Annotated in this window: 56 protein-coding genes and 1 tRNA gene (2 of these 57 only partly in view); 33 read left to right on the top strand and 24 right to left on the bottom strand. The window is 65.3% G+C overall.

Annotation, left to right across the window (positions count from 1 at the left end):
- The 4 genes from sph to U6115_RS08030 form a co-directional block, all read right to left on the bottom strand.
- On the bottom strand, positions 1–296 hold the 5' end (the start) of the coding sequence (gene sph / locus U6115_RS08045) for a sphingomyelin phosphodiesterase (protein ID WP_157889250.1). The gene continues 1,297 nt to the left of window position 1, outside the view; only the first 296 of its 1,593 coding nucleotides appear in the window; the start codon lies at positions 294–296; its stop codon lies beyond the left edge, outside the window.
- A gap of 531 nt (positions 297–827) precedes the next feature.
- Positions 828–1,406 carry a YceI family protein gene (locus tag U6115_RS08040; protein WP_043574592.1) on the bottom strand — a complete coding sequence of 193 codons (579 nt, stop codon included), beginning with the start codon at positions 1,404–1,406 and terminating at the stop codon, positions 828–830.
- A 30-nt stretch (positions 1,407–1,436) separates the two neighbouring features.
- Positions 1,437–2,000: a YceI family protein gene (locus U6115_RS08035; RefSeq protein WP_043574589.1), complete on the bottom strand. Its 564-nt coding sequence runs from the start codon at positions 1,998–2,000 to the stop codon at positions 1,437–1,439.
- Between the two features lie 23 nt (positions 2,001–2,023).
- Positions 2,024–2,566 carry a cytochrome b gene (locus tag U6115_RS08030; protein ID WP_043574798.1) on the bottom strand — a complete coding sequence of 181 codons (543 nt, stop codon included), beginning with the start codon at positions 2,564–2,566 and terminating at the stop codon, positions 2,024–2,026.
- Positions 2,567–2,851: 285 nt separating this feature from the next.
- Between U6115_RS08030 and U6115_RS08025 the strand changes: the two genes are divergently transcribed.
- The gene (locus tag U6115_RS08025; protein ID WP_043574587.1) at positions 2,852–3,052 is read left to right on the top strand and encodes a hypothetical protein; all 201 of its coding nucleotides are present in this window, start codon (positions 2,852–2,854) and stop codon (positions 3,050–3,052) included.
- On the opposite strand, the gene U6115_RS08020 is transcribed toward U6115_RS08025, so the two are convergent.
- Positions 3,025–3,780, bottom strand: coding sequence for a class I SAM-dependent methyltransferase (locus U6115_RS08020; RefSeq protein WP_043574584.1), 756 nt, complete (start codon positions 3,778–3,780; stop codon positions 3,025–3,027). The two genes, U6115_RS08025 and U6115_RS08020, sit on opposite strands and share 28 nt — an antisense overlap.
- A gap of 273 nt (positions 3,781–4,053) precedes the next feature.
- Between U6115_RS08020 and U6115_RS08015 the strand changes: the two genes are divergently transcribed.
- The 4 genes from U6115_RS08015 to U6115_RS08000 all read left to right on the top strand — a co-directional run bounded on the left by U6115_RS08015 (position 4,054) and on the right by U6115_RS08000 (position 9,223).
- Positions 4,054–4,362 (top strand): DUF485 domain-containing protein, encoded by a 309-nt coding sequence (locus U6115_RS08015; protein ID WP_043574582.1) that lies wholly within the window; start codon positions 4,054–4,056, stop codon positions 4,360–4,362.
- Positions 4,362–6,041 (top strand): cation acetate symporter, encoded by a 1,680-nt coding sequence (locus U6115_RS08010; protein WP_043574580.1) that lies wholly within the window; start codon positions 4,362–4,364, stop codon positions 6,039–6,041. The genes U6115_RS08015 and U6115_RS08010 overlap by 1 nt, the downstream gene beginning before the upstream one ends.
- 73 nt (positions 6,042–6,114) lie before the next feature.
- A complete protein-coding gene (gene acs / locus U6115_RS08005) occupies positions 6,115–8,079 on the top strand; it encodes an acetate--CoA ligase (RefSeq protein ID WP_043574578.1) in 1,965 nt (654 codons plus the stop codon).
- A gap of 166 nt (positions 8,080–8,245) precedes the next feature.
- A complete protein-coding gene (locus U6115_RS08000) occupies positions 8,246–9,223 on the top strand; it encodes a SphA family protein (RefSeq protein WP_080509339.1) in 978 nt (325 codons plus the stop codon).
- A 28-nt stretch (positions 9,224–9,251) separates the two neighbouring features.
- Here the strand turns inward: U6115_RS08000 and U6115_RS07995 are convergent, their stop codons facing one another.
- The 3 genes from U6115_RS07995 to U6115_RS07985 are packed head-to-tail and all read right to left on the bottom strand — an operon-like array spanning position 9,252 to position 10,538.
- Entirely contained in the window at positions 9,252–9,812 is a 561-nt protein-coding gene (locus U6115_RS07995; RefSeq protein ID WP_043574572.1) for a DUF4865 family protein, read from the bottom strand.
- On the bottom strand, positions 9,809–10,213 hold the full coding sequence (locus U6115_RS07990) for a tautomerase family protein (protein WP_043574570.1): 405 nt from the start codon (positions 10,211–10,213) through the stop codon (positions 9,809–9,811). Before U6115_RS07990 ends, U6115_RS07995 begins: the two co-directional genes overlap by 4 nt.
- 10 nt (positions 10,214–10,223) lie before the next feature.
- The gene (locus U6115_RS07985; RefSeq protein ID WP_043574568.1) at positions 10,224–10,538 is read right to left on the bottom strand and encodes a carboxymuconolactone decarboxylase family protein; all 315 of its coding nucleotides are present in this window, start codon (positions 10,536–10,538) and stop codon (positions 10,224–10,226) included.
- Between the two features lie 105 nt (positions 10,539–10,643).
- On the opposite strand from U6115_RS07985, the gene U6115_RS07980 reads away from it, so the two are divergent.
- The 6 genes from U6115_RS07980 (at position 10,644) to U6115_RS07955 (ending at position 15,895) form a co-directional block, all read left to right on the top strand.
- Entirely contained in the window at positions 10,644–11,540 is an 897-nt protein-coding gene (locus U6115_RS07980) for a LysR substrate-binding domain-containing protein (RefSeq protein WP_043574563.1), read from the top strand.
- 25 nt (positions 11,541–11,565) lie between these two features.
- The gene (gene rsxB, locus U6115_RS07975; protein ID WP_043574561.1) at positions 11,566–12,339 is read left to right on the top strand and encodes an electron transport complex subunit RsxB; all 774 of its coding nucleotides are present in this window, start codon (positions 11,566–11,568) and stop codon (positions 12,337–12,339) included.
- Positions 12,336–12,968, top strand: coding sequence for an endonuclease III (nth, locus tag U6115_RS07970; protein WP_043574559.1), 633 nt, complete (start codon positions 12,336–12,338; stop codon positions 12,966–12,968). The genes rsxB and nth overlap by 4 nt, the downstream gene beginning before the upstream one ends.
- A 128-nt stretch (positions 12,969–13,096) precedes the next feature.
- Complete coding sequence (locus U6115_RS07965; protein WP_080770209.1) at positions 13,097–14,557, top strand: DegQ family serine endoprotease; 1,461 nt, start codon at positions 13,097–13,099, stop codon at positions 14,555–14,557.
- Positions 14,558–14,709: 152 nt separating this feature from the next.
- Positions 14,710–15,237 carry a hypothetical protein gene (locus U6115_RS07960; protein ID WP_043574556.1) on the top strand — a complete coding sequence of 176 codons (528 nt, stop codon included), beginning with the start codon at positions 14,710–14,712 and terminating at the stop codon, positions 15,235–15,237.
- A 145-nt stretch (positions 15,238–15,382) separates the two neighbouring features.
- On the top strand, positions 15,383–15,895 hold the full coding sequence (locus tag U6115_RS07955; protein ID WP_052258016.1) for a hypothetical protein: 513 nt from the start codon (positions 15,383–15,385) through the stop codon (positions 15,893–15,895).
- Between the two features lie 85 nt (positions 15,896–15,980).
- Here U6115_RS07955 and U6115_RS07950 read toward each other — a convergent pair whose 3' ends face one another.
- From U6115_RS07950 to U6115_RS07915, 8 genes are all read right to left on the bottom strand, one after another.
- Positions 15,981–17,378 carry an amino acid permease gene (locus U6115_RS07950; protein ID WP_043574553.1) on the bottom strand — a complete coding sequence of 466 codons (1,398 nt, stop codon included), beginning with the start codon at positions 17,376–17,378 and terminating at the stop codon, positions 15,981–15,983.
- A 270-nt stretch (positions 17,379–17,648) separates the two neighbouring features.
- Entirely contained in the window at positions 17,649–18,098 is a 450-nt protein-coding gene (locus U6115_RS07945) for a hypothetical protein (protein ID WP_043574550.1), read from the bottom strand.
- Positions 18,099–18,209: 111 nt separating this feature from the next.
- Positions 18,210–19,478 carry a carbohydrate porin gene (locus U6115_RS07940; RefSeq protein WP_052258015.1) on the bottom strand — a complete coding sequence of 423 codons (1,269 nt, stop codon included), beginning with the start codon at positions 19,476–19,478 and terminating at the stop codon, positions 18,210–18,212.
- A 105-nt stretch (positions 19,479–19,583) separates the two neighbouring features.
- The gene (treC, locus tag U6115_RS07935; protein ID WP_043574547.1) at positions 19,584–21,233 is read right to left on the bottom strand and encodes an alpha,alpha-phosphotrehalase; all 1,650 of its coding nucleotides are present in this window, start codon (positions 21,231–21,233) and stop codon (positions 19,584–19,586) included.
- Positions 21,226–22,680, bottom strand: coding sequence for a PTS system trehalose-specific EIIBC component (treP, locus tag U6115_RS07930; protein WP_043574544.1), 1,455 nt, complete (start codon positions 22,678–22,680; stop codon positions 21,226–21,228). Before treP ends, treC begins: the two co-directional genes overlap by 8 nt.
- Positions 22,681–23,189: 509 nt before the next feature.
- Positions 23,190–23,609, bottom strand: coding sequence for a hypothetical protein (locus U6115_RS07925; protein ID WP_146008354.1), 420 nt, complete (start codon positions 23,607–23,609; stop codon positions 23,190–23,192).
- 348 nt (positions 23,610–23,957) lie between these two features.
- On the bottom strand, positions 23,958–24,662 hold the full coding sequence (gene treR / locus U6115_RS07920) for a trehalose operon repressor (protein ID WP_043574538.1): 705 nt from the start codon (positions 24,660–24,662) through the stop codon (positions 23,958–23,960).
- Between the two features lie 56 nt (positions 24,663–24,718).
- The gene (locus U6115_RS07915; RefSeq protein ID WP_043574535.1) at positions 24,719–25,615 is read right to left on the bottom strand and encodes a LysR family transcriptional regulator; all 897 of its coding nucleotides are present in this window, start codon (positions 25,613–25,615) and stop codon (positions 24,719–24,721) included.
- Between the two features lie 125 nt (positions 25,616–25,740).
- Between U6115_RS07915 and aceB the strand changes: the two genes are divergently transcribed.
- The 3 genes from aceB to U6115_RS07900 all read left to right on the top strand — a co-directional run bounded on the left by aceB (position 25,741) and on the right by U6115_RS07900 (position 28,873).
- Entirely contained in the window at positions 25,741–27,336 is a 1,596-nt protein-coding gene (aceB, locus tag U6115_RS07910; RefSeq protein ID WP_043574533.1) for a malate synthase A, read from the top strand.
- Positions 27,337–27,484: 148 nt separating this feature from the next.
- Complete coding sequence (locus U6115_RS07905; RefSeq protein WP_043574530.1) at positions 27,485–28,174, top strand: SIMPL domain-containing protein; 690 nt, start codon at positions 27,485–27,487, stop codon at positions 28,172–28,174.
- 87 nt (positions 28,175–28,261) lie between these two features.
- The gene (locus U6115_RS07900; RefSeq protein ID WP_043574528.1) at positions 28,262–28,873 is read left to right on the top strand and encodes a glutathione S-transferase; all 612 of its coding nucleotides are present in this window, start codon (positions 28,262–28,264) and stop codon (positions 28,871–28,873) included.
- A 60-nt stretch (positions 28,874–28,933) separates the two neighbouring features.
- On the opposite strand, the gene U6115_RS07895 is transcribed toward U6115_RS07900, so the two are convergent.
- Positions 28,934–29,620: a DUF1345 domain-containing protein gene (locus tag U6115_RS07895; RefSeq protein ID WP_043574525.1), complete on the bottom strand. Its 687-nt coding sequence runs from the start codon at positions 29,618–29,620 to the stop codon at positions 28,934–28,936.
- A gap of 230 nt (positions 29,621–29,850) precedes the next feature.
- On the opposite strand from U6115_RS07895, the gene U6115_RS07890 reads away from it, so the two are divergent.
- Positions 29,851–30,624 (top strand): 2OG-Fe dioxygenase family protein, encoded by a 774-nt coding sequence (locus U6115_RS07890; protein ID WP_047243459.1) that lies wholly within the window; start codon positions 29,851–29,853, stop codon positions 30,622–30,624.
- A gap of 95 nt (positions 30,625–30,719) precedes the next feature.
- Positions 30,720–31,466 (top strand): substrate-binding periplasmic protein, encoded by a 747-nt coding sequence (locus U6115_RS07885; protein ID WP_230623351.1) that lies wholly within the window; start codon positions 30,720–30,722, stop codon positions 31,464–31,466.
- A 10-nt stretch (positions 31,467–31,476) separates the two neighbouring features.
- Here U6115_RS07885 and U6115_RS07880 read toward each other — a convergent pair whose 3' ends face one another.
- The 4 genes from U6115_RS07880 to U6115_RS07865 form a co-directional block, all read right to left on the bottom strand.
- On the bottom strand, positions 31,477–33,105 hold the full coding sequence (locus U6115_RS07880) for a glycosyltransferase family 4 protein (RefSeq protein ID WP_043574523.1): 1,629 nt from the start codon (positions 33,103–33,105) through the stop codon (positions 31,477–31,479).
- Positions 33,106–33,214: 109 nt separating this feature from the next.
- Positions 33,215–33,496, bottom strand: coding sequence for a hypothetical protein (locus U6115_RS07875; RefSeq protein WP_043574520.1), 282 nt, complete (start codon positions 33,494–33,496; stop codon positions 33,215–33,217).
- A 130-nt stretch (positions 33,497–33,626) separates the two neighbouring features.
- On the bottom strand, positions 33,627–33,842 hold the full coding sequence (locus U6115_RS07870; RefSeq protein ID WP_043574518.1) for a YdcH family protein: 216 nt from the start codon (positions 33,840–33,842) through the stop codon (positions 33,627–33,629).
- Between the two features lie 92 nt (positions 33,843–33,934).
- Entirely contained in the window at positions 33,935–34,834 is a 900-nt protein-coding gene (locus U6115_RS07865; RefSeq protein WP_043574517.1) for an SPFH domain-containing protein, read from the bottom strand.
- A 271-nt stretch (positions 34,835–35,105) separates the two neighbouring features.
- On the opposite strand from U6115_RS07865, the gene hflK reads away from it, so the two are divergent.
- The 5 genes from hflK to U6115_RS07840 all read left to right on the top strand — a co-directional run bounded on the left by hflK (position 35,106) and on the right by U6115_RS07840 (position 42,119).
- Positions 35,106–36,101 (top strand): FtsH protease activity modulator HflK, encoded by a 996-nt coding sequence (hflK, locus tag U6115_RS07860; RefSeq protein WP_043574515.1) that lies wholly within the window; start codon positions 35,106–35,108, stop codon positions 36,099–36,101.
- Entirely contained in the window at positions 36,101–36,979 is an 879-nt protein-coding gene (gene hflC / locus U6115_RS07855; protein WP_043574514.1) for a protease modulator HflC, read from the top strand. The genes hflK and hflC overlap by 1 nt, the downstream gene beginning before the upstream one ends.
- Positions 36,980–36,990: 11 nt before the next feature.
- Positions 36,991–38,229, top strand: coding sequence for an NRAMP family divalent metal transporter (locus tag U6115_RS07850; RefSeq protein ID WP_043574782.1), 1,239 nt, complete (start codon positions 36,991–36,993; stop codon positions 38,227–38,229).
- 21 nt (positions 38,230–38,250) lie between these two features.
- Positions 38,251–39,336, top strand: a complete 1,086-nt coding sequence (locus tag U6115_RS07845) for a YjbE family putative metal transport protein (protein WP_052258014.1) — start codon at positions 38,251–38,253, stop codon at positions 39,334–39,336.
- A gap of 398 nt (positions 39,337–39,734) precedes the next feature.
- Positions 39,735–42,119 carry a chitinase C-terminal domain-containing protein gene (locus U6115_RS07840; RefSeq protein WP_043574511.1) on the top strand — a complete coding sequence of 795 codons (2,385 nt, stop codon included), beginning with the start codon at positions 39,735–39,737 and terminating at the stop codon, positions 42,117–42,119.
- A gap of 3 nt (positions 42,120–42,122) precedes the next feature.
- On the opposite strand, the gene U6115_RS07835 is transcribed toward U6115_RS07840, so the two are convergent.
- The gene (locus U6115_RS07835; protein WP_043574508.1) at positions 42,123–42,338 is read right to left on the bottom strand and encodes a hypothetical protein; all 216 of its coding nucleotides are present in this window, start codon (positions 42,336–42,338) and stop codon (positions 42,123–42,125) included.
- 88 nt (positions 42,339–42,426) lie between these two features.
- Between U6115_RS07835 and sgrR the strand changes: the two genes are divergently transcribed.
- Positions 42,427–44,127 (top strand): HTH-type transcriptional regulator SgrR, encoded by a 1,701-nt coding sequence (gene sgrR / locus U6115_RS07830; protein ID WP_043574507.1) that lies wholly within the window; start codon positions 42,427–42,429, stop codon positions 44,125–44,127.
- Positions 44,128–44,137: 10 nt separating this feature from the next.
- On the opposite strand, the gene U6115_RS07825 is transcribed toward sgrR, so the two are convergent.
- Positions 44,138–44,725, bottom strand: coding sequence for a hypothetical protein (locus U6115_RS07825; protein ID WP_043574504.1), 588 nt, complete (start codon positions 44,723–44,725; stop codon positions 44,138–44,140).
- A 614-nt stretch (positions 44,726–45,339) separates the two neighbouring features.
- On the opposite strand from U6115_RS07825, the gene U6115_RS07820 reads away from it, so the two are divergent.
- Positions 45,340–45,413, top strand: a tRNA-Gly gene (locus U6115_RS07820).
- 59 nt (positions 45,414–45,472) lie between these two features.
- Positions 45,473–47,623, top strand: coding sequence for an AsmA family protein (locus tag U6115_RS07815; RefSeq protein WP_043574500.1), 2,151 nt, complete (start codon positions 45,473–45,475; stop codon positions 47,621–47,623).
- A gap of 58 nt (positions 47,624–47,681) precedes the next feature.
- Here the strand turns inward: U6115_RS07815 and U6115_RS07810 are convergent, their stop codons facing one another.
- Positions 47,682–49,652: a cation:proton antiporter domain-containing protein gene (locus U6115_RS07810; RefSeq protein WP_043574497.1), complete on the bottom strand. Its 1,971-nt coding sequence runs from the start codon at positions 49,650–49,652 to the stop codon at positions 47,682–47,684.
- 124 nt (positions 49,653–49,776) lie between these two features.
- Here U6115_RS07810 and U6115_RS07805 point away from each other — a divergent pair, with 124 nt between their 5' ends.
- From U6115_RS07805 to hprK, 9 genes are all read left to right on the top strand, one after another.
- Positions 49,777–50,757: a KpsF/GutQ family sugar-phosphate isomerase gene (locus U6115_RS07805; protein ID WP_043574495.1), complete on the top strand. Its 981-nt coding sequence runs from the start codon at positions 49,777–49,779 to the stop codon at positions 50,755–50,757.
- 46 nt (positions 50,758–50,803) lie between these two features.
- A complete protein-coding gene (locus U6115_RS07800; RefSeq protein ID WP_043574493.1) occupies positions 50,804–51,328 on the top strand; it encodes a KdsC family phosphatase in 525 nt (174 codons plus the stop codon).
- Positions 51,325–51,894, top strand: a complete 570-nt coding sequence (gene lptC / locus U6115_RS07795) for an LPS export ABC transporter periplasmic protein LptC (protein WP_043574491.1) — start codon at positions 51,325–51,327, stop codon at positions 51,892–51,894. Before U6115_RS07800 ends, lptC begins: the two co-directional genes overlap by 4 nt.
- Positions 51,884–52,438 (top strand): lipopolysaccharide transport periplasmic protein LptA, encoded by a 555-nt coding sequence (lptA, locus tag U6115_RS07790; RefSeq protein ID WP_043574488.1) that lies wholly within the window; start codon positions 51,884–51,886, stop codon positions 52,436–52,438. Before lptC ends, lptA begins: the two co-directional genes overlap by 11 nt.
- 2 nt (positions 52,439–52,440) lie before the next feature.
- Entirely contained in the window at positions 52,441–53,169 is a 729-nt protein-coding gene (lptB, locus tag U6115_RS07785) for an LPS export ABC transporter ATP-binding protein (protein ID WP_080509337.1), read from the top strand.
- Between the two features lie 3 nt (positions 53,170–53,172).
- Positions 53,173–54,576, top strand: coding sequence for an RNA polymerase factor sigma-54 (locus tag U6115_RS07780; RefSeq protein ID WP_043574482.1), 1,404 nt, complete (start codon positions 53,173–53,175; stop codon positions 54,574–54,576).
- A gap of 67 nt (positions 54,577–54,643) precedes the next feature.
- Positions 54,644–54,970, top strand: a complete 327-nt coding sequence (gene hpf, locus U6115_RS07775) for a ribosome hibernation-promoting factor, HPF/YfiA family (protein ID WP_043574480.1) — start codon at positions 54,644–54,646, stop codon at positions 54,968–54,970.
- Between the two features lie 122 nt (positions 54,971–55,092).
- Positions 55,093–55,554 (top strand): PTS IIA-like nitrogen regulatory protein PtsN, encoded by a 462-nt coding sequence (gene ptsN, locus U6115_RS07770; protein WP_043574478.1) that lies wholly within the window; start codon positions 55,093–55,095, stop codon positions 55,552–55,554.
- On the top strand, positions 55,547–55,793 hold the 5' portion of the coding sequence (hprK, locus tag U6115_RS07765; RefSeq protein ID WP_043574476.1) for an HPr(Ser) kinase/phosphatase. The gene runs 710 nt beyond the window's last position; only the first 247 of its 957 coding nucleotides appear in the window; its start codon is at positions 55,547–55,549; the stop codon falls past the right edge of the window. Before ptsN ends, hprK begins: the two co-directional genes overlap by 8 nt.

Raw genomic sequence — 55,793 nt, 5'->3', positions numbered from 1 at the left:
AGTTGCGCGCGGCCTATCACCGGCGTCTGATAGGGAAACCGCGGCCGTAGCAGCGCCAGCAGCTTCTCCGAGGCGGCATTGTCCTGCAACTCCTGGAACACCAGCACATCCTGGCCTTGCAGGATGGGCGCGGCCGCCATCAGCTCGACGCGCCGCAGCTGGCCGTAATTGGGATACAAGGCCTGCGGCAGCAGCATCGCGTTCCAAGTGGTGAGTTTGAGATCGTCGGGATAGGCGGCATGAGCAGCCGCGGACAGGGCCAGAGCCCCGCATGACAGGAAACGCCAGGCTTTCATTTGACATCCTCGCAAGCGGTGGGAAAAGCGGATCAGTCTGGATAGCGCGGTTTTCAATACGGTTAATTTTTTAAAAATTAATACGTCAAAAGCATATTTGCGGAATTGGCCTGGAAATCCGGCCAGGCCATCCCGCCTGGCCATGCGGATCCGGCCGGCGGCGCGCCATACGCTGAGCCATCCACCCTGTCGTTTCGGCCGCTTGCGCGTGGGAAAGGAGCAAACCATGCATGCCGCGATGGTTCTGCAGGGCGGCATGGCGCTATAGGCCGCCTGTCTGGCGGCCGGCGCGCTGGGCTTCATCCCGCTATGGCTGATCGCCTCCGGGATCGATATGTGGCTGGGCGCCAGCCGCGCCGGCGACTCGGCGCGCGAGGAGCTGCCGATCTTCCTGCCGGCGTTCGGCGTGCCGGCGGCCGTCGCCGCCGCGCTGTCGCGGAAACTCCGTTGACGGCCGGAAACCAAAACAGCCCCTGGCCATGACGGACAGGGGCTGCTTGCGCCAACGGGCCGCGCGGGCCGGAGCCAGGCTTATTCGTGGATGGCTTCCACCGCGATGTCGATGGTGACATCGTCGCCGACATAGGGCGCGTACTTGCCGGCATTGAATTCGGTGCGCTTGATCTTGACGCTGGCGTTGGCGCCGATGGCGTCCTTCTTCAGCATCGGATGCTCTTTGTTGGTGAAGCTGGACAGCGCCAGCGTCACCGGCTTGGTCACGCCCTTGATGGTCAGGTTGCCTTCCACCGCGCTCGGCTTGTCGCCGTCGAACAGCACCTTGGTCGACTTGAAGGTGGCGGTCGGGAATTTGGCGGTATCGAAGAAATCGGCGCCCTGGATGTGGCCGTTGAACACCGGATAGCCGGTGTCCACCGACTTCATGTCGATGGTGACGTCAACCGAACCGGTCTTGGCTTCCTTGTCCAGCACGATCTTGCCGCTGGTCTTGTCGAACCGGCTCAACTGGGTGGAAAAGCCCAGGTGGCTGTAGGAGAAGCGCGGGAAGGTGTGGGTGCCGTCGATGACATAGGTTTCCGGAGCGGCCAGGGCGGCGCTGCTGAAGCCGGCGACGGCGGCGGCGGCCAGGGTGAGGCGGGTCAGTTTGTTCATTGCAGGTTTCCTTGTGGGGTGGAACGGCGTTTACTTGGCGCGGGCCAGCAGATGGAACTTGATCTGGATTTCATTGGCGACGGTGCCGAAATCCTTCCAGTCGCCCTCGCCAATGGCGAAGTCGGCGCGCTTGATGGCGAAGGCGCCGTCGAAGGCGGCGGCATTGCCTTGCGGCGTCATGACGGCGGTGGTGCTGACAGCCTGGGTCTTGCCCTTGATCGTCAGCTTGCCGTCCACCTGGAAGCGGTTGCCGCCCAAGGGCTTGATGGCGCTGGAAACGAAACGGGCAGTCGGGAATTGCTTGGTGTTGAACCAGTCCTTGTCGGCCACCTGGTCGTTGGCCTCGGCGGAGCCGGTGTCGATGCTGGCGATGTCGACATTGAACGCCGCCTTGGCCGCGGCCGGCTTGGCCGGGTCGAAATTCAGCTGCGCGGAAAATTTCTTGAAATGCCCCTGCATGCCGACGCCCATCTGCTTGTAGCCGAAGGCGATATTGCTCTTGTCCTGCTGGATGGAGGTGAATTCCACGGCATGGGCCGCCAGCGGCGCCGACAAGGCGGCGGCCAGCAGCAGCGCGGTACGGTTGATCTGCATGTTTGCTTTCTCCGGGTAAGGATTCAGGGTTTGACGCGCCAGGGCAGCATGCGCGTCAGCACGTCGTCCCTATCGATCAGATGATGTTTGAGCGCGGCGGCGACATGGCCGGCCACCACCGCGGCCAACAGGTAGTTCAGCACGGTATGCAGTCCAGCCAGCGAATCGCCCAGCGCCTTGTCCGGCGCGATCAGGTCCGGCAGCGGCAGCACGCCGAAGTAGACGGTCTGCACGCCCTTGGCCGAGCTCATCAGCCAGCCGGACAGCGGAATGGCGATCATCAGCAGGTACAGCATCGCGTGGCCGGCGTGGGCCATCGCCCGCACCGCGCCGCCCATGGCGGCCGGCAATGCCGGCGGGCGATGGGCGAAGCGCCAGGCCAGCCGCAGCCACACCAGCAGGAACAGCGTGACGCCGGACCATTTATGCCAGGAATAGATTTTCAGCTTGAACGGCGAAAACGGCAGTCCATGCATGTAGAAGCCGACGCTGAACAGACAGACCAGGCCGATGGCCATCAGCCAGTGCAGGAAGATGGCGGGAGAGGTGTAACGCGCTTGTGACATGAACGGCCTCGTGACGAATTCTGCGAATGCCCGGCGCAACGGCCACCGGATGACAGCCACTGTAAGCGGTTTTCATTGCGTGAAATAGTCCGCTTGAACGAATTGATTATTTCCGATTGATAAACAATGGCCGGAAAAAATTTCTGCCTGGCCAATAAAACATGGCCAAAACAATGCCAAATAAATATCACCAGCGAAGCATAAAACAAATTGACCATATAACCGCCACGCCGGTTCCATCCGCTGCTAAGCTGGGCGCAACAGTGACTTTCGCCTCGCCCCGCCATGCCTCAAGACGCCAGCAAGCCGCGCAGCGCGCCGCTGTGCCTGGGTTGCCAGCACTACTTCATCACTTACCGGCCGGGCTTCCCCTACGGTTGCCGGGCGATGGGCTTCGCCAGCAAGCGCGCGCCCTGCGTGGACGTGCAGGAAGCGTCCGGCCAGCCCTGCATCCGCTTTCAGCCCAAGGCCGGCAAGCCTGGCTGAGCATGGCCAAGCCGCATGATGATCTCGCGGCTGTCCGCGCGCCACTCGCCGCCTTGCCAGTCGCCTGCCACCCCGATGACGCGCAAGCCGGCCGCCTCGAGTTCGGCCGTCAGGGTCGGGGCATCGCAAAACCGCAATTCGGCATCCACGCTCCGCTCCCGCCCCTGATCCAGAAAACGATAATGGCTGCGATAAGCCACCAAGCCATCGCGCTCGGACAGCAGGCGATGGCTCAATTCCACCGCGCCATGACGCAGATGCACCGCCCGGCGCGGCGCCTGCCCTTCCCACTGCAGCCAGGCGAGGGCGTGCGGATTGCGGGTCTCGAACGCGAACACGCCGTCCGGCGCCAGATGGCGCTTGACGTTGCGCCATAGCGCGCGCCGATCGTCGACGCTCAGAAAAACCTGAACGGCGTGGCCGGCGCAGCAGATGAACTCGAAGCGCTCCGCCAGCTGGAAACGCCGCGCATCGGCCTGCAGCCAGCGCACTTTGCGCGCACCGGGACGCGTCCGCGCCACCGCCAGCATCGCCGCGGCCGGGTCCAGCGCCGTCACCTCGGCGTGGCGCGCCATCGCCGCCGCCAGCAAACCGGTGCCGCACCCCAGATCCAGCACCCGGCCGCCGCGCGGCGTCAGACCCAGGTAGTAATCGTTGTCCTCGCCCCAGCCGTTGAGCAGGTCGTACACCTCCGCCAACGCCTGCTCTTCGTACAAGCCGTTTGTCATTGCCGTCCCGCCTTCCTCGCCAGCCGCCTATGATGGCGTCACGCCGCGCGGCTGTCATGCCGGCGGAATCCCGGCCGAGCACGCCGCCATGCCCGACCTCAGATTTCGAGTAAAAATTCCAATGCATCATGTTGATTTCAATACAGTTTCAAGTGCAATCATCGGCATGACAAATTCGCCACATCAGAAAATACGATTAGATTCCCCCGTCTGTTGTCTCGTATGTTTTCTGCAGCGCCCCGCCAGGCGCCACACCTACAAAAGGAGGATGTCATGAATGAGGAGACACTGAAGAAGATTCAGTCCAATCCCAAATACCTGGAACTGGTCCACAAGAAGACCAGCCTGGGCTGGACCCTGGCCATCGTCATGCTGGCCATCTATTACGGCTACATTCTGATCCTGGCCTTCGACCCCGCTTTGCTGGGCAGGCCGCTGTACGCAGGCGCCACCATGACGGTGGGCATCCCGGTGGGCGTTTGCATCATCCTGTCCGCCTTCGTCCTGACCGGCGTCTACGTGCGCCGCGCCAACCGCGAGTTCGACCCGCTGACCCGGCAGATCGTCGAGGAGTCCAGATAATGCAGCCACGCAAACTAACCCTGGCCGCCGGCGCGGCCATGCTGGCGCCGGCCCTGAGCTGGGCGGCCGGCGCGATAGAAGGCGACGTCAAGCAGCAAGCCACCAACTGGCACGCCATCATCATGTTTTTCGTGTTCGTCGCCTTCACGCTGGGCGTCACCTACTGGGCGGCGCGCCGCACCAAGTCCGCCAGCGACTTCTACGCCGCCGGCGGCGGCATCACCGGCTTCCAGAACGGCCTGGCGATCGCCGGCGACTACATGTCCGCCGCGTCCTTCCTGGGCATTTCGGCGCTGGTGTTCGACAAGGGCTACGACGGCCTGATCTACTCGATGGGCTTCCTGGTGGGCTGGCCCATCATCCTGTTCCTGGTGGCCGAGCGGCTGCGCAACCTCGGCAAGTACACCTTCGCCGACGTGGCGTCGTACCGGCTGCGGCAAGGGCCGGTGCGCAGCTTCGCCGCGCTATCCACGCTGGTGGTGGTGGCGATGTACCTGATCGCGCAGATGGTGGGCGCCGGCAAGCTGATCCAGCTGTTGTTCGGCATGAGCTACGGCTCGGCGGTGCTGCTGGTGGGCGTGCTGATGGTCTGTTACGTGCTGTTCGGCGGCATGCTGGCCACCACCTGGGTGCAAATCATCAAGGCGGTGCTGCTGCTGGCGGGCGCCACCTTCATGGCGCTGATGGTGCTGGCCACCGTCGGCTTCAATCCCGAAGTGCTGTTCGAGAAAGCCGTGGCCGCCCATGGCAAGGGCATCGCCATCATGTCGCCGGGCAAGGCCGACCCGATCGACTCCATCTCGCTGGGCCTGGCGCTGATGTTCGGCACCGCCGGCCTGCCCCACATCCTGATGCGCTTCTTCACCGTCGCGGACGCCAAGGAAGCCCGCAAGTCGGTGTTCTACGCCACCGGCTTCATCGGCTACTTCTACATCCTCACCTTCATCATCGGCTTCGGCGCCATCATGCTGGTGCTGAACCAGCCGGGGATGATGGAAACGGTGATGAAGGACGGCAAGGAAGTGCACCAGCTGGTGGGCGGCAGCAATATGGCCGCCATCCACCTGGCCGACGCGGTGGGCGGCAACATCTTCCTCGGCTTCATCTCGGCGGTGGCCTTCGCCACCATCCTGGCGGTAGTGTCCGGCCTGGCTCTTTCCGGCGCCAGCGCGGTGTCGCACGACCTGTACGCCAGCGTGTTCAAGCACGGCAAGGCCAACGAGGCCGACGAGATCCGCGTCTCCAAAATCACCACCGTGGTGCTGGGCGTGGTGGCCATCGTGCTGGGCCTGGTATTCGAGAAGCAGAACATCGCCTTCATGGTGGGCCTCGCCTTCTCCATCGCCGCCTCCGCCAACTTCCCGGTGCTGTTCCTGTCGATGTTCTGGAAAGGGCTGACCACCCGCGGCGCGGTCATCGGCGGCCTGGTGGGCCTGGTCACCGCCATCGCGTTGATCGCGCTGGGGCCCGCGGTATGGGTGGAAGTGCTGAAGCACGAGCATGCCGTGTTCCCGTACAAGAACCCCGCCATCTTCTCGATGACGCTGGCCTTCGTCGTCACCTGGCTGGTGTCGCTGCTGGACAGCTCGCAGCAAGCCGCCGAAGAAAAAGCCAAGTTCGACGCCCAGTACGTGCGGGCGATGACCGGCATCGGAGCCAGTGGCGCCAGCAAGCATTAAATGTCATCATCATTGACATGCCGCGCGTCCGATGACGACGCGCGGCGATAACACAAAGACTCTGGAGAAACGCATGTCCACGCTAGATTCCATTCTCAAGGAAACCCGCAGCTTCGCCCCGTCGGAAGACTTCCGCCGCAAGGCCCAGATCAGCGGCATGGAGGCCTACAACGCGCTGTGCGAACAGGCGGATGATCACTACCTTTCGTTCTGGGGGGATCTGGCGCGCGAACTGATCACCTGGAAAAAACCGTTCTCCCGAGTGCTGGACGACAGCGCGGCCCCGTTCTTCAAGTGGTTCGACGACGGCGTGCTCAACGTGTCCTACAACTGCCTGGACCGCCACCTGGCCACCGACGCCAACAAGATCGCCATCATCTTCGAAGCCGACGACGGCGAAGTCACCCGCGTCACCTACGCCGAATTGCACCGCCGCGTCTGCCAGTTCGCCAATGGCCTGAAGAGCCTGGGCGTGAAGAAGGGCGACCGCGTGGTGGTGTACATGCCGATGGGCATAGAAGCGGTGGTGACCATGCAGGCCTGCGCCCGCATCGGCGCCATCCACTCGGTGGTGTTCGGCGGCTTCTCCGCCGGCGCGGTGCGCGACCGCATCCAGGATGCCGGCGCCAGCGTGGTGGTCACCGCCAACGAAGGCCTGCGCGGCGGCAAGAGCGTGGCGCTGAAGGCCACCGTCGACGAGGCGCTGAAGCTGGAAGGCGCCGAGTCGGTGAAACACGTGGTGGTGTACCAGCGCACCAATGGCGGCGCCGACTGGACCGACGGCCGCGACGTGTGGTGGCACAAACTGACCGAAGGCCAGAGCGAGGCCTGCGAGCCGGAGTGGATGAACGCCGAAGACCCGCTGTTCATCCTGTATACCTCCGGCTCCACCGGCAAGCCCAAGGGCATCCAGCACAGCAGCGCCGGCTATCTCTTGGGCGCGATCAACAGCTTCCGCTGGGTATTCGACTACAAGCCCAACGACGTCTTCTGGTGCACCGCCGACGTCGGCTGGATCACCGGCCACAGCTATGTCTGCTACGGCCCGCTGGGCAACGGCGCGACCCAGGTGATCTTCGAGGGCGTACCCACCTACCCGGACGCCGGCCGCTTCTGGCGGATGATAGAAAAGCACAAGGTTTCCATTTTCTACACCGCGCCGACCGCGATCCGCTCGCTGATCAAGCTGGGCGCCGACCTGCCCAAGCAGTTCGACCTGTCGTCGTTGCGGGTGCTGGGCACCGTCGGCGAGCCTATCAATCCGGAAGCCTGGATCTGGTATTACGAAACCGTCGGCGGCAGCCGCTGCCCCATCGTCGACACTTGGTGGCAGACCGAAACCGGCTCAGCGATGATCGCGCCGCTGCCGGGCGCGGTGCCGACCAAGCCCGGCTCGTGCACGCTGCCGCTGCCCGGCGTGATCGCCGACATCGTCGATGAGTCCGGCGCGCAGGTGGAGCCCGGCCGCGGCGGCTTCCTGGTGATCAAGCGCCCCTTCCCCAGCCTGGTGCGCACCATCTGGAACGACCCCGCCCGCTTCAAGAAAACCTATTTCCCGGACGAGTTCAACGGCCAGTACTACCTGGCCGGCGACTCCGCCAATCGCGATGAAAACGGCTATTTCTGGATCATGGGCCGCATCGACGACGTGCTGAACGTGTCCGGCCACCGCCTGGGCACCATGGAGATCGAATCGGCGCTGGTGTCCAACCCGCTGGTGGCCGAAGCCGCGGTGGTCGGCAAGCCGCATGACGTCAAGGGCGAAGCGGTGGTGGCCTTCGTGGTGCTGAAGGGCGCGCGGCCGGAGGGCGATGCCGCCAAAGCGGTGGCCGCCGAACTGAAGAACTGGGTAGCGCATGAGATCGGCAAGATCGCCCAGCCGGACGACATCCGCTTCGGCGAAAACCTGCCCAAGACCCGCTCCGGCAAGATCATGCGCCGCCTGCTGCGTTCCATCGCCAAGGGAGAGGAAATTACCCAGGACGTGTCGACGCTGGAAAACCCGCAAATCCTGGGCCAGTTGCAGCAAGCCCTGTGATTTCCCGCCGCCAGCCGGGGCCGCCAGGCCCCGGTTTTCTTTTGCCCGCGGCATGCCGCCGCTTGTCGCTATTATCCGCAACCAGACTGTGCGAAACTCGAACGGCATCAATTTGCGGCGCCCGCGCGGCCCGCATGGCGAATATGACCACCCGAGAGTTACCATAATGAAAACAACACCGGCCACCCCGCCGCTGGCGAAACTTCCCCTGATGAACGCCTGCCTCGCCGCCGCCTGCCTGCTGGCCGCCGCGCACGCCCGCGCCGACGAAGGCGGCATGAGCTACTGGCAACCCGGGCAGATCGGCACCTTCGCCGCCGTGCAGAACGACCCCGGACTGTCATGGTCGTTCAGCGCCTACCACGCCGAGGCCGACACCTCGAAAACCCGCAAAAGCCTGCGCGGCCGCACCACCAGCACGCTGCTGAGCACCCCGAGCGACCTGCTGTTCGTCTCCCCCACCTACACCTTCGCCACCCCGGTCGCCGGCGCGCAGGCGGCGGTATCGCTGACCGGGCTCTACGGCCGCACCGAGGTGTACACCGAGGCCGACACCACCACCGCCCGCGGCAAGCCCCGCAGCCAAAGCAGCGACGACGCCCGCGACGGCTTCGGCGACCTCTACCCGATGGCGACGCTGAAGTGGAATCGCGGCAACCACAACTACCTGGCTTATGCCGCGCTGGGCGTGCCCGTCGGCACCTACAACGTCGACCGGGATGCCAACCTGGGCAGCAACCACTGGTCGTACGACGCCGGCGGCGGCTACACCTATCTGAACACCCAAACCGGCACCGAGTTTTCCGCCGTGCTGGGACTGACCCTCAACCAGACCAATCCCGACACCCAGTACCGCAACGGCAACGACGCCCACCTCGACGTCTCGCTGTCGCAGTTCCTGAACGAAGACTTCCATATCGGGCTGGTCGGCTACGCCTACCACCAGCTAAGCAACGACACCGCCCCCGGCATAGGCAGGAAAGACCTGAAATCCCGCGTCGCCGGCCTGGGCCCGCAGCTGGGCTACTTCTTCCCGGTGGGCAAGAAAAAGTGGTACGCCAATCTGAAGGCCTACGACGAGTTCGACGCCAAGAACCGCACCGCCGGCTGGAACGCCTGGCTGACGCTGTTCGTGCCGATCTGACCCGCCCCCGGATCGGACGCCCGCGCCATCACGCCGCGCCCGGCGACACGCGTCCCACGCGGTAATGTTCGCGCCCCGGCGCCTGCGCGGCGGGCGCTTCGCGCAGCAGCGCGATGCGGGTGAGCGTCCACGCCGCGGGATCGAAAGCGCTGGCCGCCGCCAGCGCGCCGCCATCCAGCAACTGCGTCCGTCCCCAGCCATCCTCCGCCGCGCGCCGGGCGGCCAAATCCTCGCCCTCGGCCAAAGCCAGCCGCTCTATCACCGCGTGGCGCGCCGCCGCCACATTGTCCTGCCACGCGCCGAACCATGCCACCGCGCTTTGCACCACCGGCCGGCCGAACGATGCGCACAGCGCGGCGAAGCCCGGGCCGGACAGGAAGTCGCGCATGCCTTCCGTCGTTCGCCACAGATAGAACGGCGCGTAGACGTTGGCTGCCGCCCCGTCCTCTCCCGCGCGGCAATACAGATAAGCCTTGAGGCCCAGTCCCGGCAGGCCGTCGGTCAGATGGCCGCGCTCGGCGATGCGGCGCTCGATGATCTCCATCGGATAATCGGCCGGCAGCGCGATCCGGTAGCGCATGGCTATCATGGCCGCAACTCCTCGGCGCTCAGCGTCGAGGCCTGGCGGCCATGGCTGAACGACCAGTTGTCCATCTCGCCGTCTATCAGCACCACCATCAGGTCGGCGGGCGACAGGCCAGGCGACACGCTCAAGCGCTCGGCCATCCTGGCGTAGAGCGCCGCCTTGGCCTCTTTGGTACGCGGCCGCCCCAAATGCAGCGTCACCAGCACGAAGTCGTCGGAGCGCGGGCCGCCGCCGTAATCCGGGTCGATGATCATCTCTTCGGCCTCGTGCTGATGAATCAGTTGGAAACGGTCCTTCGGCGGCACGGCGATGCACTCCGCCATCGCTTGGTGGATGCCGTCGGCCAGCGCGCGCAGATATTGCGGCGGCTTGCCTTTGCGCAGGGAAATGCGGGCATAGGGCATGGCGTTCTCCTTATTTGGTTTGCGAGGTCAAAGCCGCGTCCAGTTGCTCAAGCGCGGCGGTGGCGGACGGCCAACCGGCGTAAAAGGCCAGATGGGTCAGCAATTCGCCCATCGCCTCGGCGCTCAGGCCGTTCTCCAAACCGCGGCGCAAGTGAAAGTCCAGCGCATGCGGCCGGGCCTGGCCGATCAGGACGGCGATGGTGGCCAGGCTGCGTTCGCGCGGGCTCAAGCCCGGCCGCCGCCAGACATCGTCGAACAAGACCTGGCGGGACAATTCCGCCAGCTTGGGGGCCAGCCGGGGCATGGCGTCTGCATGGTTAAACATTCCTGGCTCCTTGGGTTGGGATGGCCATTGCACTGTAAACCAGTCACATCATCCTTAAAATCAGATATATTTTTACAAATAGTTCCAAATTTCAGGATGGTTATCATGAGACGGACTTTATTGGATCTGGACGTGCTGGCCAGCCTGGCCAGCGGCGTGGAACTGGGCAGCTTCGCCCGCGCGGCCGACAGGCTGGGCCGCTCCACCTCTGCCATCAGCGCTCAGATGAAAAAGCTGGAGGAGCAGGCCGGCGTGGCCATTCTGCGCAAGAGCGGCCGAGGCCTGGAGCTGACGCCAGCCGGCGAGGTACTGCTGTCCTACGCCCGCCGGCTGCTGGAGCTGAACGACGAGGCGGTGGAAGCGACGCGCGGCGCCTCATTGGCCGGCTGCGTGCGCCTGGGCCTGGCCGAGGATTTCGGCGAAGGCGTGCTGCCGCTGGCGCTGGGACGTTTCGCCCGCGCCTGCCCCGAGGTGCGGGTGGAAATGCGGGTGGCCCGCAGCCAGGAATTGCAGCAATCGGTGATGGCCGGGGAGCTGGATCTGGCGCTGGCCTGGGATTCCGGCCCGCGCGCGCCGCACAGCGCGGCTATCGGCCGCTACGCCGTGCACTGGATAGGCCCGGATAGCGGCCCGCTCCCTCCCGGCCCGCTGCCGCTGGCGCTGTTCGACCCGCCCTGCGTCATCCGCGCCCAGGCCTGCGGCGCGCTCGACCGCGCCGGCCGCCCCTGGCGCATGGCGGCCAGCGGCAGCAGCCTGGCCGGGCTGTGGTCGGCGGTGCGCGCCGGGCTGGGCGTCAGCGCCCGCACCGCCATTCAGCTGCCGCCCGGCCTGCGGATTCTGGACCCGGCCCAGCACCGCCTGCCGCCGCTGCCCGCCATCGATCTGCTGCTGTGCCGCGCCGAAGCCCGGCCCGCCGCGCCGGCACAGCGCCTCCACGACATCCTGCTGGCGCAATTGACCGCTCCGGGTGTTGAAGCGGAAGCGCTTAACATCGATAATTAACGGTTTTTGAAGCGGAATTCCAAGCATGCCCGTGATCAGCCTCGTCGAACGGATCGACGCCCTCCTGCCCCAGACCCAGTGCGGTCAGTGCGGCCATGCCGGCTGTCGTCCGTACGCCGAGGCGCTGGCGTCGGGCCAAGACCCGCTCAACCGCTGCCCGCCGGGCGGCGAGGACGGCATCCGGGCGCTGGCGGCATTGCTGGGCAAGCCGGCCATTCCTTTCGACCCTGCTGGCCCGCAGCCGAAGCCGCGCGCGCTGGCGGTGATCCGCGAAGACAGCTGCATAGGCTGCACGCTGTGCATCCAGGCCTGTCCGGTGGATGCCATCGTCGGCGCGGCCAAGCAGATGCACACGGTGATCTCCGATGAATGCACCGGTTGCGAGCTGTGCCTGGCGCCCTGTCCGGTGGACTGCATCGACATGATCCCGGTGGCGGACCCGGCCGACGGCGAGCGCGCGCAAGTGATGGCGCGCGCCGGCCAGGCTCGCCTGCGCTACGAGCGGCGCCAGGCCCGCCAGGCGCGCGACCAGGCCGACAAAGCCCGCCGCCTGGCCGAGCGCGCCGCCGTGGCGGCCCCGGCCGGCCCCTCCCCCGCGCCGGCCGCCGCTCAGCCCGCCGGCGCAGCCGCCGACAAGAACGAGCTGATACGCCGCGCGATGGAGCGGGCGCAACAACAGGCGGCCAGCGCGCCGCCGGCGACCGCCGCCAACGACAAGATGGCGCTGATCCGCGCCGCCATGGAGCGCGCCGCCGCGATGCGCGCCGCGCAAGACCCCGCCGACAAGGACAAGAAGTGAACGCCGCCAAACGCAAAGAGATTTTCCAGCGCCTGCGCGACGCCAATCCGCACCCGGCCACCGAACTGGAATACAGCTCGCCGTTCGAACTGCTGATTTCGGTGCTGCTGTCAGCCCAGGCCACCGATGTCGGCGTCAACAAGGCGACGCGCCGGCTGTATCCGGTAGCCAACACCCCGGCGGCGATACTGGCGCTGGGCGAGGAAAGCCTGGCCGACTTCATCAAGACCATAGGCCTATACAAGACCAAGGCCAAGAACGTGATCGCCACCTGCCGGCTGTTGCTGGAAAAGCATGGCGGCGAAGTGCCGCAAACGCGCGAAGCGCTGGAGGCGCTGCCCGGCGTCGGCCGCAAAACCGCCAACGTGGTGCTCAACACCGCCTTCGGCCATCCCACCATCGCGGTGGACACCCATATCTTCCGCGTCGCCAACCGCACCCGGCTGGCGCCGGGCAAGGATGTGCGCGAGGTGGAGGACAAGCTGGAAAAGTTCGTGCCCGCCGAATTCAAGGTGGACGCCCACCATTGGCTGATCCTGCACGGCCGCTACGTCTGCAAGGCGCGCAAGCCGGAATGCGAACGCTGCATCATCGCCGACCTCTGCGAATATCCGGCAAAACCGTTATGATAAAAATGGAGCGGAAACTCGAGGCCGATGACAACAAACGCATTGAAAATGCGCCGCCCCGCCCCCATTTATCGTTGAGAATCAGCTTGCTACCAAAAGGATTGCCCGTGACAACGAGTCTTCGCATCATGGCCGGCGCCCTGCTCGCGGCGTCGTTACTGTCCGGCTGCGACAGGATCGAGCAGTTAGTCAAAGGCAACAGCCAGCCAGCCCCCGTCGCCATTCCCGCGCAACAGGACGGCCGCGTGGCCATGCTGCTGCCCGACTTCACCCAGCTGGTCAGCCGCGACGGCCCGGCGGTGGTCAATATCCAGACCACCCGCGAGAACGCCGCGCCGCAACAAAGCAGCAATATGCCGTTCCCGGTGCCGGAAGACGACCCGCTATACGACTTCTTCCGCCGCTTCATGCCCAACCAGCCGCAACAGCCGGACCAGAGTCCGGAGGAAAGCATTTCCTACGGTTCGGGCTTCATCATCAGCAGCGACGGCTACGTGCTGACCAACGCCCACGTGGTGGCGGACGGCGGCCAGATCCGCGTGATGCTCACCGACAAGCGCGAGCTGCGCGCCAAACTGGTGGGCCTGGACAAGCGCAGCGACGTGGCGCTGTTGAAAGTGGAGGCCGCCGACCTGCCGGTGGCCAAAATCGGCAACCCGGCCGATTTGAAAGTCGGCGAATGGGTGGCCGCCATCGGCGCGCCGTTCGGCTTCGACAACACCGTCACCGCCGGCATCGTCTCGGCCAAGGGCCGCAGCCTGCCGGACGAAACCCTGGTGCCCTTCATCCAGACCGACGTGGCGATCAACCCGGGCAACTCCGGCGGCCCGCTGTTCAACCTGCGCGGCGAAGTGGTCGGCATCAATTCGCAGATCTACAGCCGCTCCGGCGGCTTCATGGGCATTTCCTTCGCCATTCCGATCGACCTGGCGATGCAGGTGGTGGACCAGCTGAAAACCAAGGGCAAGGTCAGCCGCGGCCAGCTGGGCATCAACATCCAGGAAGTGACGCAGGAGCTGGCGCAATCGTTCGGCCTGCAGCGGCCATCCGGCGCGCTGGTGGTGCGGGTGGATCCGAAAGGCCCGGCGGCCAGGGCCGGCCTGCAGCCCGGCGACATCATCCTCAAGCTCAACACCCAGGCGATAGACAGCTCCAAAGACCTGCCGATGCTGGTGGGCGCGCTGGGCCCCGGCACCCGGATCAAGCTGGTGATCTGGCGCAAGGGCTTCGAAAAGACGCTGGAAGCCACGCTGGTGGAACAAGCGCCTGACGCCGGCAGCCCGGCCAAGCCGGCCAACGACACCGTGCCGCAAGGCTACCAGTTCGGCAAACTGGGCCTGACGTTGTCCGAGCTGACCCAGGAGCAGCGCGCCGACCTCGGCATCCGCGGCGGCCTCTTGATCCAAAAGGCGCAGGGCCCGGCGGCGCGTTCCGGCCTGCAGCCCGGCGACATCATCATGGGCCTGAACCAGAACGACATCACCAGCATCAACGCCTTCGAAAAAGCGCTGTCCAGCGCCGGCGGCCATGCCGCGCTGCTGGTCAAGCGCGGCGAATCGGTGCTGTTCATCGCGCTGCGCACCGACTAAGCCGGCATCGCGCCAAACCAAACGCCGCCCCTCTATCCGGAGGGGCGGCGTTTTTCATGCCGGCCGCGCCTCAGTCAACACGATGGCATGCGGCCAGGGAAAAGTGAGCCATACTGCAGCGAGACATCCCCAGCCGCGAACAGGAGCCACGCATGTCCGACAGCAACCGCGCCACCTGGAATTTCCTCGCCGACACTTACTGGTACGTGACCCAGCCCGACCTGCCGGCCTTGCGCTTCGACCCCGGCGACAATGCGCTGAGCTGGCAGTCGGACCAGACGGTCTGGCACATCTCCGGCTACCGGAACGGCTATTTCTGGGGCGTATGCTCTGCGCTGCTGACCGACCCCGGCGCAGAAGGCGGCACGCCGCAGCTGCGCAGCCTGGTCGGCACAGTCACCGCCGACGGCGCGCTGCAGATCAGCTTCGTCCGCGACGGCGCGCTGCGCGATTCGGTGATCACCGGCTTTGGCCGCCTGCTGCAATGGGACGGCGAATGGGCATGCCAGATGCAGATGACCGCCGCGGCTAGCGGCGGCCAGACGCTGCATTGGGCCAATATGCGGCAAACCCGCCCGGGCGACCCCAGCTGGGACCAGTTGCCCGGCACCGGCTACTCCGTGCCCGACATGCTGGAGGGCGCCAGCTACCCGCAGTTTTCAACCGACCAAGCGGCATGACAAAAAAATTTACATAAAACCATGCTCAATCACAAAGCATGGATGTATATAATTTCCGGACGCGCAGGCAAGCCGCATGGCGGCCCGCGCGCCGCGGCTGCCGCCCAGGCAGCGCCCGACAAAACCCACCGGAATGCTAGCTGACATGACCGCCATCGCCCTGCCCCCTTCCCTGTTGCCCGCGCTGGGCATCGCCGCGCTGGTGATCTGGCGCCTGTACTCGCGGATACGCCGCATGGTGGGCCGGCAACGGCTGTCGCCCATTCGCCCCTGGCTGACCGTGATCGTCTTCCCGCTCCTCCTCGCCGGCCTCGCCCAAATGTCGCATGCGCATCCCGACAAGCTGCTGATGCTGCTGGCCGGCGCCGTCATCGGCGCGCTGCTGGGCCGCTACGGCATCCGGCTGACCCAGTTCGAAACCACCGAACAGGGCCGCTTCTACACGCCCAGCCTGCACTTGGGCATCGCGCTGTCGCTGCTGTTCATCGGCCGCATCGGCTACCGCCTGGTTTCGCTCTACCTGTCCGGCGGCTCGCTGTCCGCGCCGCCGGCCGGCTTCATCGGCCATCCGCTCACCTTGCTGATCTTCGCCATCCTGGCCGGCTACTATGCGTCCTACGCCATCGGCCTGCTGCGCTGGGCGCGCTCGACCGCCTGAACCGCCTCTCGCAAAGAAACAAAAAAGGCGAAACCGATGACGGTTTCGCCTTTTTTCGTCATCCGGCCGTGGACCGGAATGCGCGTCACGCCGGATTGTGCAGCAGCGAATTGCGCCGTGAGTAGCCGAAGTACACCACCAGGCCGATCACCAGCCAAGCGGCGAAGCAGGTCCAGGTCAGCAGCGACAGCTGGGTCATCAGGAAGCCGCAGCACAGGATGGCCAGCGCCGGAATGGTGGGCACCGCCGGGCAGACGAACTTGCGCGGCAGGTTCGGTTCGCGCTTGCGCAGCACGATCACCGACAGCGCGATCAGCGAGAAGGCCGCCAGCGTGCCGATGTTGACCAGCTCGGCCAGCGTGTGCAGCGGCACGAAGCCGGCCAGCAGCGCGATGATGGTGCCGATCAGCCAGGTGGCCTTGTACGGCGTGCCGTATTTCGGATTCACATCGGAGAAGATCTTCGGCAGCAGGCCGTCGCGGCTCATCGCGAACAGGATGCGGGTCTGGCCGTAGGTCATCACCAGAATCACAGTCATCATGCCCAGGATCGCGCCCAGGTCGACAAAGCCGGCGAACCAGTCCAGCTTGGCCACCTGCAGCGCCAGCGACACCGGATGGTCGACGCCGGCGAACTGCATGTAGGGCACGATGCCGGTCATGATGGCGGCCACCACCACGTACAGGATGGAGCACACCGCCAGCGACCAGATCACGCCGCGCGGGATGTCCTTGGCCGGGTTCTTCACTTCTTCCGCCGCGCAGGTGACCGCGTCAAAGCCGATGAAGCTGAAGAAGACGATGGCGGCGCCGTGGAACACGCCGGAGAAGCCGAACGGCAGCGCCGGCTGCCAGTTGACCGGCTTGACGTGCCAGACGCCGATGGCGATGAACAGCAGCACCACGGCCACCTTGATCAGCACCACGATATTGTTGACGCGCTTGGACTCCTTGATGCCGAAGGCCAACAGCCCGGTGATGATCATCGCGATGCAGAAGGCCGGCAGATTGAACAGGGTTTCCTTGCCCGGCACCGAGCCGGCGGCGGCGGTGAGCGCCTGCGGCAGCGTGACGCCGAAACCGGACAGCAGGCTCTGGAAGTAGCCGGACCAGCCGACCGACACCGCCGACGAGGCCAGCAGGTATTCCAGCAACAGGTCCCAGCCTATGATCCAGGCGATCAGCTCGCCCAGGGTGGCGTAAGCGTAGGTGTAGGTGGAGCCGGAAATCGGCAGCATGGAGGCGAATTCGGCGTAGCACATCGCCGCGAAGCCGCAGGCGAAGGCGCTGATGACGAAGGAAAGCACCAGGCCGGGGCCGGCGATGGTGGCGCCGGTGCCGGTGAGCACGAAAATCCCGGTGCCGATGATGGCGCCGATGCCCAGCATGGTAAGGTCGAACGCGGAGAGCTCTTTTCGCAGCCCGCGCGAAGTCTGAGCGGTTTCCAGCATTCCCTGGACGCTCTTCTTGCGCATCAAACTCATTGTCTACATATCCCGTATGTCGCCGATACCGGCCCGCCCGCCGCTGCGCTTGGCCGCGGCTGGCTGAAACGACGAGACGCCCGCTGTCCAGGCGGGCGCCTCATGCTCGGATTCGGCTGTTGTGATCTGATTTGTCCCTGCGCCGCCGCCCTGTCGTTTGCAGGCCGTGTCAGCGAAGGTTTCCGATAGTACAGCAGGACGCCATGGCGACAATACGGGAAATCCGCAATGGCTTACAACCTAAAATTCATTAGTCATAACAAGAACTTCTTACGGCATCGGCATCCGCTCCAGCAGCCGGCGCGCCGCCTGTTCCAACTGTTGCCGCCGGTTTTCTCCCTCTCCCAGCCGCTCCCGTCCCTGCCATAACACCGCGCCGTCGGCGTTCTTCACCGTCAGCGCCAAGGCCGGCCAACTCTCCAGCCGATACGGCGGCTGCCCCCAGTAGCCGTCGTAGCGCCAGTCCACCGGCCGCTCCACCCATTGCCGCTCCACCTCCTCGGTGAAGCACAGCCGCCAGAGCGGCGGCGCGCCGACTTCCAGGCCGCGCAAGGACAGACGCGTCGCCAGCCAGTCCTGCCAGCCGCCGGCGGCATCGGCGGCCGGCAAACATTCCAGCTGCACGCGCGGCGCCGATGCCGCGGCGGCGCCATCCTCCGCCCTGCTCCAGCCCGACAGCAACGACAAGGCCGCCAAGCCGCCCATCCATACGCCTTTCATCGCCTTCTCCTTCACCTGCGCCTATAGCGACAGACCGGCGCCGGACGGCAAAGTGCCGCGGCAAAGACCGCGGCACGGTAAACTTTCTTTACAAAAGAACGCCGCCCCGCGCTACCACCACGCCTCTATCTGCACGCCGAAAGTGGTGGCCTGGGTGCGGCCGCCCACCGCGAAACTGGTCAGATTGGCCTGCGCCGCCGCGTTGTTCCAGTTGTAATGGCTGGCGTACACCCGCAATTCCGGCCGAGTCCAGAAATCGGTATTCGGCGCAAAGGCCAGCGCCAGCGTCGCCTTGTTCAACCGTTGCAAGGGCTGATTGTCGGTATCGCGGCTGGTCAGGCCGATCTCGGTCAGCAGCTTGACGTTGGCCGCCACGCCGTAGGACAGCCGGCCGCCCAGGGTGGCGTCGCGGTATTTGGCGGCGTTGTCCGGCGCCACGCTCTGCCAGCCCAGCACCGCCTGGCCGCCGAAGCGTCCGCGCTGCCAGTCCACCACTTCGGCGATGCGGCTCTGCCGCGCGCCGGCCTGCGCCGCGCCGTTGCTGTCCAGATTGTAGAATTCGCCGGACAAGGACGCGTGGCCGCTGGAAGCCTGCAGGAACAGCGAGTTGTTAACGCCCTGAGCCAGGAAGTCCTTCTGGTTGTGCAACAAACCCAGCGCCGCGCCGGGCTTGCCGATGGCGAAATCGCCGCCTATCGCCGCGCCGGTCAGCGTCAGGTTGCCGCCCGGGTTAGTTTCGATGCCGGCCAGCTGGAAATTGGCGCGGCGCGCGTTGTTGGGCGTGGCGTTGTCGTTGGCGTAGCTGCCGGACGAGGACACCGACAGGTTCAGCCTGGCCTTGCCGACAGCGATGCCGTCCACGCCGGCGCCGTAGTTGTCGCCATCCTGCATCAGCCAGTTGTCCAGAATGTGGATGTCCTGGACGCGATGGTAGCGCTGGCCGGCCCACAGCGTCAGGTTGGGCGCGAATTCCAGCCCGCTGATGTAGCCGTAGACCTGCGAAGCGCTGGTCTTGCCGTTGTAGATGGTGGGCATCACGTAAGCGCCCCAGCTGACGCCGTTGCCCAGCGTCCATTTCTTGCCGACGCCGAACTCGATATAGGTGTCGCCCTCGTTGCCCAGGCGGAAATGCTGCAGATCGCCGCCCAGCTGGTACTGGCCCTTGGGCAGATTGTCGCCGGCGCTGCCGTAGAAGCCACTGCGCAGATAACCGTCGAACTGAAAGCCCATGTCGTCCAGCGCCTTCTTCACCGCGCCGCTCAACTGCTCGGCGTTGATCTGCGGCGCCGGCGCGGCGGCGGGCGCATCGTCCGCCCAGGCCGGCAGGCCATGCCCCAGCGGCAGCAGCACGCACAGCCAGCTTATCGTTTTCGTCCTCATTCTTGTCTCCTTGTACTTATCGATGGTCGCGCGCCAGGCGCGGGCAAAGCTCCGCCCTGCCAGCCTGGCGGCCGGCATGAAAGCGGTATTCGGATGCGGGGGCGGTTAAGAAGCGCTTGGCGGCGCGGCCCGGTACAGCAGCGAATGCCAGGGCCTCAGTTGGCCGTCGGCATGCGGCGGGTGGTTGGACAGCAGCAGCTCCAGCGCCCAGCCTTCCGGCACGGCGTCCGGCGGCGGCTGGTAATGGATGTTGTCGGCGCCGAAGTGGTTGATGACCAGCAGCATTTCGTCGTCGCAGCGGCGGGTGTAGACCCACAGGCTGGGATGGTCGGGCGTCAGGCAGCGGTAGTCGCCGTCGGCGAACACCCGATACCGCTTGCGCAGCTGGATCAGCCGACGATAGTGGTGCACGGCGGAGTTGGGGTCTCCGATAGCGGTGGCGACGTTGACAGTGCCGGCATCCGGCGCCACCGCCATCCACGGCTCGGCCGCGCTGAAGCCGGCGTTGACGCCATCGTCCCACTGCATCGGCGTGCGGGCGTTGTCGCGCGAGCGCTGGCGGATCACCGCCATCGCCTCGCCGTCGCTCAAGCCCTCTTCCAGCAGTTGGCGGTAGGCGTTCAGGCTTTCCACGTCGCGCAGCTGGCCGATATCGGCGAAGCCGGGGTTGGCCATGGCGATCTCTTCGCCCTGGTAGATATAGGGCGTGCCCTGCAGGCCGTGCAGCGCGGTGGCCAGCATCTTGGCGGACTCGGTCCGGTAGCGGCGGTCGTCGCCGAAACGGGACAACGCGCGCGGCTGGTCGTGGTTGCACCAGAACAAGGCGTTCCAGCCGCCGCCGGCGTGCATGCCGGTTTGCCAGTCGGACAGGATGCGCTTGAGCGCGATGAAGTCCACCTCGCCCGGCCGCCACTTCTCGCCATCCGGGTAATCCACCTTCAGATGGTGGAAGTTGAAGGTCATGCTCAGCTCGCGCCGATCCGGCCGGCTGTAGGCGATGCAATGCTCCAGCGAGGTGGACGACATCTCGCCCACCGTCATCAGCTCATGGCCGGCGAACACTTCGCGGTGCATCTGCTGCAAGTATTCATGCACGCGCGGACCATCGGTGTAGAAGTGGCGGCCGTCGCTGTCATCCTCGGAGAAGGCCGGGTCCTTGGAGATCAGGTTGATCACGTCCAGCCGGAAGCCGGCCACGCCCTTGTCGCGCCAGAAACGCATCATCTCGAACACCGCCTGGCGCAGCGCCGGGTTGTCCCAGTTCAGATCGGCCTGGGTCTTGTCGAACAGGTGCAGGTAATACTGGCCGCTGGCTTCGTCCTTCTCCCAGGCATTGCCGCCGAACTTGGACTGCCAGTTGTTGGGCGCATCGCGCCAGATGTAGAAATCGCGGTAGAGGTTGTCCCTGCCCTGCAGCGCCTGCTGGAACCAGGCGTGCTCGGTGGAGGTGTGGTTGACCACGATGTCCAGCATCACGCCGATGCCGCGCCGACTGGCCTCCGCCAGCAGCAGCTCGAAGTCTTCCATGCTGCCGTAGGCCGGATCGATGCTGTAGTAATCGCTGACGTCGTAGCCGTTGTCATGCTGCGGCGAGCGGTAGAACGGCGTCAGCCACAGATAGTCCACGCCCAGCCAGGCCAGGTAGTCCAGCCGGTCCACCACGCCCAGCAGATCGCCGGTGGCTTGGTTGCGGTGGCTGCTGAAGCTCTTGGGGTAAATCTGGTACACCACCACCTGTTTCATGTCCTTAGGCATGCTGCGCGGCCTCCGCTTGGGCGGCCGCGGCCAACTGGCGGCGCGCCAGCAGCCAGGTCAGGCCGAAGGGCACGATCAGCGCCACCAGCATGCCCACGAGGAACAGCGGGATGTACTGCGGAATGATGGAGATGAAGGCCGGCAGACCGCCGACGCCGATGGCCGACGCCTTGACGTGGCCCAGGCTGATCAGCACCGCCGCGCAGGCGGAACCGGCCAGCGCCGCATAAAAAGGCAGCTTGTGGCGCAGATTGACGCCGAACATCGCCGGTTCGGTGATGCCGAAGAAGGCCGATACCGCGGAAGTGGACGCCATGTTCTTGTCGTTGGCGTTCCTGGCCAGCCAGAACATCGCCAGCGCGGCGCTGCCCTGGGCGATGTTGGACAGCGCGATCATCGGCCAGATGAAGGTGCCGCCCTGGCTGGAAATCAACTGCAGATCCACCGCGATGAACATATGGTGCATGCCGGTCAGCACCAGCGGCGCGTACAGCGCGCCGAACAATGCCGCGCCCAGCCACGGCGCCAGGTTGAACACATAGACCAGCGCGTCGGTGACGGCGATGCCCAGATGGCGGGCCAAGGGGCCGATCACCGCCAGCGCCAGGAAGCCGCTGACCGCGATGGTGACGATGGGCACCACCAGCAACTGCACCGCGTTGGGTACCCTGGGCCGCAGCCACAGCTCGACGCGGCACATCACCCAGGCGGCGGCCAGGATCGGCAGGATCTGGCCCTGGTAGCCCACCTTCTCGATATGCAGGCCGAACAGGTCGAAGTACGGCACCGACGCGCCGTCCAGCCCGGCCGCGGCCTTGCCGTAGTTCCAGGCGTTGAGCAAGTCCGGATGCACCAGTAACAGACCCAGCACGATGCCGAGAATCTCGCTGCCGCCGAAGCGCTTGGCCGCCGACCAGCCCACCAGCGCCGGCAAAAACACGAAAGAGGTGTTGGCCATCATATTGATCAGCCCCCACAAGCCCGACAGACCCGGATAGGCGTCCAGCAGGCTCTTGCCTTCGATGAACATGCCCTTGGCGCCCAAGAGATTGTTGGCGCCCATCAACAGGCCGGCGATGACGATGGCCGGCAATATCGGCATGAACACGTCGGAGAACACCTTGACCAGTTGCTGCAGCCGGTTCTGTTTTTCGTCGCCGCTGGCTTTCACATCGGCGATGGTGGCGCGGGCCACGCCGCCCTGCTTCACCATTTCGGCGTAGACGCGGTCCACGTCGCCGGCCCCGATGACGATCTGAAACACGCCGGCATTGCTGAAGTGGCCCTTCACCAGCGCCACCTGGCGCAGCGCCTCGCCCTGCACCTTGGTTTCGTCATGCAATGAGATGCGCAGCCGGGTGAGGCAATGCGCCGCCTGGCGGATATTGGCCGCTCCGCCGATGTTTTGCAGTATCTGCGCGGCGATCGCTTGGTAGTCGTGACTCATCGTCTCTCCCCTGTCCCTTGTCGCGGCGGTGGATTCGCTCCCGGCACAATGCCGGAAATCCGCCTGTTCGTGGCGATTGTCCACATGACAATCGCGGTCAAGTTAACTCGTACATACAAGTTGGTCAACACTCGTACATACGAGTTTGCGAAAAGTCAAAACGACTGCCGCCATTTCGCAACAGCGAAAAGACGAAGGCCCGGGCGGATGACTCCGCGCCGCGCCTGACTCATTCAATCTATTCTGCCATCGGCGGTGGATCGCCCCTGCGGGGCATCCACCCTACAAAACCGCCTGTCGTAGGGCGGAACCGGCCAAGCCGGGCGTTCCGCCGGGTTGCAACCATCAATGGTAATATCCGGGGTACGTGGTACAGAACCGCCTCCTGTAGGGCGGAATCCCGGCCAGGCCGGGAGTTCCGCCGGGTCGCCGAAATCATGGCAGCGTCTGGGGTACGCGGTGTATGAAAAAGCCCGGGGTTAGTGCCTCGGGCTTTTTGCACTTGATTATTATCGATGGTCAAATGACCACTTGAGTATTGGAGCTATTTGACTTGCGTTGGATTGGTAAAAAGTTAGGCAAAGATTCAATGGCCCAGCATTGCTCAACGTTAACCCTCCTAGTGGAGTAATAGTTGCGGTCTGTAAACCACCGGTTTCATTGCATTTTATGAATATTGGATTGCGGATGGTAAAATTCAGTTTGTTTGTTTTGATATAATTCTCAATTACGTTGCTCCACATCTCTTTAGTTCCGATCGTCGTATAGTTACGAGGTGGTTTTGTCTTGCTTAGTGCGGTACGGGCATTTTCTTCATTTATCCTTTCAACTATGTGATGCTCTTGATCACCATCGGGCTGGAGTATTGCTTCGTAAAATCCTGGGGTGAGTTTTTTACCGACAAAGTGATTGCAATAAATTTGCACCATGATGTTCTCCATTTATTGGCTAGCCACACATGTGGTAGTCCTTAAGCTGGACGTGTGAGTGAGCGGTTTATGAAAAAGTCACCATGTCCGATGGGCATTATGGAGAAGTTGATGTGTCTCCCGAGTCAATGCAGCGCCTGCAGAAGACTCCTGAGGGGGGATTGCATTCCTTTAAGTGGCGTGGCTCAAGACGACATGCACCAAGCGCATAACGCATAACCCGTCACTCCTGCCGACTCTCTAGTCTTCGCCCGCCGAAAAAAGGAAATAGACCACAATTTCCATCATTTCAGCCAAATGAACTTGAGTGTGGCCAGTTTCCGCACACCGTCACACAGAGGGAAAACGCTACCGCCTCGCAATATCCGTGAAATAGAACTTATCCAAGCGATGGCGCGATTCGGTGTATTCAAACAGCCGGCCGTCGTAGAGGTGGGTCAAGTTTTTGACCACGATCACGTGGTCCATGCCGTTCAGGTCCAGATAGCGGCGGTCGTCGTCGTTGCAGGGCTGGGCTTCGATGATGCGCTGGGCGTAGCTGATGGTCAGCCCCAGATCCTGCTCGATGTAGCGGTAGATGGAGCCGGCGGCGATGTCTGCGTTCAGGCCGGGCACAAGGCCGGCGACGAAGTGGTTGATGTCCAGGATCACGTTCTCGCCGTCGATATTGCGCACCCGCTTGATCTTGACGATGCGGGTGCCCTCCGCCAGGCCAGTGGCCTTGGCCAGCGCCGCGTCGGCGGGCTGTTCCGCCAGCTCCGCCACTTGCGACACCACCTGGCGCCCCATCCGCTCGTTCATTTCCTGGAAGCTGACGATGCCGCTCAGCTGGAACTCGATATTGCCCGGCTTGAGCACGAACACGCCCTTGCCGTGTATCTTCTGCACGTAGCCGCGTTCCTGCAGCAGGTCCACCGCCTTGCGCACGGTGCCGCGGCTGGCCTCGTAGCTGCGCATCAGCTCGGACTCGGAGGGAATCTTGTCGCCTTGCGCGAAGCGCTGATTATCGATATCGGCGATGATTTCGGAATAAATTTGATGGTATTTGTTCATTGTTGTCTTTGGCCAGCCCGGGGCAGCCCGTACCTTAGCAAGAGGCGGCGGCGCGCTCAATCCCAATATCCGGGCGCCGCGTAGGCGGCGCGCAGATGATCGACGAAGCGGCGCACCCGCGCCGGCAGCAGCCGCCGTTGCTGCACCACCGCGCACACCGGGTAATCGGGCGAGGCGAAATCGTCCAGCACCGTCAGCAGCCGCCCCTCGGACAGGTCCTCCTTCACCTCCCACAACGAGCGCCAGGCCAGGCCCAGGCCTTGCAGCGCCCAGTCGTGCAGCACCGCGCCGTCATTGCATTCCAGCGCGCCGGCCACCTTAAGGTTCACCGGCCGGCCATCCACGGCGAAGCTCCAGCCGCGGCTCTGGCTCTCTCCCAGCGACAGGCACTGGTGATGCTGCAGATCGGCCGGGGCGCGCGGCACGCCATGCTCGGCCAGGTAGGCCGGCGCTGCCACCACCACGCGGCGGTTCTCCGCCAGCCGGATCGCCACCAGGCCGGAATCGGCCAGGTCGGAGATGCGGATCGCGCAATCGATGCGGTCGCGCTGCAAATCCACCAGCCGATCGGACAGGTCGAGCGTCACTTTCACTTCCGGATGCAGGCGCTGGAAATCGGCGACATGCGGCGCCACGTGGCGGCGGCCGAAACCGGCCGGCGCCGATAGCCGCAGATGGCCGCGCGCCTTGCCGCTGCCGGATGCCGCTGCAGCCTCCGCCTCTGTCAGATCGGCCAGTATTCGTTGGCAGTCTTCATAAAACGCTTCGCCCTCCTGCGTCGGCGCCACGCGGCGGGTGCTGCGCGCCAGCAGGCGCACGCCCAGCCGCTCTTCCAGCGCGTCCAAACGCCGCCCCACCATCGCCGGCACCACGCCCAACTGCCGCGCCGCGGCCGACAGGCTGCCCAGCCCCACCACCGCGACAAAGGTCTCCAGCTGTTTCAGCTCGCTCATTCGCTACCTAAAAGTAAAAAATGTTGTGCAATTCATGCCATTTCTTTTTACTTGGCTGGCGAATAGACTGTCAAACATTGCATTGCAGCATCATCATGTCATCTTCTCTACTCAGGAGCGCGCGCATGGCAGTCAACCTTCCGCAGGGCGTGGAAATCTTCGCCGACATCACCCCGGCCTACGCCGAAATCCTCACTCCCGAGGCGCTGGCCTTCGTCGCCAAGCTGCATCGCCGCTTCGAGCCGACGCGCCGCGAGCGCATCGCCGCCCGCGCCGCGCGCCAGGCCGAGCTGGACGCTGGCAAGCTGCCGGACTTCCTGCCAGAAACCGCCGCCGTGCGCGCAAGCAACTGGAAAATCGCGCCGCTGCCGCAGGACCTGCTGGACCGCCGCGTGGAAATCACCGGCCCGGTGGAGCGCAAGATGATGATCAACGCGCTGAACTCCGGCGCCAAAAGCTTCATGGCCGACTTCGAGGACTCCAACTGCCCGAGCTGGGACAACCAGATCGCCGGCCAGATCAACGTCCGCGACGCCTACCGCAAAACCATTTCCTACGCGAGCCCCGAGGGCAAGCAATACAAATTGAACGACACCATCGCCACTCTGCTGCTGCGCCCGCGCGGCTGGCATTTGATGGAGAAGCACGTCAAGGTAGACGGCGAGATCGTGTCCGGCAGCCTGTTCGACTTCGGTCTGTCGTTCTTCCACAACATCCGCCACCTGCGCGAACACGGCAGCGCCACTTATTACTACCTGCCGAAGATGGAGAGCCATCTGGAAGCGCGGCTGTGGAACGAGGTGTTCGTGTTCGCCCAGAACGAATTGAACATCCCGCAAGGCACCATCAAGGCGACGGTGCTGATCGAGACCATCCTCGCCGCCTTCGAAATGGATGAAATCCTGTACGAATTGCGCGAGCATTCCGCCGGCCTCAACGCCGGCCGCTGGGACTACATTTTCAGCTGCATCAAGAAATTCAGGCAGAACCGCGACTTCTGCCTGGCCAACCGCGCGCAAATCACCATGACGGTGCCCTTCATGCGCGCCTACGCGCTGCTGCTGCTGAAAACCTGCCACCAGCGCCACGCGCCGGCCATCGGCGGCATGGCGGCGCTGATCCCGATCAAGAACGACGCCGCCGCCAACGAAAAGGCGCTGGCCGGCGTCAAGGCCGACAAGGACCGCGACGCCACCGACGGCTACGATGGCGGCTGGGTGGCCCACCCGGGCTTGGTGCCTATCGCCGACGCCGCCTTCAGCGCGGTGCTGGGCGACGCGCCCAACCAGATCGCCAAGCAGCGCCCGGACGTGGCCGTAACCGCCGCCGACCTGTTGAATTTCCAGCCGGAAACGCCGATCACCGAAGCCGGCCTCGCCATGAACATCAATGTCGGCATCCAATACCTGGGCGCCTGGATTTCCGGCAACGGCTGCGTGCCGATCCACAATCTGATGGAAGACGCCGCCACCGCTGAAATCTCGCGCTCGCAGATCTGGCAGTGGCTGCGCAGCCCCAAAGGCGTGCTGGACGATGGCCGCAAGGTGACGCTGGAGCTGTTCCGCGAACTGCAGGCGCGCGAAGTGGCCAAGCTGAAGGACGAGTACGGCAGCCGCTGGAGCAAACAATACGAGGACGCCGCCAGGATGTTCGACCTGCTGACCACCTCCGACGACTTCGTCGAATTCCTCACCCTGCCCGGCTACGAATACATAGATTGAGCCGCCGCAACAGCGGCAGTCCGAACGGCCCCTCGCGGGCCGTTTCGCATTGGCGGCCGGTCATTTTCACGCCGGCCGCATGGAACCCGCTCTTGCCAAGCCGATCGAAGCGGAGTCTACTTCCCGCACACCTCGCCAAGGAGCCAGAATGAAAAAGTCCCGCCTCAAACCCATGCTGATGTGCTGCCTGCTGGCCGCCTCCCTTCCCGCCGCCGCCGAAGGCATCCAGCTGAACCTGTCGGCTAGCGCCCAGCGCGACATCGCCAACGACCAGATCAGCGCCACCCTGTATGTGCAACAAAGCAACAGCCAGGCCGCGGTACTGGCCGATAGGCTGAACAAGGCCACCGCCAACGGCCTGGCCATCGGCCGCGGCTACAAGGACGTGCAACTGTCCAGCGGCAGCTACAGCACCTGGCCCAGCTACGACAAGAACGGCAAGATCACCGGCTGGCAAGGCCGCTCCGAGATCCAGCTGAAGAGCAAGGACTTTGCCCAGGCCGCCGAGCTGATCGCCAAACTGCAACAGACCATGCTGCTGGAAGGCGTGCAATTCGGCGTCTCCGACGAAGCACGCCGCAACGCCGAGCAGGGCATGATTCCGGAAGCGATCGCCAACCTGAAAAACCAGGCCGAAGTGGCGGCGCGCGCGCTGGGCAAGAACGCCGTCAACATCCAGCAACTGGACATCGGCCAGCAAAACCACGGCTTCCGTCCGCCGGTGATGATGATGAAAGCCGCGGTGGCCGGCGCCGAATCCAACGTCAGCCAGCCCGACCTGCAGCCGGGTCAGACCCAGCTGCAACTGCAGGTCAGCGGCAAGGTGGAACTCAAGTAAGGCTTTCAGCCCCGGCCGGCTTGCGCTAAAGTAAGCTCTGGCCGGCACTTGCCGGCGCCCCTTCCGACTTCCCCATCGCCCCTGAACATGAAACTGATCGCTTCTTTGACCAGCCCTTACGCCCGCAAGGTCCGCATCGTGCTGGCTGAAAAGAAAATCGACTGCCCGCTCGAGGAGGAAACGCCCTGGAGCGCGGACAGCCGCGTCCCGGAGTACAACCCCCTGGGCAAGGTGCCGGTGCTGGAGCTGGACGACGGCTCCACGCTGTACGACTCGCGGGTGATTGTCGAATACCTGGACAACAGCTCGCCGGTGTCGCGGCTGCTGCCGCAAGACAATCGCCAGTTGATCGGCACCCGCCGCTGGGAGGCGCTGGCCGACGGCATCATCGACGCGATGGTGGCCATCGTGCTGGAGCGCCGCCGCCCGCCGGAAAAGCAGATGGAGGAAGTGGTGGAGCGCCAGCGCGGCAAGATCGCCCGCGCGCTGGCGACGCTGTCGCAGGATCTGGGAGAAAAGCCGTGGTGCACCAGCCACGGCTACAGCCTGGCCGACATCGCCGTCGGCTGCTGCCTGGGTTACCTGGACTTCCGCGCGCCGGAATTGGACTGGCGCGCCAGCCACCCCAATCTGGACGCGCTGTTGCAAAGGCTGTATGCCCGCCAGTCCTTCATCGACACCGAGCCGCCAGCCGCCTGAAGCGCGCCACGCAAGCAAAAACGCCACCCGTCGAGGTGGCGTTTCGCATGCCGCGGCAGGCTAGATCAGTCCGGCTGCGATATTGATCATCAGCGCCAGCACCGTGGCGTTGAAGAAGAAAGACAGCACGCAATGCGCGGTGCCGGCGCGGCGCTGGCGGCTGTCGGTGAAGCTGACGTCGGCGGTCTGGCCCGACGTGCCGATGATGAAGGCGAAATAGAGGAAATCGGCGTAATCCGGCAGCCGGGTGCCGGGAAACTCCAATCCGCCCGAACCGCCGCGGGCATGCTCGGCATAGAAGGCGCGCGCATAGTGCAGCGCGAACATCACATGGGTGAACGCCCATGACGACAGCAGCGTCAACACCGCCAGCAGAATGTGCGCGCCGCGCAGCCAGCCCTTCATGTCCTTGACCACCGCCAGCTCCAGCACGATGGCCGCCAGGCTGGCGATCGCCGCCAACACCACCAGCAGCATCACCAGCCACTGCCCCTCGTCCTCCAGCCGCGCCCAATGGCGGATCTGCTGCTGGCGCGGGCCGAACATCATCCAGGCCACCAGCGCGAGATACAGCCAAGCGCCGGCATTCCAGCCGACGATATAGCGGGTGACGTCGTGCATGGCCGCCACATGGGGCAGCGCCAGGATCACTAACGCGCCGAACAGCGCCGACCACACCAGCCGCGGCCTGGCCAGCAGCATGCGGACGACGATGAAACGGCGGATGACAGGAAACCAGAGGCTCATAAAGCTGTTTCACTCCTTGTAATGTGATGGAAGCACCATGGCGCCAGCGCGCGCCGCCCGGCAATCTTGCAGCATTGCGCCATTCCCGCCAAGCCGGATCGCGCCGCACAGCCTGGCAACGACGATGGTCCGGCATCGTAAAATTCAATATGAATAAATGTGTTTGTTTTTAAATTCATATGTCGCAAAATCAATCGACAAGCGAACAACAAGAATCAGGAAGACAAACCATGGCCAACACCCCGACGGCGCCCCGCCCGCAAGCGCTGCAAGACCGGGACGCGCAACTGGAAGCCCTGTGCCGCCAAATGGCCTGCCGCGACTTCTGCCTGCTGCCGGCCGCGCTGTCGCGCGATCTGCTGCTGCTGCAGGACCCGCGCGCGCTGGCCGATTGGGAAGCGTTCCAGGATAGCTGGAACCACCTGCGGCAAGACAAGTTCATGGCCGACGGCGGCAGCTACCGCCAACGGCTGCACGCCACCCTCAGCGCCGAGCCCTCGGCGCGGCGCGCGCGGGCGGAAGCCCACCAGCCCCACTACCAAAGCCGGCAGTACAATCCGCTCAACGGCGGCGTCGCCCGCCACTTCGAGCCGATACGCAACGAAATCCTGCTGGGCGCCACCATGCAATCGGTGCTGGAGCTGGGCTGCTCGATATTCGGCAAGCTGTCGCCTTACACCCGCTGGCATATCGAAGCGCACCAGTTCCGCATCGAGGCGCGCAACCGCGAGCGCGGCAAGCCCACCCCGGAAGGCATACACCGCGACGGCGTGCACTTCCTGCTGATGATGATGGTGCGGCGGCGCAACCTGGTGAACGGCGCCACCGAGCTGTACGATCTGGAACACCAGCCGCTGGCCGAATTCACGCTCAGCGATCCCCTCGACATCGCGCTGGTCAACGACGAGCGCGTGCTGCACGGCGTCACCCCGGTGGCCCAGCTCGACCCCTCGCGCGAAGGCAGCCGCGACGTGCTGCTGCTGAGCTTCCGCCGCCACAGTTGACCCCCTCTGCGCGCCGCCGCCAAAATGGTAATCTTGCTTTCCTATGCTGATAGTCACTATGGCAACGACAACAAGCGGGATCGGGGAACAACAGAGTGGCCAGACAGATCGCGATGGTTTTGGCGGCGGCTTGCTGCTGGTGCGCGGCGGCAGTAGCGGCAGCGGACATTCACGCTTACACCGAAGACGTGCCGCCGCTCAACTACCTTGAGAACAACAACGTCCAAGGCTACTCCACCGAGGTGCTGCGCCTGGTCGCCAAGGAAGCCGGCCTCAAGCTCAGCATCGACGTTCTGCCCTGGCTGCGCGCCTATGCCAAGGTGGAGAGCACGCCGGACACCCTGCTGTACACCATCGTGCGCACGCCGGAGCGCGAGCAGCACTTCCAGTGGGTGGGGCCAATCGGGCCGCGCCGCATCTACTTGTACCGGCTGGCCGCGCGCGACGACATCCGCATCGCCTCGCCGAACGACCTGCTGCGCTACCACAACGGCGCGCTGGCCGGATCGGCCGCCGCCAGCCAGCTCGCCGCGCTGGGCCTGCAAGCCGGCAGCGCGCTGGACATCGGCCACAGCGACGCCACCAATCTGAAGAAACTGCAGCTGGGACGGCTGGACCTGGTGGCCATGCTGGACTGGGCGATGGCTTGGCAGCTGCGCCTGCAAGGAAAAACCGAAAAAGCGGTGGCCCCGGTCCTGCTGCTGGACGGCAAGCTGGAGTACTGGTTCGCGCTCAACCGCGCCACCCCGCCGGAACGGGTCAAACAGCTGCAGGACGCGCTCAACCGCATCCGCGCCGACGGCCGCCTGCAGGCCATCCGCCGCCGCTACCGCAGCGACTGACGCGCCGCCGTCAGGCAAGCAGCCGCAGCAGGCCGTACTTCAGCAGCCAGCCGAGCTGGTAATCGACGTGGTCGGCGGCGACCGCCAGGCTGGCCTGCACTTGGCTGCGCACCGCCGCCACCGTTTGCGGGCCGGCCAGCAGCGTCCGCAGCGTGTGGCTGAGCAGCTCGCCGCTGCTCAGCAAGGCCACCTCGGCATAGGTGGCAGGCATCGGCAGCTCGCCGCGCAGCACCGCGTGGGCCAAGGCGGTCAACTCCAGCGCCAACCCGCCTTCCAGATGGCGCGTCGGATAATCGCGGAATATGTCCCGCATGTCCGGCCGCGGCGTTCCGGTCCACGGTTGCAGCCCCGCGGCGTCGGCCTCGCGCTTGAGTTCGCGCCAGGCGGCGTCATAGCCCTGGATCACGGCGCGCCAGGAATATTCCGCCAACGCCACCGCGCGAGCGCGCTCGCCCATCCGGCGGCGCAGCGCGGGATCGGCGGCCAGCTCCAGCAGCCGCCGGCCAAACGCCTCCATGTCCAGCGCCACGCCTTGCGCGTGCAGCAGCGAGGACAGATTGTCCTCCAGCACCTCCAGCATGTCGCCGGCCACCCGCGGCGGCTGGGTGGCGAGCGTGGGAATGCGAAAGCCGGTCTCGCCTTCGCGCACCAGATCGCGGTAACCGTCGAAATCGGAAGCCACCACCGGCAAGCCGGCGGCCATCGCCTCGATGATGGAAATGCCGAAAGTCTCCTGATAATTGTCCACCGGCGACACGAACACGTCGGCTGCCGCCAGCAGCGCGTGCTTGTCCGCGTCGCTGACCGGACCCAGCACCGTGACCGCGCCGTCCAGCCCCAACTCCGCCGCGGCCTGCCGCAGGTTGTCCAGATCGCTGGCCGCGGCGCCGCCGGCCAGCAGCAGCCGCCAATCGACGCGCGGCGCCTCCAGCCGCAAACGCGCCAACAGGTACAGCAGCGGCACCAGGTCGGCCTTGGTGGCGGGCGACAGGCGGCCGACGTAGAGCAGATGGAAAGCGCCGGCCTCCAGCCCCAGTTGCTGGCGGCACGCCGCGCGGTCGCGGCGGACGAAGTATTCCTCCTCCACTCCCAGCGGCAGCAGCCGGCAGGCCGGGCGGTTGCCGGCGCCGGACGACAAGGCATGATCGAGATGGCGCTCCACCACCCCTCGGCCCAGCGTGGAGGTGCAGAACAGCGCGTCGCCCGGCCGCAGCGGCGCGGCCGTCAGCGCCGCCACCTTGTCGAACATGTCGCCGCCGTTGAGGCTGTGGATGGGCGCGGTCAGCGGCAGCGGATGGCTGGCATGGCGCGCGCGCAGGCGCGCCATCTTGGGCAGGTACCAGTACCAGTCGCCGAGGTGGAAAGCGGAAAAGTCGGTGCGGGACAAGGCGTCCGGCACATTGAGATGATGCGACAACACCACCCGGGACAGCAGCGCGTCGTCGACGCAGGCTTCCAGCCGCCGCTGCACCAGCTTCAGATTGTCCAGCGCCGGGCAAAACAGGTGGAATTCGTCGAACTCGGCGTAGCGCAGCAAAGCCCGCAGAAAGCCGAAGTTGGCGACCAGCCGCCCCAGCTTGAGATCCGTTTCCGAGCTTTCCACAAAAGAATCGATGCTGCCGAAAACCCGCTTGCCCATTGCGCCTCCTGGCGATTCAGTCGGCGCCTACCCGCGGGGCGCGCCAGCGCCGGGGGATTCCGGCGCGGCGCTATTGTGCGCCAGCGCGCCAAACGCTGGCAATGCCGGCTTATTCGGCCTCCAGCGCCGCCATCAGCGCCTCCGCGCTGGTATAGGACGCCAATGCCGTCCGCAGGCGGTTGAAAGCCTGGGCGGCCTTGTCAGGATGCTTGGCGAACGGCACCAGGCCGTCGTAACTCCAGCCGGCGGCGGCCAGCGCCTGCTTGCGGAAATTCATGCCGTCGTTGCCGCCGCCGCCGATATTGACCAGCGCCTGCTCGATCAGCGTATGCGGCAAGGGAGTGCGGCTGAGGGTGACGAAATGGCTGCTGTGGATTTCATCGAAATGCATGGAGGACTTCCCCGTCGTCTGAAATTGTTTTTTAGTTTTAGTAGGAACTTTCCCGACGCGCTGAGGGGAAATGCGAAACCGGAGCGCAAGGCTCCGGTTTCGCACGCAACGGCCTGGCGCCACGGCTCGCTCAGGAGGTATGCGCCTTCAGCAACACGTACAACTCATCCTTCAGCTTCAGTTTTTCCTTTTTCAGGTTTTCGATTTCCAGCGCCGAAGCCTGGATGATGCGCGCCTCCATGTTCTTGATCTGCTGATCCAGCTGGTTGTGCAAATCGAACAGGCGGCCAAAATGCGGGTCTTCGGTTTTCAGGCGGGAAATCAGATCGCGGTATTCGGGAAACATCTCAGCCTCCTTGGCGGGTGGGTACAGCCGGCTTCAGCCGGCCACGACTCATGCTAACGTCAACTCAGCCGCCGCGATTTGATCTGCCGCAGTCATTTCTGCGTCGGCGCCGGCAGGTTGAGCAGCATGCCGCCGCCTTCGCCGCCGCCCACCACGCTGGGCATCTGGCCGTTCCATTTGTCTATGTAGGCGCGCTGCAGCTTCAGCCTTTCCCAGGCCAGCAGCCTGTCATCCAGCGACGAGGCCAGCGCGCGGTTGGCGGCCGCCTCGCCCTCGGCGATGGCCACTTTCTTGCGAGCTTCGGCGGTGGCGGCGCGCACTTCGTTCTCGGTGCGGATGGAGTCCTGAATCGCCTTGGTCTTGGCGTTCACCGCATTGGCCAGCTCCGGCGGCGGCCTGAGCGCGCCCACCAGGCCGAACTGCTGGATAGACACGCCTATCGGCATGGTGCGCCGGTTCAGCTCCGCCGCCACCCGGCCGAGAAACTCTTCCTTCTTCACGCCGTTGACGTCGTCGAAGCTGTATTCCGATCCCAGCGCCACCACGATGTTGCGCGCGGTGTCGCGCAGGTAGCCGTGGGTCCAGTTGGAAATGTCGTCGGCGCGGAAGCGGGTGTAGAACTCCGGCACCTTGTCGGCGCGCAGCAGATAGGACACCGCCACGTCTATCGAAACCGGCACCGAATCCTTGGTGTTGAAGCTCAGCTCCTCGTTGGCGGCGCTGCCTTCGGTGGCCGAGCGGGTCCATACTTCGCGCTGGACGAAGGTGGGATACACCACCACCACGCTCTGGATGGGATTGAAGAACACGAAGCCGGTCACCACGTTTTCCTTGCTGATACCGCGGTCCACCAGCCGGTTGATCTTGATGCCGGTATAGCCGGGATTGATCACCGTCCAGCTCAGCACCGATTTCTCCAGCACATTCCCCAAGATGACCAGCGTCAGCAGGCCGCCGGCTATTTTCAACAATAATCGCGTCAATGGTTGCATCGACAAGCCCCTTCAGGCAGGCAACGCATGTCCGGCGCCCTTCGCCGGCTGCGGCCCGGCAGCCAGCATACGTCCGCGCCGCGCAAATATGCAATTAAGATAGAAGGCGCCGCCATCATTGCCATTCCCTGCCGCGGATCATCGACTAAATTGGCAATAGATGTCATCCGTTTGGCATCCACCGCGTTAAACCACACATACACCGTGGTCAAAATATCAAGAGCCCGCCATGCCCAGCCAGCCTCCACAGCCCAAAAACCATGACTCCTCCATGGACAGCTCCGCCGCCGCCCTGCGCCAGCGCCTGGACCACGCCCTGCAATTGCTGGGCATGCGCGGCAAGGGCCTGTTGCTGCTCGGCGGCCTGCTGGCGGCCGGCTGGCTCGCCTCCGGCATCTACCGGGTGGAGCCGGACGAACAAGGCGTGGTGCAGCGCTTCGGCCGCTGGAGCGACACCACCTCGGCCGGCCTGCATTACCACCTGCCCTGGCCGGTGGAAACCATCCAGCTGCCCAAAGTCACCCAGATCAAACAGCTGAAACTGGCCAATTTGTACGAGGGCTCGCCGCCCGACGCCGCCGACCCGCGCGAGAAACAGATGCTGACCGGCGACGAAAACATCGTCGAGGCCGACTGCGCGGTGTTCTGGCGCATCAAGGACGCCGGCCGCTTCCTGTTCAGCGCCAAGGAGCCGGAGCAGGCGCTGCGCATCACCGCCGAGGGCGCGCTGCGCGAAGTGATCTCGCACACGCCCATCCAGGCGTCCATGTCCAACCGCCGCCAGCAGGTGGCCGAAGAAACCCGCGGCCTGATCCAGCAGCGGCTGGACGCGCAGCAGGCCGGCATCCTGATCACCCAGGTGCAGCTGCAGCGCGTGGACCCGCCGGCGGCGGTGATCGACGCCTTCAACGACGTGCAGCGCGCCCGCGCCGACCAGGAGCGCGCCCGCAACGAGGCGCAGGCCTACAGCAACGACATACTGCCCAAGGCGCGCGGCGAGGCCGAGCGCATCCGCCAGGAGGCCGAGGCCTACCGCAGCCAGGTGGTCAACCTGGCCCAGGGCGAGGCCAAGCGCTTCGACTCGGTATACCAGACCTACGCCCAGGCCAAGGACGTCACCGCCTGGCGGCTGTACCTGGAAAGCATGGACGACATGCTGAAGAAGGCCAGCAAGGTGGTGATAGACGGCAGCGGCAAGAACGGCAGCGGCGTGCTGCCGCTGCTGCAATTGCAGGACAAACCCAAGGCCGGCAAGGAGAACCGCTGATGGACAAGCAATGGCGCGGAATCGGCTGGGTGGCCGGCATCGCCGCGGTCTGGCTGGCGCTGTCGGCGCAGTACACGCTGAACGAGGGGCAAAAGGCGCTGGTGGTGCGGCTGGGCGCGCCAGTCAACGTGGACGGCGAGCCGGGGCTGAAATTCAAGCTTCCGCTGATCGATAGCGTACAGTACTACGACACCCGGCTGCAGATGCTGGCCCCGCCGCCGGAACAGGTGATCCTGGGCGACGAGAAGCGGCTGGAGGTGGAAACCTACACCCGCTACCGCATCGCCGACACGCTGCGCTTCTACCAGGCGCTGCGCACCGAGGAGCAGGCGCGCGCGCAGCTGACCCAACTGGTGAGCACCTCGCTCAGGCGCGAGCTGGGCAAGGCGCCGCTGTCAGACCTGCTGTCGCCGCGCCGCCTCGCCATCGTCGCGCGCATCCAGCAGGAGGTGACCGAACGCGCCCGCCCGCTGGGGCTGGACGTGACCGAGGTGCAGCTGCACCGCGCCGATCTGCCGCTGGAAACCAGCCAGGCGATTTACGACCGGATGAAATCGGCCCGCCAGCAGGAGGCCAAGGAATTGCGCGCCCAAGGCGCGGAATGGGCGCAGCAGATCCAGGCCAAGGCCGACCGCGACCGCACCGTGATCCTGTCCGAAGCGCAGCGGCAAAGCGCCATCACCCACGGCGAGGCCGACGCCGAGGCTGGCCGCATCTTGGCCCAGGCCTTCAGCAAGGACCCGAAGTTCTACAAGTTCTACCGTTCGCTGCAAACCTACCGCCAGTCGCTGGCCGACTCGGCGCCGGTGCTGGTGCTGTCGCCCGATTCGGCACTGCTGCGCGACCTGAAAAACGGCCCGGCGGGCGGCAAGCCATGAGCGGGGCCGACATGTCGCTGCCACCGTCGACGCTGCGCCGCCTGCGCCACCTGCTGGCCGCGCTTGGCCCCGGCCTGGTGGTGATGCTGGCCGACACCGAAACCGGCAGCGTGATCGCCGCCGCCCAAAGCGGCGCGCACTGGGGCTACCGGATGCTGCCGCTGCTGCTGTTGCTGATCCCGCTGCTGTACATGGTGCAGGAGCTGACGATACGGCTGGCGCTGGGCACCGGCAAAAGCTACGGGGAGCTGGTGCGCCGGCGCTGGGGCCGCCGGGCCGAGCGGGCCTCCGCCTCGGTGCTGCTGCTCAGCTGCCTGGGGGCGCTGGCCACCCAGCTGAGCGGCCTGGCCGGCGTCGGCCAGCTGTTCGGCATCCCGGTGTGGCAAACCATCAGCCTGCTGGGCGCGCTGATTTTCCTCATGGTGTGCACCGGCAGCTACCGCTCGGTGGAGCGCACCGCCATCGCGCTAGGGGTGTTCGAACTGGCCTTCCTGGCCGAAGCCTGGCTGGCCAAACCCGATCCGGCCCAGATGCTGGCGCAGCTGACCCAACTGCCGCTGGGTAATCACGATTTCCTGCTGCTGGCCGCCGCCAATATCGGCACCTGCATCATGCCCTGGACCATTTGCTACCAGCAGTCGGCCTTGCTGGACAAGGGCCTGACGCTGGCCGACCTCAGGCCGGCGCGGCTGGACACCCTGCTGGGCGCCATCCTGTGCCAGGTGATCACCGCCGGCATCCTGATCGCCGCCGCGGTCGCCTTCGGCCATGGCGGCGGCGGCGCCAGCCTGGACACCATTCCGCAGCTGGCCGGCGGCTTCACCCGCCTGCTGGGCCCGGCCGGCGGCCGGCTGCTGTTCGCGCTGGCACTGTCCGGCGGCGCGCTGGTGGCTACCATCGTGGTGTGCCTGACCAGCGCCTGGGCGCTGGGCGAATTGGCGGGCAAGCGCGAATCGCTGGCGCGGCGTCCGCTGGAGGCGCCGTGGTTTTACGGCAGCTTCGCGCTGATGCTGATCGGCACCGGCGCGCTGGTGTCGTCCGGCGTCAACCTGGTCAAGCTGTCCATCGCCACCTCGGTCGCCAACGCGCTCTTGCTGCCGGCGATGCTGGCCGGCCTGTACTGGCTGGCCAGCCGCGAGCTGCCGCCCGCGCTCAAGCCCGGACGCGGCTACCGCCTGCTGCTGGCCCTGTTGTTTTTGTTGATCGGCGGCTTCAGCCTCTACTCCGGCATCGCCGGCAGCCTGGACTGACGCCCCGCGCCGGATGAATCCATGGAACCCGACAGCCTCGCCCACGCCTTCGGCCTGACTTTCCAGGTCTCGTTTCTGGACCTGATCCTCAGCGGCGACAACGCGCTGGTGATTGCGCTGGCCTGCCGCGCGCTGCCGCAGGAGCTGCGCCGCCGCGCAGTGCTGTGGGGCACCGGCTTCGCCATCGCGCTGCGCCTGCTGCTCACCGCGCTCACCGGCGTGCTGCTGATGGTGCCGACGCTCAAGCTGATCGGCGCCGCCGTCCTGCTGGCGATCGCCATCCAGCTGCTGCTGGGCGACGACAGCGCGGACGACGACGGCGCGCGGCTGGCGGAACAGGCCGGCCACAGCCGGCAGCTATGGAACGCGGTGACGCTGGTGGTCAGCGCCGACCTGGCGCTGAGCCTGGACAATGTGGTGGCGCTGGCCGCCGCCGCCCAGGGCAGCCTGCTGTTCCTGCTGTTCGGCCTGCTGCTGAGCGTGCCGCTCTTGATGTACGGCAGCCTGCTGCTGTCGCGGCTGATGGACGACTATCCGCTGCTGATCCCGGCCGGCGCGGCGGTGCTGGGCTGGCTGGCCGGCAGCCTGGCGGTGAGCGACCCCTTGTGGAACGACTGGGTCGCCGCGCAAGCGCCGGCGCTGCAGATCGCGGTGCCGCTGCTCGCTACGGTCTTCGTGCTGGTGGAAAGCCGCATCATCCGCGAACAACGGCAGCGCCTGCCCGCGTTGCCGCCGCTGCAGCTGCTGGCCCCGCTCACCCGCCGCCTGGCCATGCTGGGCGAGGCCGGCATCGCCGGCGAGCCATCGCCCTCTCCCATCGCGCCGCCCGAACCGGCCATAGCCGCAGCCGCACCGCCCGCCGCCTGCGCCGAAACGCCCGCCGCGGCGGCGCTAGAGGAAAGCGCGGCTGTCCTCCAGCCGCGCCAGCCCGCGGCGATAGACGAGGAAGCAGGCGACGACGATGCCAGCCTCAGCCCGCCGCTCAAGGCGCTGGTGCTGGCGGCGGCCGTCATCGGCGCGCTGGCGCTGGCCTGGCTGGCCTGGCACCTGCTTAGCCAGGGCTTTCTGCCCGCGCCCAGCCACCACCCGGCGGCGCCGCGCCATTGACGCGCGCTGGCGGCGCGCCCGGATGGTCTGCATCTGGTCTGTTCGATGCGCCGCCAACGCGTGCCTACCCGCTCCCGTCCGCCGCCGCCGCGCGGTAACTTGACGCAAACGCGCCACACTTTTCCAGCGCCACTCCCGCATTTTCCACCCCAATTCTGCGTGAATTCGTCCTTGCCGCCAGCGCTTTCGCCGCAATGCAGCATTCTCCGCAAGTCCTTGTCTCCCAATCCCCTTCTTAAGCAAAGCCGTCAAATCGGCTGTTTCATCCCGCTTTCGCCCTGACAAAAAGAACAGGGGCATTTTTAATCCTAACCGCTACATTCCATTTGTTAATACCACTTAAATACAACTAGCCGTATCTTTCACAGCCTCACCCACACTTAGAACAGGAGGAAAGCGTGAGCAAAACCCTGATGTTCCTGAAAGGCGGGTTGGCCGCCGGCGCGCTGGGCGGCGCCGCCTTGCTGGCCAGCCACGGCGCCGTCACCGGCAGCCCCTTCCAGCCGACGCAAGCGTCGTGGCTGGTCAAGACCGCCGACGCCACCTGCACCGATCCCGCCTGGAGCGCGGCCACCGTCTACACCGGCGGCCAGCGCGTCAGCTACCAGAACCAGACCTGGCAGGCCAAATGGTGGACGCAGGGCAACACCCCGGCCGCCGGCGACGCCAGCCCGTGGCAGCTGATCGGCCAGTGCGGCGGCGGCAATCCCAATCCGCCACCCGACCCACCGCTGGTGCAAGTGCCCGCCCCCACCGGCAACGCGCTGTGCCGCCCCGAAGCGCTGGCGCAGACCCCCAGCGTCGACGTGCCCTACTGCGCGGCCTACAAACAGGGCGGCGCGGAGCAGCTGGCCAACGGCAGCCGCCGCCGCATCATCGGCTACTTCACCAGCTGGCGCACCGGCAAGGACGGCAGCCCGGCCTACCTGGTCAACAACATCCCCTGGGGCAAGCTCACCCACATCAACTACGCCTTCGCCCATGTCGACGGCAACAATCAGCTGTCGGTCAACGACAGCGCCGCCGGCAATCCAGCCACCGACATGACATGGCCGGGCGTGGCCGGCGCCGAAATGGACGCCAGCCTGCCCTACAAAGGCCATTTCAACCTGTTGACCCAGTACAAGCGCAAATACCCGGGCGTGAAGACGCTGATCTCGGTGGGCGGCTGGGCCGAAACCGGCGGCTATTTCGACGCCAGCGGCAAGCGCGTGGCCAGCGGCGGCTTCTACAGCATGACCGTCAACGCCGACGGCACCGTCAACCAGGCCGGCATCAACGCCTTCTCCGACTCTGCCGTCGCCTTCCTGCGCAAGTACGGCTTCGACGGCGTCGACATCGATTTCGAATACCCGACCTCGATGAGCAATGCCGGCAATCCGCTGGACTGGAGCTTCTCCAACGCCCGCCTCGGCTCGCTGACCAAGGGCTATGTGGCGCTGCTGCAAACGCTGCGCGACCGGCTGGACCGCGCCGCCGCCCAGGACGGCCATTACTACCAGATCACCGCCGCGGTACCAGCCTCCGGCTACCTGCTGCGCGGCATGGAAACCTTCCAGGGCTTGAAGTACCTGGACTTCGTCAACGTGATGTCGTATGACCTGCACGGTGCCTGGAACCGCTTCGTCGGCCCCAACGCCGCGCTGTACGACGACGGCAAGGACGCCGAACTGACGTTCTGGAACGTCTACGGCACCGCGCAGTACGGCAATATCGGCTACCTCAACACCGACTGGGCCTACCATTACTACCGCGGCGGCTTGCCGGCTTCGCGCGTCAACATGGGCGTGCCCTACTACACCCGCGGCTGGAAAAACGTCACCGGCGGCAGCAACGGCCTGTGGGGCAGCGCAGTGGGCAGCAACTGCCCGACCGGCCTGACGGAGTGCGGCGACGGCGCGGTGGGCATCGACAACATCTGGCATGATCTGGACGACAACGGCAAGGAGATCCCGGGCGGCTCCAATCCGATGTGGCACGCCAAGAACCTGGAAAAAGGCATAGCCGGCAGCTACCTCGCGTCCTACGGCATCGACACCAGCCAGCCGATCAACCAGCTCACCGGCAGCTACCAGCGCAACTACAACGCCACTCTGACCGCGCCGTGGCTGTGGAACGCCAGCAAGAACGTGTTCCTGTCCACTGAGGACGAACAGTCCATCGCGCAGAAGGCGGCCTGGATCGACGCCAACAACATCGGCGGCGTGATGTTCTGGGAGTTGGCCGGCGACTACGACTGGAACGCGCAGCGCAACGGCGGCCAGGGCGAATACTTCATCGGCAACACCCTGACCAACCTGCTGTACAACACCTTCAGCCAGCCAGCCAAGGTCAGCGCCCGCCGCTCCGACGCCGCGCCGGCTCCGACTGCGGCCATCGATGTCGGCTTCAGCCTGGGCAACTTCGCGCTGGGCGACAACAACTATCCGATCAACCCCAAGCTCACCATCGTCAACCGTTCGCAAACCACGCTGCCCGGCGGCACCGAGTTCCAGTTCGACGTGCCGACCTCGGCCCCGGCCAATATCGCCGACCAGTCCGGTTTCGGACTCAAAGTGATCAGCACCGGCCACAGCGGCAGCAATGTCGGCGGCCTGAAGGGCGACTTCAACCGCGTGTCGGTGAAACTGCCCAGTTGGCAGAGCCTGGCGGCCGGCCAGAGCGTGACGCTGGACGTGGTGTACTACCTGCCGATCTCCGGCCCCAGCCATTACACGGTGGGCCTGAACGGCAAAACCTACGCCATCCGCGACGAGGCGCCCTACCTGCCCTACCTGAAATAAGCCTCAACCGGCCCGCAGCCGCGGGCCGCCGCGTTTCTCTTGTTCCCTCGTTCCGGCCGGGCTCTCCCGGCCGCTTTTTTTCTCCGCGGCCGCCGCCTCCTGCGGCCATTGCATCACTTCGCGCAGCTGGGCCAGCGCCCGCAGCGGCGAGACTCCGAAGCGGGATGGTTGGCGCGACAGATAGTCTTGGTAATAACGGGCGAGATCATCGGCGTTCATGCTGGACTCCTTGCAGTGGAGCCGCTATTGTCACGCTGATAACATGAAGAAAAAATTGCTGAACTTAACCAAATAAATTTCCTCTTTTATGCCAACCCCCCGCCTTCTGCAGCAATACCGCCGCCTGCACCAGCACTTCGGCGGCCAGGACGCCGCCGCCTCGCTGCAACAGCTGGCGGACATCCTGCCCTGCACCCGCCGCCATATGCGCAGCCTGCTGGCGCAAATGCAGCAGCTGGGCTGGCTGGACTGGCAGTCGCGCGCCGGCCGCGGCCAGCGCTCGCTGCTGCGCTTCGCGCAAAGCCTGGAGCAATTGCGGCAAAACCAAGCGGCGCAGCTGTTGGAGCAAGGGCGCGTGGAACAGGCCGCGGCGCTGCTGGGCGGCGATCCCCGGCAATTGGCGCCCATCCTGCTGGCCAGGCTGGGCCGGCGCTGGAGCCAGGACCGCCAGGTGCTGGGCGTGCCCTATTACCGGCCGATGCCCAATCTGTATCCGGGCACGCCGCTGCGGCGCTCCGAACGCCACCTTGTAAGCCAGATCTTCAACGGCCTGACTCGGATAAACGAGGAAAAAGGGGAAGTAGAAGGCGACCTGGCGCATCATTGGCAACAGCATGGCGACGCCGAGTGGCATTTCCACCTGCGCCCGGCGGTGCGCTGGCACGATGGCCGCGAACTGACGCAGGACGACATCGCCGCCACCTTGCAACGGCTGCGGCGCTGGCCGCTGTTTTCCCATTTGCGCGGCATCCGCCGCCTGGCGCCGCACAGCCTGGCGCTGGAGCTGGAGCGGCCCGATCGCTGGCTGCCCTGGCTGCTGGCCGACAGCGCGGCGCTGATCCTGCCGGCCGATCATGACAAGCGCCCCGGCTTCGCCTCGCACCCGGTGGGCACCGGCCCCTACCGCGTCGCGGCCAACGACGCGCACCGGCTGTCGCTGCAGGCCTTCGACGACTACTTCGGCTACCGCGCGCTGCTGGATCAGGTGGATATCTGGATGATGCCCAAGCTGGGCGACGAACTGGAGCCCGGCGGGCCCGGCCTTTGCGATTTGACGGTGGAAATCAATCCGCAGCCCGTCCGTCCGCAAACCGAGATGTCGCTGGAGGCCGGCGTCTATTTCCTGCTGTGCGACGGCCGCGCGCCGGCCATGCGCGACAGCCAGGCCCGCCAGTGGCTGGCCCACGTGCTGGCGCCGCTGGCCATCATGCAACAAACCGCGCCAGCGGTCCGACAATATTGGGTGGCCGCCTCCGGCCTGCTGCCGCGCTGGCATCATGCCAAACCTGCAGCCGCGCCGACCCGGACGCCGTTTTCCCGGCTGCGGCTGGCTTTTTATGAACAGCACCCGGAATACCAGTTGATCGCCGACGCCATCGCGCGCTGCCTGCGTCCCTTCGGCGTGGAGCTGGAATGCCGAAAATACAGCTATGGCGACTGGGAGCAGGGCCGCGGCGAAGCCGAACTATGGCTGGGTTCGGTCAACTTCACCCGCGCCACCGACTACGCCATTCCCGCCTGGCTGCTGGGCACCCCGCTGCTGCGCGGCTGCCTGGCGCCCGAACTGCCGCTGGACGGCTGGCTGGACGGCTGGCGCCAAGGAAGCGAAAACGCCCAGGGCCTGGCCGCCGCGGTGGTGCAAACGCATTGGCTGCTGCCGCTGTTCCACAACTGGCTGAGGCTGAACGGCCCTGGCCAGATAGAAGATTTCCGCCTCAACAGCCTGGGCTGGTTCGATTTCAAATCCGCCTGGCTGCGCCCCGAAGACATGTCCGCCGCGCCGAAATGAGACCGACGGCTCAGCGGCCGGGCAACTGGTAAATCCGCAGGCCGGCCAGCGCCGCCGGGTTGACCGACACCACCGCGCCGGTGCGGTAGTCGACGATCAGCGGATGGCGCGCCGGATCGCACGGCGTCGCCTCCCAGCCGTCGCGGTCGCCGCCGGCGATATTCACAGAGGTCGGACCCACGCCTTCCGGCTTTTGATCCAGATTGCTCAGTTTAAACGCATTGGCGAGGTCGCCCGACAGAAACAGCGGCCGGATGTCCGCCGGCGCATTGCGCACGCACAGGAATGACTGGTAGTAGCGCACCTTGCGATCCTGGATAGGATAAAAATTCTTGTCGTAGATCGCCTCGTTCACAACAAAAGCCACGTCGCGAGCCGCGCCGCTGGCCCCGGCGGCATTGACGATGAACTTCTGCCCGGGAGAAACGCAGGCGAGACGCTGGTCCAACCAGATATCGTCCATCTCCCGCGCCTGGCACTTCAACGCCCCGCGGTACGGCTGCAGCGGCTCGGCGGCATGGGCGCCGCCATGCGGGAGAATGGCCAGCGCCAGCCCCGACAATGCCGCCAGCCAAGGCCGGCGCGCGATTCGACTCATTTGCGAATTGTTTGAAACCATCTCGTCCGTTTCCTGAAACCCGTCTCCCCGCTGGCCGCCGCGACGCCATCGCCGCGGCGATTTTGATCACCCGCTATCCTCAAATGCCGCTTTCTAGTTTTCGCTCCGCCATGCCACGCCAACGAGCCGGCTGGCGGATGCGCTAGCATAAGCCTGAAAAAACACAATGTCATCAATGGCGCGCTGGTAAAAATATGGCTAAGCCTCGGCTGCGGCGACTTTACACGGCGGCTGCGATCGGCGACTATCGGCCTCGCCCCGACACCAGCACCCGCCGCAAGAGCAAACCCGCACTCTCCGCGCCGCCCCCCTGGCCGCCGCAGACGGAAATCGCGCAGCCCGCCGCCGGCCAGCCCCGCTGCCCCAGGCGCATTTCACCGCGCCACCGCATGCCCTTGGGATAAACTCGCCGGCGCATGCGAAAGCAATCGCCAGCGCCATCGCGGCCCGCCAAGTCCATTTCGTATCAATCACTTAGGATTTTCGCGCCGCAAGCCTTTGCCGCCCCCCCCTGCCGCCCGAGATTTTGTTGCGCCGCAAAACCTTGCCAACCCCGGCGAAACCCGCTAAATTCGGGGGCTCTAGCGAAGCGCGCGGGTGTAGCTCAATGGTAGAGCAGAAGCTTCCCAAGCTTACGACGAGGGTTCGATTCCCTTCACCCGCTCCACAGGCTTCCGACTACCCGTCTCCAAATACTCCATGCATAGCCTCTCCGAGCGATCTCCTATGAAATTGAACTCAGGCCGGCTGTGGCTAAGAATCGCGACTTACGGCTCGCTGGCCGTGGTCTTGCTGCTGGTATTGATCCGCGCATTGATCTACTGGCAATTCGACGAAGCCGCCGTGCGCGGCGCGCTGACCCACGCCCTGAACGACACAGGCCGCGCCGTCCATATCGATGGCCGCATCACTCCCTCCGTTTTCCCCTATCCCGGCATAGACATAGAAAAAGTCAGCATCAGCGAACCCGGCAAGCCCGCCGTTTTCGCCCGGGTGGAACTATTGCGCGTGTCGCTGGCCTGGATGCCGCTGCTGTTCGGCAACCGCGAAATCAAGGCGGTGGAGCTATACGGCCCCAGCGCCAGCATCACGCGCGGGCTGGACGGCCAACTGAATATTTCCGACCTGTTCCAGCGCCGCAGCCCAGGCGCCTACAGCATCAAGCTGGACCAGTTGCGCATCCGCGAAGGCACGCTGCTGCTGTCCGACCAACCCACCCACACCGACAAGCGCCTGTCCAGCATCAGCCTGGACGCCGACGATCTGCGCAGCACCGCCAGCGTCAGCGCTGGCGCCATTCTCGACGACGACAAGCGTCCGGTGCGGCTGGCGCTGAACACGCCGCTGGCCATCCAGGACGACCAGGTCAGCCTGCCGCAGCTGGAGGCGGTGGCGATCAGCAACATCCAGGGCCTGGGCGAGACCAAGCTCAGCGTCACCGGCCAGTACAAGCTCAACTTCGCCTCGCTGCAGGCCACCGGCAGCGACGTCACCGTGTCGTTCAGCAGCGACAGGCCCAGCAGCGAAGTGAAGCTCGCGCTGCCGCAGATCAACGCCAGCCTGCACGAGCTGGCCATGCCCTCCGGCAGCCTGAGCGCCAAGCTGATCTACGCCCGCAGCCAGTACCAGCTGCAGGCGCAGTTGGAAAACCTCAAGCTGAGCGAGGGCGGCCTGTACGCCGACAAGCTGGACGGCGAATTCAACTGGCTGGCCGGCAGCACCAAGGTCAACGTCAAGCTCAACGCGCCGTTCTCGCTGGCCGGCATGAACCAGCTGCTGATGCAGCCATTGAAGCTGACCAGCACCATCGCCACCCCGGCGCTGCCGCGCGGCAAGCTGGTCACCAGCATGGAAGGCTCGCTGGACGGCGACATCGACGAGCCACGCTTCAATCTGCGCGTGGCCGGCAAGCTGGACGGCTCCGACGTGTCGGCCACCCTCAGCCAATACGGCCTGATCAAGCCGCGCCATGAGGCCACGCTGACCATAGGCAAGCTCGACCTCAACCGCTACCTGCCGGAAAGCCAGGGCGACCCGGTGGCCATCTTCCAGAACACCAACGAGATTCCGCTCGATTGGCTGGATTTCTTCGACCTCAACGGCAAGGTGGCGATAGGCGAGCTGGCGATGGGCCGCTTCCGCATCAACCACATCAGCAGCAACGTCCGCATCAATCCGCGCGCGCTGGAGCTGGACCAGATGTCGGCCGACATCTACGACGGCCGCCTGCAGGGCGACGCCTCGCTCAGCCGCCGCGACGTGCCGCGCCTGCAGGTCAAGCAGACGCTGCAGGGGATGAAGATCCGCCCGCTGCTGGTGGACCTGTTCAATTTCGGCCGGCTGGACGGCAAGGGCAACGGCAAGATAGACATCAGCGCCGACGGCAAATCCTTCGCCGACCTGCGCAACACCCTCAGCGGCGACGCCGCCTTCAGCCTGAACAACGGCGCGCTCACCGGCATCGACCTGGTGGCGGCGCTGAAGAACCTGCCGGCGGAGCTGAAGGAATGGAACAGCGCCGCGCAGAACGACCAGAAGACCACCTTCTCCACGCTGTCGACCAGCTTCAAGCTGGACAAGGGCATCGCCCGCAACCAGGACCTGAAGCTGGCCTCGCAGCTGGTGAACGTGAATGGCGGCGGCAAGATAGACCTGAAGCAGAGCATCGTCGACTACACGATGGACGTGCAGGCCAATCCGCAGGAGTTTGCCCAGCTCAAGGGCGTCAACGTGCCGCTGAAGATCACCGGCCCGATCAACGCGCCGGTGTACGCGCTGGACTTCAACGCGATGGTGAAGGGCAAGAAGACCGAAGGCGAGAAGAAGCAGGCGCTGAAGCAGCAGCTGCAGAAGCAGATCACCACCATCCTGCCCTGAGCGGCCATTCAATGGCCCAAAAAAAGCCCCGGGAAACCGGGGCTTTTTCATGTCACGCTCAATCGCCCTGCAGAATCCTCGACTCCGCCAGCGCCAATTGCTCCGGCGTGCCCAGCAGCACCAGCACATCGTCGGCGCCGATCTCGAAGCTGGCGTCGAAGTCGGTGCGGCGCACCCGATGGCGGCGGATGGCCTTCACCTCCACTCCCAGCTCCCCCAGCTTCAGCGCGCCCAGCGGATGGCCGATGGCGGCGGCGCCGCCGCACACCTGGATGCTGAGCAAGCGCGGCACCAGCGCCTCGTCCAGGCTTTCCACCTCGTCGCTGCTGCCGCGGAAAAAGCCGCGGAACAGATCGTAGCGCTCCTCGCGCACCGCGCGGATGCGCCGCAGCACGCGGCTGGGCGGCACGCCGGCCTCCATCAGCGCCTGCGAGGCCAGCATCAGGCTGCCTTCCATCACCTCGGCCACCACCTCGTCGGCGCCGGCCTGGCGCAGCACATCCATCTCGCTGTCGTCTATGGTGCGGACGATCACCGAAAGCTCCGGCCTCACCTCTCGCACCGCGTGCAGGATGCGCAGCGCCGCATGGGTATCGGCGAAGGTCACCACCACCACCCGCGCCCGCATCAGGCCGGCGGCGATCAGCACCTCTTTCTTGCCGGCATCGCCGAACACCACCGGATCGCCAGCCTCGCCTGCCTCGCGCACCCGCTCCGGATCCATGTCCAGCGCGAACATATTGATGTTCTCCGCCTCCAGCAGCCGCGCCAGCGCCTGGCCGCTGCGGCCGTAGCCGCAGATCAGCACGTGCTCGCTCTTGCTCATGCTCGCCACCAGCATCTGGTGCAGATCCAGCGACTGCAGCATCCAGTCCTGCTTCACCAGCCGCCGGGTGATGCGCTCGCCGTGCATGATCAAGAAAGGCGCGATCAACATAGAGATCAAGATGGCGGCGATGGCCGCCTGGGCCATCGGCGTGGCCACCAGCTGCAGATCCATCGCCAGCGCCAGCAGCACGAAACCGAACTCGCCGCCCTGCGCCAGCGCCAGCGCCGAACGCATCGCGTCATTGGCGCGGTGGCCGAACAAGCGGCCCAGGCCGAACACCACCGCCAGCTTCAGCGGCAGCAGCAGCGCCAGCAGCATCAGCACTTCGCCGAAGCGGTTGAACAGCACCGACAGCTCCAGCCGCATGCCCACGGTGATGAAGAAGAAGCCCAGCAGGATGTCGCGGAACGGCTTGATGTCTTCCTCCACCTGATAGCGGTATTCGGTTTCCGAGATCAGCATGCCGGCGACGAAGGCGCCCAGCGCCAGGCTGAGGCCGGACAGCTCGGTCAGCCAGGCCACGCCCAGCGTCACCAGCAGCACGTTGATCATGAACAGTTCGCCGGAGCGCTGGCGCGCCACCAGATGGAACCACGGCCGCAGCAGCCGCTGGCCGAAAAACAGCAGCAGCGCCAGCACCAGCGCCACCTTCAATGCCGCCTTGCCCAGGTCCAGCCACAAGGTCTCGCTATGGCCGGCGAAGGCAGGCAGCAGGATCAGCAAGGGCACCACGGCGATGTCCTGGAACAGCAGCACCCCTATCGCCAGCTGGCCGTGCGGCTGGTTCAACTCCAGCCGTTCGGTCAATAGCTTGCTGACGATGGCGGTGGACGACATCGCCAGCGCGCCGCCCAGCGCGAAACCCGTCAGCGGGCTGCCGGTCAGATAGGCGATGGCCGCGGCCACCAGCAGCATGGTCACAGCCACTTGGGCGAAACCGACGCCGAACACCAGTTGCCGCATCGCCTTCAGCCTGGGCAGCGAAAATTCCAGGCCGATGGTAAACATCATGAACACGATGCCGATCTCGCCCAGAAAGGCGGTTTCCTTGCCTTGCGGTATCAAGCTGGCCACGCCGGGTCCGGCCAGGAAGCCCACTACCAGGTAACCCAGCATCGGCGGGACTTTCAGGCTGCGGCACAGGGTTACCGCCAACACGGCGGCCAACAGGACGATAACGATGGGGGCCATGGAATGCATCGGCGGCTGGGTCTCCCGGGAACGGACATCAGATGGACGGAAAGCGGGGAAAATGCGACGGCCAAGCAAAAGTTGCACCAGCTCGCGCGTCAATCGATTATAACCTTTGATATACTTTTGCCTTATGGAAAAAACACACTCCACCAGCCGCCTGGAGATGGCGCGCGAGGTTCTGCAAACCGAAGCCGCCGCGCTCGTCACCCTGGCCGAACGCCTGAACGGCGATTTCCTGGCCGCGGTCGACGCCATCCTGGCCTGCCCGGGCCGCGTCATCGTCACCGGCATGGGCAAGTCCGGCCATGTGGGCCGCAAGATCGCCGCCACGCTGGCCAGCACCGGCACGCCGGCCTTCTTCGTCCATCCGGCCGAGGCCGCGCACGGCGATCTGGGCATGATCACCGGCGACGACATCGTGATCGCGCTGTCGAACTCCGGCGAATCCGGCGAAGTGGTGTCGCTGCTGCCGGCGCTGAAGCTGAAAGGCAGCCGGCTGATCGCCATCACCGGCCGGTCGGAGTCGTCGCTGTCCCAGGCCGCCGACATCCTGCTGCACACCCATGTCGAGCGCGAGGCCTGCCCGCTGAACCTGGCGCCGACCACCAGCACCACGGTGCAGATCGCCCTGGGCGACGCGCTGGCCGTCACGCTGATGGAGGTCCGCGGCTTCAGCCAAAGCGACTTCGCCCTGTCCCACCCCGGCGGCAGCCTGGGCCGGCGCCTGCTGGTGCACGTCGCCGACCTGATGCACAGCGGCGACGCCCTGCCCCGCGTGGCGCCCGGCACGCTGCTGAAGGACGCGCTGCTGGAAATGTCGCAGAAGCGGCTGGGGATGGTCACCGTCTGCGACGCCGACGACACCCTGCGCGGCATCTACACCGACGGCGACCTGCGCCGCACGCTGGAGCGCTCGGCCGACGTCTACAGCCTGAAGATAGACGAGGTGATGGGCCGCTCGCCGCGCACCATCCAGGCCGGCAAGCTGGCCGCCGAGGCCGGCTTCGTGATGAAGCAGAACCAGATCACCAGCCTGGTGGTGGTGGACGCCGCAGGCAAGCTCAGCGGGGTGCTGCACATGCACGACCTGCTGCAGGCCGGCGTATTTTGATTCCGCCGCGCCGCCCGATCCGGCGGCCGGCAGCAAGGACCAAGCAATGCGAATGATTTCCGAGCAGGCCCGCAAGGTGAAACTGCTGATCATGGATGTGGACGGCGTGATGACCGACGGCCGCATCTACTACAACGCCCAGGGCGAAGAGAGCAAATCGTTCTACGTGCAGGACGGCCTGGGGCTGCGCCTGCTGCAGAGCACCGGCGTGCAGCTGGCCATCATTTCCGGTCGCGCCGACCGCTGCGTCGAGCACCGCGCCCGCGCGCTGAAGATCGACCACTACTACGGCGGCGTCCACGACAAGGGCGAAGCGCTGGCCGAGCTCTTGCAGAAAACCGGCTTTAGCGCCGACGAGTGCGCGTTCATCGGCGACGATCTGATCGACCTGCCCATCCTCACCCGCGTCGGCCTGGCCGTCGCCGTGCCGGAAGCGCCGCCGCAAGTGCGCCAGCACTGCCATTACGTGACCGGCAACCCGGGCGGCCACGGCGCGGTGCGCGAACTGGCGGAATTGATCATGCAGGCGCAGGGCAGTTTCGACGCCGTGGTCGCCAGGTACTTGGCATGATGCGGCTATTGCGCTCCCACCGGCTGTTCCCGGTGCTGCTGATCGGCCTCACCGCCATGCTCACCCTGTGGCTGGACCAGATTTCGCGCTGGGACACCCGCCACCGCGAGCTGGACCCGGACAAGCCCGAATACGTGGCGGAAAACCTGGTCGCCACCCATTTCGACCTGCAAGGCAAGATCGCCGACCGGCTGATCGCCACCCGCATGTGGCAGTATCCGAGCAAACCGGACGCCTATTTCGAAAACCCCGACCTGTACCAATACCAGCAAGGGGCGCTGCAATACCACGTCTTCGGCGAGTCCGGCCGCTACAACAACAAGAACCAGCAGGCTTTCTTCGACAAGAAAGTCACCCTGATCAAACCCGCAGACAGCAAGCAGCCCGAAACCCGGCTGGAAAGCAGCGTGATGCTGGTGGACTCCGCCAAGCACATCGCCAGCACCAAGGCGCCGTCGGTGGTCTACCATGGCAAGTCGGTGGCCCACTCCATCGGCTTCGTCTACCAGCAGCCGCTGGGCCTGCTCAACCTGCTGTCCACCACCAAGATCATCTATGCCAAATAAGACCCGCATCCTGCTGGCCAGCCTGCTGCTGGCGGCTTCAGCCCTGACGCACGCCGAACAGGCCGACAGCACCAAGCCCATGGAAATCACCAGCGACAACGGCTGCACCATGGACCAGATCAAAGGCGTATCCACCTGCGAAGGCAATGTGGTGGTGATCCAGGGCACCCTGCGGCTGAACGCCGACAAGGTGGTGGCCACCCAGGACAAGCAAGGCAACCAGACGCTGCAGGCCACCGGCCGCATCGTCACCTTCCGCCAGAAAATGGACAACAACGGCGGCTGGGTGGAGGGCCAGGCCAGCAAGCTCGACTACAGCAGCGCCGGCCACTTGGCCGTGCTCACCGGCAACGCCCGCGTCAAGCGCAACGGCGATCTCGCCATCGGCAACGTGATCAGCTACGACACCCGCAGCGAAACCTATCAGGTGCAGGGCGGCGGCGCCGGCAATGCCGGCAAGGGCCGCACCACCGTGATCCTGCAGCCCAAAAACGCAGCCTCGCAGCCCGCGGCGGCCAAGCCGGCCGGAGCCGCCAAACCATGAACATGAAGCACAGCGTACTCACCGTCTCCCGCCTGAAGAAGCGCTTCAAGAAGCGCACCGTGGTCAAGGATGTGTCCCTGCAGATCGAAAGCGGCGAAGTCGTCGGCCTGCTGGGCCCCAACGGCGCCGGCAAAACCACCAGTTTTTACATGATCGTCGGCCTGGTCGGCGCCGACGACGGCGACATCCGGCTGGACGACGCTTCCATCACCCGCTACCCGATCCACCAGCGCGCGCAGCTGGGCCTCGGCTATCTGCCGCAGGAAGCGTCGATCTTCCGCCGCATGACGGTGGAGGAAAACATCGCGTCCATCCTGGAAATCTCCGGCCGCAAGGGCAAGGAGCTGGAAAAAGAGCTGGACCTGCTGCTGGACGATCTCAACATCGCCCACCTGCGCGACAGCAACGCCTTGTCGCTGTCCGGCGGCGAGCGTCGCCGGGTGGAAATCGCCCGCGTGCTGGCCACCCGCCCGCGCTTCATCCTGCTGGACGAGCCGTTCGCCGGCGTCGATCCGATCGCGGTGATCGACATCCAGAAGATCATCTCCTTCCTGAAGGGCCGCGGCATCGGCGTGCTGATCACCGACCACAATGTCCGCGAAACGCTGCGCATCTGCGACCGCGCCTACATCATCAGCGACGGCTCGGTGCTGGCCTCCGGCGAGCCGGAAGAGCTGGTCAACAACGAAAGAGTGCGCGAGGTCTACCTCGGCGAGCATTTCCACCTGTAAGCGATGAAACAGGCCCTTCAGCTCAAGGTATCGCAACAGCTGACGCTGACGCCGCAGCTGCAGCAATCGATCAAACTGCTGCAGCTGTCCACGCTGGATCTGCAAACCGAGGTGGAACGCTTCCTGCTGGACAATCCGCTGCTGGAGCGCGGCGACGAGCCGCGCGACGCCGAAGCCGCGCCCGAAGGCCAGGACAGCCGCGAAACCGCCGCCGACGAGGCACCGGACAGCCATGACGACGGCGCCGGCGGCGAACTGCTGGAATGGGGCGCCGGCAGCCGCCAGGGCGGCGACGACGACTACGACCCCATGCTCAACGTGCCGTGCCAGGTCAGCCTGCGCGAGCACCTGCTGGCGCAACTGGGCGAAATCGCGCTGGCCGGCCGCGATCTGGCCATCGTCCGGCTGCTGATCGAAGAGCTGGACGACGACGGCTACCTGCCGCTCAGCCTGGACGAACTGGCCAGCCACCTGCCGCTGGAGCTGGAGCTGGAAAGCGACGAGCTGGCGGTGGGCCTCAAGCTGCTGCAGCAATTCGATCCCGCCGGCGTCGGCGCGCGCTCGCTGGCCGAATCGCTGCAGCTGCAACTGCAGCGGCTGGCCGCGGACGAAGCCGGCCGGGCGCTGGCGCTGGCCATCGCGCGCGAGCACCTGGCGCTGCTGGGCGGCCGCGACTACGCCAAACTGAAGAAAACACTGGGCTGCGGCGACGCCGAGCTGCGCGCCGCCCAGGCGCTGATCGCCCGCCTCAACCCCCACCCCGCCACCGGCTTCAGCCACGGCGACGTCCATTACGTGATTCCGGACATCAGCGTGCGCAAGCGGCGCGGCCGCTGGGTCGCCGAACTGAACCGCTCCGCCATGCCCAGGCTGCGGGTCAACCGCCTCTACGAGCGCATGCTGGCCGACAGCCGCGGCCAGGCGGGCGAAATGGCCGGCCGGCTGCAGGAGGCGCGCTGGCTGGTGAAGAACATCCAGCAGCGATTTGACACCATCCTGAAAGTGGCGGAAGCTATCGTTGACAGGCAACAATCGTTCTTTGAACACGGCGAAGTGGCGATGCGGCCGCTGATCCTGCGCGACATCGCGGATGAGCTGGGCCTGCACGAATCCACGGTTTCCCGCTCCACCAGCCAGAAATACCTGCTCTGCCCGCGCGGCCTGTTCGAGCTCAAGTATTTCTTCGGCAGCGCGCTGGAAACCGATAGTGGAGGCGAGTGCTCCGCCACCGCCATCAAGGCTCGCATACGCGGCATGATAGACAGCGAGGACAGCGGCAAGCCGCTGTCGGACAGCGCCATCGCCGATGCGTTAGGCAAGCAGGGAATTCAGGTTGCCAGACGCACCGTAGCCAAGTATCGTGAAGCCATGCAGATTCCGGCGGTGAATCTGCGCAAGGCTCTGTAGCAAGCCTTGGGGAATACATGCCGCCCGACAACCCGACCGGGCGGCCAACACCAGAAGGAGCTAGGGTATGAACCTCAAAGTAACCGGTCTGCACCTGGAAGTTACCCCGTCGCTGCGCGAATACATCGAAAGCAAACTGGAGCGCATCACCCGCCACGTCGACCACGTGATCGACATCTCCGTCACCCTGTCGGTAGACAAGCTGGTCCAGAAGGCCGAAGTCAACGTCCACCTGTCCGGCAAGGACCTCCACCTCGAAGCCTCCGAGGCCGACCTCTACGCCGCCATCGACCTGCTGATGGACAAGCTGGACCGCCAGGTTCTGAAGTACAAGGAAAAGCTCACCGAACACCGGGCGCAGAGCTCCGGCGAAGTTTCTCAAGCCTCGCTGTGACCGCCTGAAGAAAGCCACGGGAACCATCCGGTTCCCGTTTTTCTTTGCGCTTGCCGGTTTTCAGTACTATCAAGGCAACGTAGAATTCCGGGTTTATCCAAGAGCCGCATGCATAATCCAATATGAATCTCATCGGCAAGATCCTGACTCCGGACCATGTATTGCTGGATCTGGACGTCTCCAGCAAGAAGCGGGTATTCGAACAGGTGGGCCTGCTGGTGGAAAACACCCGCGGCATCGCCCGCAGCGAAATCTTCGACAGCCTGTTCAGCCGCGAAAAACTGGGCTCCACCGGCCTGGGTCAAGGCGTGGCCATTCCCCACGGCCGCGCCCGCGGCCTGAAGGAGGCCACCGGCGTGTTCATCCGGCTGAAGGCGCCCATTCCCTTCGACGCGCCGGACGGCAAGCCGGTGCAATGCCTGTTCGTGCTGCTGGTGCCGGAACACGCCACCGATCTGCACTTGCAGGTGCTCTCCGAATTGGCCCAGTTGTTCTCCAGCCGCCAGATGCGCGAACAGATGCTGAGCATCAAGATGCGCGATGAACTTTACCAGCTCCTCAGCGAGTGGGCCCCCCATGCCTAGCATCACCGTACGCAGGCTATATCAGGAAAACCAGCAGAAGCTCAACCTGACCTGGGTCGCCGGCACCGGCGGCTCGGACAATGTCATCGGCAACGACGACCAGCGGCCTACGCTGGCGCTGGTTGGCCACCTGAACTTCATCCACCCGAACCGGGTGCAGGTGCTGGGCCTGGCCGAGGTCGACTACCTGAACAAGCTGGAGCAGTCGGCCGCCAAGACCGCGCTGGACCAGCTGTTCC

The sequence above is a fragment of the Chromobacterium subtsugae genome (genome assembly GCF_035919665.1).
GTDB lineage: Bacteria > Pseudomonadota > Gammaproteobacteria > Burkholderiales > Chromobacteriaceae > Chromobacterium > Chromobacterium subtsugae.
Note: the sequence above shows the minus strand (reverse complement) of the source record. Positions and strands in the feature narration are given on the sequence as shown.

Coding starts and splice junctions, on each gene's coding strand:
- U6115_RS08040 (WP_043574592.1), bottom strand. CDS start 1,406: ATGAACAAACTGACCCGCCTCACCCTGGCCGCCGCCGCCGTCGCCGGC.
- U6115_RS08035 (WP_043574589.1), bottom strand. CDS start 2,000: ATGCAGATCAACCGTACCGCGCTGCTGCTGGCCGCCGCCTTGTCGGCG.
- U6115_RS08030 (WP_043574798.1), bottom strand. CDS start 2,566: ATGTCACAAGCGCGTTACACCTCTCCCGCCATCTTCCTGCACTGGCTG.
- U6115_RS08025 (WP_043574587.1), top strand. CDS start 2,852: ATGCCTCAAGACGCCAGCAAGCCGCGCAGCGCGCCGCTGTGCCTGGGT.
- U6115_RS08020 (WP_043574584.1), bottom strand. CDS start 3,780: ATGACAAACGGCTTGTACGAAGAGCAGGCGTTGGCGGAGGTGTACGAC.
- U6115_RS08015 (WP_043574582.1), top strand. CDS start 4,054: ATGAATGAGGAGACACTGAAGAAGATTCAGTCCAATCCCAAATACCTG.
- U6115_RS08010 (WP_043574580.1), top strand. CDS start 4,362: ATGCAGCCACGCAAACTAACCCTGGCCGCCGGCGCGGCCATGCTGGCG.
- acs (WP_043574578.1), top strand. CDS start 6,115: ATGTCCACGCTAGATTCCATTCTCAAGGAAACCCGCAGCTTCGCCCCG.
- U6115_RS08000 (WP_080509339.1), top strand. CDS start 8,246: ATGAAAACAACACCGGCCACCCCGCCGCTGGCGAAACTTCCCCTGATG.
- U6115_RS07995 (WP_043574572.1), bottom strand. CDS start 9,812: ATGATAGCCATGCGCTACCGGATCGCGCTGCCGGCCGATTATCCGATG.
- U6115_RS07990 (WP_043574570.1), bottom strand. CDS start 10,213: ATGCCCTATGCCCGCATTTCCCTGCGCAAAGGCAAGCCGCCGCAATAT.
- U6115_RS07985 (WP_043574568.1), bottom strand. CDS start 10,538: ATGTTTAACCATGCAGACGCCATGCCCCGGCTGGCCCCCAAGCTGGCG.
- U6115_RS07980 (WP_043574563.1), top strand. CDS start 10,644: ATGAGACGGACTTTATTGGATCTGGACGTGCTGGCCAGCCTGGCCAGC.
- rsxB (WP_043574561.1), top strand. CDS start 11,566: ATGCCCGTGATCAGCCTCGTCGAACGGATCGACGCCCTCCTGCCCCAG.
- U6115_RS07965 (WP_080770209.1), top strand. CDS start 13,097: ATGGCCGGCGCCCTGCTCGCGGCGTCGTTACTGTCCGGCTGCGACAGG.
- U6115_RS07960 (WP_043574556.1), top strand. CDS start 14,710: ATGTCCGACAGCAACCGCGCCACCTGGAATTTCCTCGCCGACACTTAC.
- U6115_RS07955 (WP_052258016.1), top strand. CDS start 15,383: ATGACCGCCATCGCCCTGCCCCCTTCCCTGTTGCCCGCGCTGGGCATC.
- U6115_RS07950 (WP_043574553.1), bottom strand. CDS start 17,378: ATGAGTTTGATGCGCAAGAAGAGCGTCCAGGGAATGCTGGAAACCGCT.
- U6115_RS07945 (WP_043574550.1), bottom strand. CDS start 18,098: ATGAAAGGCGTATGGATGGGCGGCTTGGCGGCCTTGTCGTTGCTGTCG.
- U6115_RS07940 (WP_052258015.1), bottom strand. CDS start 19,478: ATGAGGACGAAAACGATAAGCTGGCTGTGCGTGCTGCTGCCGCTGGGG.
- treC (WP_043574547.1), bottom strand. CDS start 21,233: ATGCCTAAGGACATGAAACAGGTGGTGGTGTACCAGATTTACCCCAAG.
- treP (WP_043574544.1), bottom strand. CDS start 22,680: ATGAGTCACGACTACCAAGCGATCGCCGCGCAGATACTGCAAAACATC.
- U6115_RS07925 (WP_146008354.1), bottom strand. CDS start 23,609: ATGGTGCAAATTTATTGCAATCACTTTGTCGGTAAAAAACTCACCCCA.
- treR (WP_043574538.1), bottom strand. CDS start 24,662: ATGAACAAATACCATCAAATTTATTCCGAAATCATCGCCGATATCGAT.
- U6115_RS07915 (WP_043574535.1), bottom strand. CDS start 25,615: ATGAGCGAGCTGAAACAGCTGGAGACCTTTGTCGCGGTGGTGGGGCTG.
- aceB (WP_043574533.1), top strand. CDS start 25,741: ATGGCAGTCAACCTTCCGCAGGGCGTGGAAATCTTCGCCGACATCACC.
- U6115_RS07905 (WP_043574530.1), top strand. CDS start 27,485: ATGAAAAAGTCCCGCCTCAAACCCATGCTGATGTGCTGCCTGCTGGCC.
- U6115_RS07900 (WP_043574528.1), top strand. CDS start 28,262: ATGAAACTGATCGCTTCTTTGACCAGCCCTTACGCCCGCAAGGTCCGC.
- U6115_RS07895 (WP_043574525.1), bottom strand. CDS start 29,620: ATGAGCCTCTGGTTTCCTGTCATCCGCCGTTTCATCGTCGTCCGCATG.
- U6115_RS07890 (WP_047243459.1), top strand. CDS start 29,851: ATGGCCAACACCCCGACGGCGCCCCGCCCGCAAGCGCTGCAAGACCGG.
- U6115_RS07880 (WP_043574523.1), bottom strand. CDS start 33,105: ATGGGCAAGCGGGTTTTCGGCAGCATCGATTCTTTTGTGGAAAGCTCG.
- U6115_RS07875 (WP_043574520.1), bottom strand. CDS start 33,496: ATGCATTTCGATGAAATCCACAGCAGCCATTTCGTCACCCTCAGCCGC.
- U6115_RS07870 (WP_043574518.1), bottom strand. CDS start 33,842: ATGTTTCCCGAATACCGCGATCTGATTTCCCGCCTGAAAACCGAAGAC.
- U6115_RS07865 (WP_043574517.1), bottom strand. CDS start 34,834: ATGCAACCATTGACGCGATTATTGTTGAAAATAGCCGGCGGCCTGCTG.
- hflK (WP_043574515.1), top strand. CDS start 35,106: ATGGACAGCTCCGCCGCCGCCCTGCGCCAGCGCCTGGACCACGCCCTG.
- hflC (WP_043574514.1), top strand. CDS start 36,101: ATGGACAAGCAATGGCGCGGAATCGGCTGGGTGGCCGGCATCGCCGCG.
- U6115_RS07850 (WP_043574782.1), top strand. CDS start 36,991: ATGTCGCTGCCACCGTCGACGCTGCGCCGCCTGCGCCACCTGCTGGCC.
- U6115_RS07845 (WP_052258014.1), top strand. CDS start 38,251: ATGGAACCCGACAGCCTCGCCCACGCCTTCGGCCTGACTTTCCAGGTC.
- U6115_RS07835 (WP_043574508.1), bottom strand. CDS start 42,338: ATGAACGCCGATGATCTCGCCCGTTATTACCAAGACTATCTGTCGCGC.
- sgrR (WP_043574507.1), top strand. CDS start 42,427: ATGCCAACCCCCCGCCTTCTGCAGCAATACCGCCGCCTGCACCAGCAC.
- U6115_RS07825 (WP_043574504.1), bottom strand. CDS start 44,725: ATGAGTCGAATCGCGCGCCGGCCTTGGCTGGCGGCATTGTCGGGGCTG.
- U6115_RS07815 (WP_043574500.1), top strand. CDS start 45,473: ATGAAATTGAACTCAGGCCGGCTGTGGCTAAGAATCGCGACTTACGGC.
- U6115_RS07810 (WP_043574497.1), bottom strand. CDS start 49,652: ATGCATTCCATGGCCCCCATCGTTATCGTCCTGTTGGCCGCCGTGTTG.
- U6115_RS07805 (WP_043574495.1), top strand. CDS start 49,777: ATGGAAAAAACACACTCCACCAGCCGCCTGGAGATGGCGCGCGAGGTT.
- U6115_RS07800 (WP_043574493.1), top strand. CDS start 50,804: ATGCGAATGATTTCCGAGCAGGCCCGCAAGGTGAAACTGCTGATCATG.
- lptC (WP_043574491.1), top strand. CDS start 51,325: ATGATGCGGCTATTGCGCTCCCACCGGCTGTTCCCGGTGCTGCTGATC.
- lptA (WP_043574488.1), top strand. CDS start 51,884: ATGCCAAATAAGACCCGCATCCTGCTGGCCAGCCTGCTGCTGGCGGCT.
- lptB (WP_080509337.1), top strand. CDS start 52,441: ATGAAGCACAGCGTACTCACCGTCTCCCGCCTGAAGAAGCGCTTCAAG.
- U6115_RS07780 (WP_043574482.1), top strand. CDS start 53,173: ATGAAACAGGCCCTTCAGCTCAAGGTATCGCAACAGCTGACGCTGACG.
- hpf (WP_043574480.1), top strand. CDS start 54,644: ATGAACCTCAAAGTAACCGGTCTGCACCTGGAAGTTACCCCGTCGCTG.
- ptsN (WP_043574478.1), top strand. CDS start 55,093: ATGAATCTCATCGGCAAGATCCTGACTCCGGACCATGTATTGCTGGAT.